Origin of the sequence: Streptomyces sp. NPDC060064 (assembly GCF_042736455.1) — a bacterium.
Classification (GTDB): Bacteria; Actinomycetota; Actinomycetes; order Streptomycetales; family Streptomycetaceae; genus Streptomyces.
The window spans coordinates 1-56,205 of record NZ_JBHWWF010000025.1 but is presented as its reverse complement, the minus strand read 5'-3'; the positions used below and the strand labels follow the sequence as shown (position 1 = coordinate 56,205).

Genomic DNA, 56,205 nt, shown 5'->3' with positions numbered 1-56,205 from the left:
CACCATCGCGGCCTCGTCCAGATCCCGCGGGATCGAGTCGAAGTAGCCGATCAGCATCCAGATGGAGAAGGGGAGCGAGAACGTCAGATAGGTGAGGATCAGCCCGCCGCGTGAGCCGTACAGGGCGATGCCGGTGCTGTTCCCGATATTGACGAAGATCAGGAACAGTGGGAGCAGGAAGAGGATGCCGGGGAACATCTGGGTGGACAGCACCGTGATGGTGAAGACCCGTCGGCCGCGGAATCGGTAGCGGCTCACGGCGTACGCGGCGAACACCGCGATCACCACCGACAGGACGGTCGCCGCACCCGCCACGATCAGTGAGTTGAGGAAGTAGCGGGCGAGCGGAACGGTGTTCCAGATGTCGAAGTACGGCCGGATCGTGAGCCTCGACGGAATCCACTGGAACTTCCCCGACACGTCCTGCAGCGGCTTGACCGAGCTGCTGACCATCACATAGACGGGAAGCAGCGCGAACGCCGTGAGGAACGTCAGCACGACGCGGCGCGTCCAGAGAAACGACTGCGGCGGCGCGCTCGGAGACCTGGGCGGCCTAGGCATCGGCGCCCCTCCTTCCACGGGAGGTGAGCAGCAGATAGACGGCCGTCACCAGCAGCAGGAACAGCAGCAGCAGGACGGACATCGCGGATCCCGAGCCGAAGTTCCAGGCGACGAACGACGACTGGTAGATATGGACCGAGATCAGGTCGGCGGCCTCCGGAGCGGCCCTGCCGAACAGCACATACGGCGTGTTGAAGTCGTTGAAGGTCCACAGGAACAGCACGAGCACCAGTACCTGGTTGACCGGGCGCAGCGACGGCAGCGTGATCTTGCGGATCTGCTGCCAGACGCCTGCGCCGTCGATCGCCGCCGCCTCGTACAGCTCGCGGGGGATGTTCTGCAGCCCCGCCATGACGATGAGGAAGGCGAACGGCCAGGACTTCCAGACCGCGACCACGACCAGCGCGATGAAGCTGTTGTCGCCGATCAGCCAGAAGGACGGCTGGTCGGTGAGACCGAGCTGGTCGTGCAGCACATGGTTGATCAGGCCGTTGTCGCGCTGGAACATGAAGGCCCAGGTGATGACGGCGGCGTACACCGGCAGGGCGTACGGGGTGAGGAAGACGGCCCGCAGGAAGCCGCGGCCGCGGAAGTTCTCCTGCATCATGATCGCCGCACCGACGCCGAACAGCCAGGACAGTGCGACGGCGAAGACGGTGAACAGGCAGGTGACGTAGAAGGAGTGGAGCAGGGCCTGGCCGATCGGCGCGTCGAAGTCGACGGCGACCTTGTAGTTGTCGAGCGCCGCCCAGGGGGCCTCGCCCCAGTTGCGGATGTAGAACTGCGTGAGCCGGCGGAAGCTCATCACGATGCCGATGACCATCGGAATGAGATGGACGAGCAGTTCGAGCACGACGGCCGGCAGGAGCAGGAGATAGGGCAGGCCGCCGTGGCGGATACGGTCCGGGATACGCGGAAGTCGTCTGCGCGCGTCCCCCTTGCCCGAGCTCGCACCGCTGTCGGCCCGGTCCGTCCGGCCGGGAGCCACGATGGTCATAGGGAAGCCCTCACTGCTGCATCTGCTGCTGGGCCTTGGCCAGGCGTGCCTTGACCGACTCGGTCGTCACCGGCAGTCCCGCCGCGGCGTCCGCCCACAGCTCCTTGACGGCGGTGCCGACAGCCGTCTCGAACTGCGACTCGGTCGGCACCTGGGGCAGCGGGGCGGCGCTGGCGGTCAGCGTGTCGCGCAGGACCCTCAGATCGGGCGCGGAGAACGCCGGGTCCTGCTGCGCGGCCTTGACCGGCGGAATGGATCCGTACGTCTTGTTGAGCAGCTTCTGCTCGGCGTCGCTCGTCATGAACTTCACGAACTTCTTGGCGCCGTCGATGTTCTTCGTGTTCTTGAAGACCGCCATATTGATGCCCGCGACCATGGAGTTGGTGTTCCGGCCGGTGCCGGGAGCGCCGGCCGGGACCGGTACGGGCGCCACGCCCCAGTCCGCGGGCTTCATGCCCTGCGCGGCGAACGTCGAGGCGGCGGCCTGCCACAGCACCATGGCCGTCTTGCCGCGTGCGAAGTCCTGGAGGGACTGGTTCTGGGCGTACTCCGCGTTGCCGGGAGCGATGATCTTGTCCTTGGCCATGAAGTCGACATACTGCTTCACCGCGGCGACTGCGCCGTCCGAGGTGAAGGTGGGCTTGGCCGAGGAGTCGAAGAAGTCCGCGCCGTGCTGCTTTCCGAGGACAAAGACCTGGTGGATGTTGTTCGCGAGGTTTCCGCCCTCGGCCCCCAGCGCCCATTTCCCGTTCTTCGAGAGCTTCTTGCCGTCCGCGACCAGCTGGTCCCAGGTGGCCGGCGGCTGCGAGATGCCCGCCTCGGCGAACATCTTCTTGTTGTAGTAGAGCGCGTACGCGAGCGAGTACAGCGGTACGGCCGCGGGGTCCTTGCCCTCCGCCCCGGCCGAGGCGACCGCCGAACCGACGAAGCGGTCACGTCCGCCGATCGCGTCGAAGTTCTTGTCGTCCCAGGGCAGCAGTGCGCCGGTCGCCTGGAGGGAGGCCGACCAGGTGTTGCCTATGTTGAGGACGTCGGGGCCCTGGCCGGACGTGGTGGCGGCGAGGATCCGGTTGAGGAGATCGGACCAGGGGACCACCTCGAGCTTGACCTTGATGCCCGTCTGCTGCTCGAACTTCTTGAGTTCGGGTGTGAGGATCTTCTTGTCGGCTTCGACGTCGGGGCCCTGATTGGAGGCCCAGTACGTGAGCGTCCTGGGCGATTCGTTGCTGCCGCCTCCGTCGGCGGAGGTGCCTCCGCCGCAGCCTGTGACGGCGGCGAGTGCGGTGACGGCGGTGACGGCTGCTGCGGCTCTGATCGTGCGCATGAGAGGTGGCCCCTTCCCGGGGGTGGCTGCGTTCGGTTCCCGAACGGTCTCCCTGGCTTAATTCATGTCGTGATTTAAGAGGTGAGGGAAGTTCGCGTCAAGGTCTGCGGCCGGGGTATGTTGCGTCCAGGGAAGGAGCACCATGGCGGAGCGCAACAGACGGACAGTGCGCGACCTGCGGCGCGGCAACCGCGCCCGGGTACTGCAACGGTTGTATTTCGACGGCCCGTTGAGCCGCCAGGAGCTCGGCCCCGCTACCGGGCTGAGTTCAGGATCCATCAGCAACGTCGTCTCGGAGCTCGTCGCCGAGGGAGTGCTGGAGGAGGCCGGAGTGGTCGACTCCGACGGCGGCCGCCCGCGCACCCTGCTGCGCGTCACCCCCGGCGGCGGACTGGTGATCGGCATCGACATCGGCGAGACCCGCGTACGCGTCGAACTCTTCGACCTCTCGCTCACCGAACTCGCCCGCACCGAACGCCCGCTGGCCCAGCACGGCTACGACGTCGAGCGCATCGTCGCCCATGTCCGCACCGGCGTCTCCGACGTCCTGCGGGACGCGGACGCAGACGCGACGAGTCTTCTCGGCATCGGGATCGGCGTCCCCGGAATCATCGAACAGGACACCCCCGACGGCGCGGTCGTACACGGCCAGACCATCGGCTGGAGCGCCGTGCCCTTCGAGAAGCTCCTCCGCGCCGCCGTCGAACTGCCCCCAGAAGTACCGCTGTTCATCGACAACGGCGCCAAGACGCTCGGCCAGGCCGAAATGTGGTTCGGCGGCGGCCGCGGCGCCCGCGAGGCCGCCGTCGCGCTCATCGGCTCCGGAGTCGGCGCCTGTGTCGTGCACGCCGCCACGCCCGACGAGAACGCCAGCAGCAGTGCGCTCGAATGGGGCCATACGACCGTACGGATCCGGGGACGACGGTGCCGCTGCGGCTCTCTCGGCTGTCTGGAGGCGTACGCGGGCGCGGAAGCGCTGCGCGAGCGCTGGCAGGAGGCGGGCGGACCGCCGGCGGCCGACGTCGACGACGAGACCGCGCTGGCCGCGCTGCTCGCCGCGGCCTTCCCCGGCCCGGACGGCCCCGAGCCCGACCCGGTCGCACTCTCACTGCTCGACGACACCGCCGAGTACCTGGGTGCGGCCGTCGCCGACCTGATCAACCTCTTCCGGCCCGAACGCATCCTGCTCGGCGGCTGGGCCGGACTGCTGCTCGGCCCGCATCTCCTCCCCGAAGTGCGCCGGTACGCGGGGGAGTACGCCCTGCGCCACGCAGGCGCCCGCACCACCATCGAACTGGGACGACTCGGTCCGGACGCGGTCACCGTCGGTGCTGCGACCCTGCCGCTCGCCGACTTCCTGGCGCGCGGCGGCAGTCGGCCGCCGGCTGTCACCCGGGCCACAGTGCGCGGGAGCTGACCCCTTGTCATGGCGCGTGCCGTGCACCTAGTTTGGCCGCTTGTGATGTGACCTGCATACCAGTGGGGGAGTCCCGAGATGGCCGCAACCGGTCGGCACCGCCGATACCAGCCGAGCCGCATCAACCGTGCTTCTCTCACTGTCACGGCGGGCGGTGCGGGCATGGCTCTGCCGCTCATCGGCGCGGGCACGACCCATGCTGCCTCGGTGGACGTCTGGGAGAAGGTCGCGTCCTGCGAGTCCACCAACAACTGGAAGATCAACACCGGCAACGGCTACTACGGCGGGCTGCAGTTCACCCAGTCCACCTGGGAGGCGTACGGGGGCAGGGAGTTCGCCCCGCGCGCGGATCTCGCCGGCAAGGACCAGCAGATAGCCATCGCCGAGAGGGTCCTCAAGGGCCAGGGCCCCGGGGCCTGGCCCGTCTGCTCCGCACGCGCCGGGCTCACCCGTGGCGGTGACGCCCCCGACATCGCACCGGAGAGGCGATTAGCGCCGCAGAGTGAGCACAGATACGAACGCAAGGCAGCGCCGAAGAAGGCCACGCCGACCACCGTGCCCACACATCGCGAGGGCTACACGGTCGCCCGCGGCGACTCACTCTCCAAGATCGCGGACTCCGAGCAGGTCAGGGGCGGCTGGCATCAGCTGTACGCACAGAACCGCACCGTCGTCGGCCCCGACCCCGACCTCATCCACCCGGGCCAGAAGCTGATCCTGCGCATCGAGGCTCCCAAGCCCGACCCGAGGCCCGACCCGACCGCTGCGCCGGCCCAGCAGAAGCCGAAGGACCGGCCCAAGCAGCAGGCACCGAAGCAGGACCGGCCCAAGCAGCAGGCACCGAAGCAGGAGCGGCCCAAGCAGCAGGCACCCAAGAAGCAGGCGCCCAAGCAGGTGCATGCGGCCAAGCCCGCGCACCGGAGCGGACTCAGCGCCCCCGTGCAAGCGAGCCCCGGCACCCCCTACGGCAAGCCCGGCTCCTCCTGGGCCAGTGGTTACCACACCGGCCTGGACTTCCCGGTCCCCACCGGCACCTCGGTGAAGGCCGTCGCCTCCGGCCGCGTCGTCTCGGCCGGCTGGGGCGACGCGTACGGCTATCAGGTCGTCATCCGCCACGCGGACGGCAAGTACAGCCAGTACGCGCACCTGTCGGCGCTCACCGTGCGCTCCGGCCAGCAGGTCAGCAGCGGTCAGCGGATCGCACGCTCGGGTTCCACCGGCAACAGCTCAGGGCCGCATCTCCATTTCGAGGTGCGTACGGGTCCCGGATACGGGTCCGACATCGATCCCGTCGCCTACCTCAGATCGGGCGGCGTCTCCGTCTGACGGGCGCCCGTGCGGAGGTACGTGGCGCCCTCGGGGTTCCACGTGGCGCATCCGCGGTTCCGATCGGCGGACCGGCTGTTGCGCGGGGCGCATCCGCGCGTCCGTCTCCGCCGGTGATTCCGCCTCCGCGCGCGTCGCCTTGATCCGCTCTGTCGTCAGCAGCATCAGCCCGCCCGCCGCCACGACACCGAAGCCGAGCGCGAACACGGTGCCCGGCACGCCGTACCGGAAGGTCTCACCGAACATCGTGATGCCGACAGCGGCCGCCACCACCGGATTGACGACCGTGACGGTGGCCAGCGGGGCAGCGAGTCCCGCGCCGTGGTAGGAGGACTGGGAGAGCAGTAGACCACCGCAGGCCAGGGCGGCGATCACCAGCAGGCTCGGCCACTGGTCGAGCGGCGCGGACCACGTCCAGTCCACCGCGACGGTTTTGGTGAACACCGAGGCGATACCGAAGGCCACACCCGCGGCGGCGGCGAGCAGCACACTGCGGATGATCGGCCGGTTCACGGTCTGGGCGGCCAGGAAGAGCAGCGCCACACCGCCGAAGGTCGCGGCGGCCAGCACCCCGCGCTGCCCGCCGTCCAACGAGTGGGAGGTGGATGTGCCGGTCAGCGCCAGCAGCCCGGCCAGCCCGGCGGTCGCCATGATCGCGCCGCGCCAGGCGGCGGCCCCAGCCCTGCGCCGTACGAACAGCGCCGCCATCGGCAGCGCGAAGACGATGGTCAGCGCGCCGAGCGGCTGGACCAGGCTCAGCGGCCCGTACGCCAGCGCCATCACATGCAGCACGGCGCCGAGCCCGTTGAGAGCGACGGCGCCCCACCACGCGGCGTGGTGCAGCGGTGCGTACGGCCGGGCCGAGGTGGAGGCAGCGACATGCTCCTGCGTGATCGCCCCGGCCGCATAAGCGACCGCGGAGACCAGTGACAGCACCACGGCCAGCGCGAGGGAACTCATAGAGACCACGATCTCCCGCTTCAGCGTTCACGTCGTCGTCCTTGAGCAGGCACTTGGACCTACTGCCGAAGTAGTACGCGCGTCGGTCAAATCCCCCTCTCGGCGGGGGCGCACGTCGGCGAGGGGGAGACCGACCGGCTCAGTTCCAAGACGTACTCACCCATATGGACGCATACGGCGTTCTCCGTCCAGTGTCCCCGCCCCGGCCGGGCATCGCGAGCCGTGACTACGGTGACCTGGTGCGGGCATGCCGCATGTCAGGGGCAGAACACCTCGTACGGATGATGACAGAGAGCGGGAGCGTGGTCGTGGATCTGGAGGAGGTGGGCTCCGTCGGTGGCTTCTTCGCCCTGCGGACCGGCACACCGGGCGAGCGGCAGCTCCCGCTTGCGCGGCTGTACGCGGGCGACACGGCGCCGCTCACGGCCCGTATCGACACGGTCGCAGCCCGCCTTCGCGCCCCCGAGCGCAGGGTCGCCGCCTCCATCGCCCACCTGGGACTCGCGGCCCGGCTCTGGTCGGTCGCGCTGGGCTCCGCCGCGCTGCACGGACTGCTGCCCGACCTCGACCCCGCGCGGCTGCACTGGGACCCGGACCGCAGCGCGCCCGACGATCTGCGGCTGACCGTCGCACATCCGCTGCCGGCGACCGCGGAAACGGTCCGCGAGGTGGTGCAGTACGGCCACCTCGTCCCCCTGGCGGACGCGCTCCACGGCGACGTACGGATCTCCCGGCAACTGCTGTGGGGCAACGCGGGCTCCGCACTCGCCGGGGCCGTACGCGAGCTCCACGCCTGGGCGCGGCGCAGTGGCCGGCCGGAAGTGGGCGAACGGGCATCGGCGCTCGCCGCCGGACTCCTCGCCCACCCCGATCTGTCCGGCACGGTCCACGGTCCCGCGCTGCGGCGCCGCAGCTGCTGTCTCTACTACCGCTGCCCGGGGGGCGGGCTGTGCGGCGACTGTGTCTTCGACCGTCCGCCGCAGCGCTCCGCGCAGCGGTCCTGACCGCGGTCTTCCGCGCACGCCGTATGTGAGTGACCATCGTGGGGTGCTGTTTCTTCCTGGGGGACGCAGTCCCCGATTGCGGCTCCGCCGCGGGTCGGCCCCCCGGCCGGAAAGCAGGCCATGGGGGCTGAGCCGACCGCCTTCGCGAGGTGAGTCTCCGTGAAGGTGGGACTGCTCACGCGCGAGTATCCGCCGGACGTCTACGGGGGCGCCGGGGTCCATGTGGAGTTCCTGGCCCGGGAGTTACGCGCCCTCGCCGACATCGAGGTGCACTGCTGGGGCGAGGGCGCGGCCGAAGGGGTCCTGCGCCACCAGCCGCTCGCCGGACTCGACGGCGCGAACGACGCACTGCGCGCCTTCTCCGTCGACCTCGCGATGGCCGCCGAGCTCCAGGGCCGCGAACTGGTCCACTCCCACACCTGGTACGCCAATCTCGCCGGTCATCTCGCCAAGCTGCTCCACGGCGTACCGCATGTGATGACCGCGCACTCGCTGGAGCCACTGCGCCCCTGGAAGGCCGAGCAGCTGGGCGGCGGCTACGCCCTCTCCAGCTGGGCCGAGCGCACGGCGATCGAGGCCGCGGACGCGGTGATCGCCGTCTCCCGCGGTATGCGCGCCGACATCCTCGCCTGCTATCCCGCCCTCGATCCGGACCGGGTGCATGTCGTCCACAACGGCATCGACACCCGTATGTACCGTCCCGACCACGAGACGACCGCACTCGAGCGCATCGGCCTCGACCCGCACCGCCCGTTCGTCCTCTTCGTCGGCCGTATCACCCGGCAGAAAGGCGTCCCGCATCTGCTGCGCGCCGCCCGCTCCTTCGACCCGGACGCCCAGCTGGTGCTGGCGGCCGGCGCCCCCGACACCCCGGAGATCGGACATGAGTTCCGGGAGCTGGTCGAGGAGCTGGACCGCGTACGCGACGGGGTGCACTGGATTCCCGAGATGCTGCCGCGTCCACAGGTGATCCAACTCCTCAGCCATGCCGCGGTGTTCGTCTGCCCCTCGGTGTACGAGCCGCTGGGCATCGTCAATCTGGAGGCCATGGCCTGCGGAACGGCCGTCGTCGCGTCGGCGGTCGGCGGCATCCCCGAGGTCGTGGACGACGGACGCACGGGACTGCTCGTGCCCTACGACGCCGCTCACCCCGAAGCCTTCGAGTCGGGTCTCACCCAGTCGGTGAACCGGGTTCTCGACGACGCCGGGGAGGCAGCGAGGATGGGCGCGGCCGGACGCGATCGCGCGGTACGCGAGTTCGGCTGGGACCAGGTGGCCCGGCGCACGTACGAGGTGTACGAGGAGTTGCTCAAACAGCCATAGCGGCCATGGCGGGCATGGCGGGCATGGCACGCATAGAGGGGGCGCGATGCGCGGTGGACCTTCGGTGCTCGGAATCGTACTGGCCGGCGGGGAGGGCAAGCGGCTGATGCCGCTCACCGCCGACCGGGCAAAACCGGCGGTGACCTTCGGCGGCATGTACCGGCTCGTCGATTTCGTCCTCTCCAGCCTCGTCAACGGCGACATCCTGCGTATCTGCGTACTGACCCAGTACAAGTCGCACTCGCTGGACCGCCATGTGACCACCACCTGGCGGATGTCGAGTCTGCTCGGCAACTACGTCACGCCCGTACCGGCCCAGCAGCGGCTCGGCCGGCGCTGGTATCTCGGCAGTGCGGACGCGATCCTGCAGTCACTCAACCTCGTCAACGACGAACAGCCCGACTACATCGCGGTGTTCGGCGCCGACCACGTCTACCGGATGGATCCGCGACAGATGCTGCAGCGGCACATCGAGAGCGGAGCCGGCGTCACCGTCGCCGGGATCAAGGTGCCGCGCGCCGAAGCGTCCTCCTTCGGGATCATCACACCCGCCTCCGACGGTGGTCGGGTCGAGCGGTTCCTGGAGAAGCCCGCCGACCCGCCGGGGCTGCAGGGCGACCCCGGCCGGGTATTCGCCTCCATGGGCAACTACCTCTTCTCCACCAAGGTGCTCGTGGACGCTCTCCACCGGGACGCCGAGGACGAGCGCTCGGTCCATGACATGGGCGGCTCGATACTGCCGATGCTCACCGAGCGCGGTGTGGCACACCTCTACGACTTCGATGAGAACCATGTGCCCGGTGAGAGTGCGCGGGAGCACGGTTACTGGCGTGATGTGGGCACCATCGACACGTACTACGAAGCCCATATGGATCTGATTCCGGACCGTCCGGTCTTCGACCTCGACAACCGGCGCTGGCCCCTCTACACCCACTCCGGCCAGCTGCCGCCCGCCCGCCTCATCGGCGCGGGCATCGCGAGCGAGTCGATCATCAGCCCCGGCTGTGTCGTCCGCGGCCAGGTCACCCGGTCCGTGCTCTCGCCCGGCGTCGTCGTCGGAGAAGGGGCGGTGGTGCAGGGCTCGGTCCTCCACGACAACGTTCGCATCGGTCGGGGCGCGGTGGTTCGTGGCTCGATCCTGGACAAGAACGTGGATGTCCCGCCCGGCGCGACGATCGGCGTCAACCCCGAGCGCGACCAGGAGCTTTACACCGTCTCGAAGAACGGAGTCATCGCGCTGGGGAAGGGCCGGCGCGTGCTGTGAGGCTTGCCGACCCAAAGACAGGCCCCGCGGCTGATTGCCGATCGTGCCACCCGGGCATCACAGGGGTGAGGGGCCTGTCGTTGCGTGGACGCCTCCGACGGCTGCCCCGGTCGGTTTTCTTGGCCTGAACCGGCTGCCGAGTGAAGACTGCCCAGTGAGGAACGGAGTGATTCCATGCGTGCGCACAGGCAAGCCCGTCGGCGAGCCGCATGCGCGACGTACACCCTGCCGCAGGCAGAGACATCGGCCCGCTGGGCGCGGCATCTGACGACCGCCTTCCTCACCAGCGGACGCGGCGAGGAGGTGTCCGGGGACCAGGTGCAAGACGTGACCCTGGTCGTCTCGGAGCTCGTCGCCAATGCCACCCGGCACGGCCGCAGCGGCTGCCGACTCCGGCTGCACATCGACACCGGACTGGTCACCGTCGAAGTGGAGGACAGCAGTCCCATACCGCCGCGGTTGTGTTCAGCGCAGGAGACGGACGAGGGTGGGCGGGGCATCGCGTTGGTGCGTCAGCTCGCGCAGCACTTCGCCGTGCGCGGCGGACCCGGTGGCGGCAAGACCGTACAGGCCGTACTCGCCTCGAGCTGAAGGAGAGCGGCTCTCCTTCAGCCGTGCCCTCAGCACGGCTGGCGCCACACCCCCAGATCGAGCTTCTTGCGCATGGAACTGAGCCCCAGCTGGCGAGCACGCTTGCAGAACTTGTCGACCGGGAGCGCGTACTCGACATGGAAGACCGCCTTGCCGGCCTTCACAAAAGGTGTCAGCGCCGCGCAGTCGCCGTACTGCGCGCATTCCTCGTTCACGGCGAAGTCGAAATCGCCCACCAGCTGGGGCACTTGAGGCAGATCGTTCTTCAGCCCCACCGACAGGCCGCGCTCGTGCGCCAGGCGCGCGATCATGCGGTTGTACGCGAGCTGGTGCGCGGCGGTCAGCGGAAAGCCGGTCTCGTTGAGATAGGCGTCCAGCAGATCGGGCTCGACCGCGTCGAAGCCGCGTGACCGGCAGATGTCCATGCGCTCGGCCATCAGCGGGCGGAGGGTGTCGAGACGGCGGATGTCCAGCCAGCGTTCACCCTCCCAGCCGTTCTGGCCGCCCAGGACGGCGGCGGAGAAGTTCCTGTGGTCGGGGCGGAAGGACTCCCACGCGCCGGCGTTGATGTAGCAGATGACCTTGCGGCCGGCCCGGTGGAGCCGGCGGACGGTCGCCGCGTCGTTCTCGAAGCCGTCGATGTCGTAGACCGGTACGTCGACGCGGTCGTCGATCGGGCCGTCGAGCTGCCACTGCCAGGCGGTACCGGGCCGCGGCAGCCAGCGCGGTCCTGGAGTGGGGTGATCCGGGGTGGGGTCCGGAGGCGGCGCCGAGCAGGCTGCCAGCAGCAGAAGAGCGAGGCCGAGGATCACGGTCCGCAGCCGGGTCGTGCAGTTCATGAGGCCTTCCGGAGAACGGGCGGCAGTGCCGACCACGGGTTGGGCCCGTGGCCGGGTACGGCGCAGTGCACCGCGGCACGGCGGAGTTCCGCGGTACGGGCGGCGAGCCCGCAGAGCCCGGCCGGCACCCCGTGCACCAGGTGACAGAAGCGGGCCGGCGGATGACCGGCGGTCCAGGACGGGGCGGCCGGGGCCACCCGGTAGGCGTCCCAGCCGCCCTCGAAGGTGACCAGCAGATCGGCGAGCGCCGCATAGCCGGCGGCGGGATGGACGCCCGGGTTGAGCACGACGGTCTGCCCGCCGCGCGGCCGCGCGGCACGGGTCAGCCGCCGGTAGTGGCGCAGCCCGGCCGCGTCGGGAGCGACCTGGTCGAGGAAGAACCCGTCCGTGGCGTACCACTCGCGGTAGCGCTCGAAGTCGTGCACGACCGCCCGGGCCGGGCGGCGCCCGTAGTCCGTGTCCGCGTATCCCAGCACCCGTACACCGGCCGCCCGCAGTGCGCGGACGGCGGCGGCGAACGCCGGGTCGGGGGCGTTGCCGGGTCCGTCGTCGATATTGAGCACCACGCCGTAGAGGAGTGGTGCGGAGGCGACGAGGACGTCCCAGGCGTCGGGGTTGACGGCGGGGTGGACGTACATCGGCACGAGGAGTGTCATGCGTGACGGCCCTCCGATGCCGTGCCGGCGGAGCCCGGATCGCCGCGGTGCGGCTGGTGGTTGCCGGGCGCGGGCCGGATGCTCGCCGCCGGTGCGCGCGTCTCTGCGGCCCAGCCGTCGAAGCACACGACCCGCCCCGTCGCCCCGGTCATCGGGCTGCCCCGGCCGGGGCCGATGACTCCCACAGGGCGGTGAGGGAGTCGTCCAAGGTGCGTTCCGGTCGCCAGTCCAGCGCGGCACGCGCCGCCGCGATGTCCGCGCACTGCCAGGACACGGCCGGCGAACGCGCCGAGCCGTCGCCCGTCTGCTCGAGGCGGCCGCGGAAGCCGGCCACCCGCACCAGTGAGTCCGCCAGTTCGCGTACCGCGGTGGCGCGGCCGCTGCCGATGTTGAGTACGGGCGGCAGCGGCCCGGCAGCCGTCGCCGCGCGGACGGCCGCGTCCGCGACGTCCCGTGCGTCGACGAAGTCACGGTGCGCGGACAGGTCGCCGACCTGGACGGCGCCCTCGTCACCGGCCCGCCGCAGCTCGCCGGCGAGCCGTCCGGGCAGCCCCGCGGCGGGCGCACCGGGACCGACGGGGTTGAAGACGCGGAGCACGACCGCGTCGAGTCCGGAGGAGTTGACGGCGACCGTACCGGCCAGCTTGGTGGCTCCGTAAGGGCTCAGCGGCCTGGTTGCGGCCGACTCGGCGACGGGCGAGCCGGGTGCGGTCGGCCCGTACTCCGCGGCGGACCCGAGATGGACGAGCCGGGCGCCCGGTGCCGCGTCCCGCAGCGCCTCGCAGAGCGCGGCCGGACCGCGCGCGTTGATGTCGGTGAGGTGTACGGCGCTGCCGGCCACCGCGCCCGCGCAGTTGACGACGACGGAGGGCGAGGCGGCGTGCAGCGCGTCCGCGAGGACGCCGGGACCGGCGGTGAGGTCGAAGGGCACATCGGCCGCCGCGGACCGCCCGCCGACGAGCAGCCGCACGCCCGGCAGGGCGCGCAGCTGCTCGGCGGTGTGCCCGCCCAGGAATCCGGTGGAGCCCAGGAGGAGGATGCGCACGGAACCTCTCACGCTCCCTTGAGGAGGAGACCGCGGTGGGTGGTGAACTCCGCGTTCGCCCGGTCGTAGTCGTCGGGGCGGCCGATGTCGAGCCAGTAGCCGTCGAAGTCGTAGGCGTGCGGCGGGTTCTGGGCCTTGAGCAGGTCCAGTACGAGCTCGTCGAAGCCGAGCGGCAGACCGGGCGTGTAGCCGGCGAGGGTTTCCCGGTTGAGTCCGTACACGCCCATGGAGACGCGGTAGTCGATGCTCGGCTTCTCGGCGAAGCCGACGACCTTGCCCGACTCCGTGGTGAGCACCCCGAAGTCGATGGCGACCTTGCGGGCGTAGGTGGCGACGGTGAGCGGTGCGTCGGACTCCCGGTGCTGCCTGATGACGTCCCCGTAGTCGAGGTCGGTGAGGATGTCGCCGTTCATGACGAGGAACTCGTCGGGCAGCCGGTCCATCATCGTGAGCAGCGGGCCCATGGTGCCGAGCGGGCTGTCCTCGGTGGAGTAGCCGACGCGCAGGCCCCATTGGGAGCCGTTGCCGACGTACGCGCGGATGATGTGTCCGAGGTGGCCGATGGCGATGGTGCAGCTGGTGAAGCCGGCGGCGGCGAGCTGGCGCAGCACTATCTCGAGGATCGCGTGTTGGTCACCGATGGGCACCAGCGGCTTCGGTAACGCGGTGGTGTACGGCCGGAGGCGGACGCCCTTGCCTCCGGCGAGGATCACTGCGTGCATGAAGACTCCCCTGTCAGTACTGTCGGTGTTCTGTTGGGTGGCGCTTGCGGACGCGGCGGTCGAGCGCGGTCAGACGTTGTAGATGCCGGTCTTGTAGCGGGCGAGGTTCGCCGGGTCGCGGAAGAAACCGATGGTGTGCGCGAGCCCGTCCGTCAGGTCGAGCTCGGGCTGCCAGCCGGTGGCCGTGCGCAGCCGGGTGGCGTCGGCGACCAGCCGCATCACCTCGGAGCCCGCCGGCCGGATGCGCTCTTCGTCCTCGCGTACGTCGAGATCGGCGTCCATCAACTTGCCGATGAGCCGGGTGAGTTCGCCGATCGAGATCTCACTGCCGGTCCCTGCGTTGAAGGTCTGGCCGACGACGTCCTCGGCCGGCGCGGTGCCGACGGCGAGAAAGGCACGTGCGGTGTCCTTCACGTAGAGGAAGTCCCGTGTGGGGCGCAGATCCCCGAGCGTGATGACCCGTTCGCCCGCCGCGACCTGGCCGATGACGGTCGGGATGACCGCCCGCATCGACTGGCGCGGCCCGAAGGTGTTGAACGGGCGCAGGGTGACCACCGGAGTGTCGAAGCTGGCGTGGTAGCTGTCGGCGAGCCGGTCGCCGCCGGCCTTCGAAGCGGCGTACGGGGACTGGGTGTTGATGGGATGGTCCTCGGTGATCGGCACGGTCTGCGCGGTGCCGTACGTCTCGCTGGTGGAGGTGTGCACCAGACGGGGGATCCCCAGCTTGCGCACCACCTCCAGCACATTGAGAGTGCCCGTGACATTGGTGTCCACGTAGCTGTGCGGGGCCCGGTACGAGTACGGGATCGCGATCAGTGCGGCGAGGTGGTAGACGGCCTCGGCGCCCTCGGCGAGCTGATGCACGGAGCCGGGGTCGCGGACGTCCCCGAGGACGATCTCGACCTGGTCGAGGGTGTCGGGAGAGAGCGTCTCCAGCCATCCGTAGGAGGAGAAGGAGTTGTACTGGGCCATGGCGCGGACCCGGAAGCCGGCGGCGACGAGCGTCTCGGTCAGATGCGATCCGATGAAGCCCTCGGCTCCGGTGACGGCGACAAGTGCGTTGGTTGTCACGAAAGCTGCTCCTCTGTTTCGGTGGTCGGGTTCGGTGTGTCAGAACACGGTCAGCGGTGTGCGGTGGGCCGGCCGAACAGCCGACAGGCCCCGGCGACCAGAACGGCCGCCGCCGCGGTACGACAGATCAGTTGGACAGGGCCCGGCGGCAGCCCCGCGGGCAGCGCCGCGGCCTCGGCGGCCGCGGCGGCGAGACACACGGCGGCAGGCATCCAGGCCACCGAGAACGCCTGGAGCAGCAGCGCTGTCCAGAGCACGGCGCCCAGGACGAGCAGCGGCGCGATCCCGGTCCCGGCGACCAGCGCGCCGAGCGCGAGCACCGTCAGATACGCGCCGAGGCAGAGCGCCAGGGCCCGGCAGGCGCGCAGGGTGAAGCCGCGTGAGGTGGTGCTCTCGCGCAGTGCGGCGACGGCGAGCGAGCGATAGCGGTACAGCAGCCACTCGGCGAAGCCCATGCTGAGCGTGAGGACGACGACCGAGCGTGGATCGCCGGCCCCGGCCAGCGCCGCGAGCACTCCTGCGGCCAGCCCGAACAGTCCGTACGGCAGCGAGCGCAGCAGCTTGGGCCTGGCTCCGGCGGCGGTGGGCGCGGACCGCAGCGTCCCATGGATCGCATGCCCGGCGGCCGCGACCGCGAGTGTCACCGTCGCGAGCAGCAGCCCCAGCGCGAGCGGCGCCGGGAGCCGCCACACCGAGGCCGCCGCCGCGCCTGCCGCGACGGGCAGCAGGGTGAGCAGCAGTACGCGTTCGCGGCCGAGGACGAGCAGAACGCTCGCCGCGGCGAGATAGCAGGACTGTCCGGCGGCGAACGCCGCGCCGGTACCGGGGCCCGAGACGAGCAGGCCCGTGACGGCGGCCCCCAGAGCTCCGGCCGGGCCGCCGATGCGCAGGGTGCGCCCGGCGGCTGCCCGCCCCTCGGCCGCGAGCCGCAGATACGCGCGGTGGCTGAGCGCCTGGTTCCAGGCCCAGGCCGCCAGCGCGGCGGCGATCAGCCCGGAGACGTCCGCCGTGCCGTGCCACAGTCCGGCGCCGAGTACGTACGCCAGCCCGGGCAGTGCGAAGACCAGACCGCGCAGCGCACAGCGCAGATGGTCGGGCCTCCAGGGGTCGGGTGCGGGCGGCGGCTCCGGGTAGTGGCGCGGCACCCGTGCGTAGAGGTCCTCGGCGAGCGTGAACAGATCCGGACGCGCGTAGCGTTCGCTGATCTGATCCCCCGTCAGGCCGTCCGATTCGAGCAGGGCGGCCACCTCGTACGGGTGGACGGCGACCGCGACCTGCTCGACCAGGCGCTCGGCCAGCTCGTCGATCGGATCCGCCGCCCAGCTGGGCCGGGCGCGGGTCCTGCTGCGCGGCCTGGGCACGGCCGGCAGCGTGTCGCCTTCGCCCGGCACCAGGCGTAGCGGGCCGCTCATGCGAGTACCCCGACGGTCTGCTGGGACGCCGTGGATCCGGTCGCCGATTCGGCGGTGCCCAGGGCGAGTTCGAGATAGATGGAGCGGAAGGTGTCGACGGTCTGCCGGAGCGTGAACTGCTCGATCACCCGCAGCCGCGCCGCCTCGCCCATCGCGCCGCGGCGCTGCGGATCGCGCAGCAGCTCCAGTGCCGCGCGGGCCATCGCCTCCGGCTCCCGCGGCGGTACGACAAGACCGCTGTCGCCGACGGCCTCGCGCACTCCGCCGACGTCGGTGGAGACGGTGGCGCGCCCGCAGGACATGGCCTCGATCAGCGTGAACGGAAAGCCCTCGCTGATGCTGGAGAGCATCACGACATTGCCCGCCGCGTAGGCGTCGCGTATGTCCTCCACTCGTCCTTCGAAGGTGACGGCATCGCCGTGTCCGAGCTCGGCGGCGAGCGCCTCGCAGCGCTCCCGGTACGCCTCGCCGCCGCGCGGTGTGCCGCCGAAGAGCCGCAGCCGCGCCTCGGGTATCTCCTTCCGTACGAGCGCGAAGGCCCGGATCAGCGTCTGAAGATCCTTGATCGGGTCGACGCGGCCGGCCCAGCTGAGCGTGGGCGCGTCCGGTTCGGGTCCGGCGGGCGGGAAGGCCGCAGGGTCGACGCCGTTGTAGACGGTTCGGATGAGCTGCGGATCGGCGCCGCCGCGCTCCTCCCAGAGGCGGTTGTAGCGGTTGCCGGGCGTGACCAGCGCGGCCACGCGGTACGTCTCCTCGGCGAGCAGCCGGAAGAAGCCGAGCAGCAGCGCCTTCACCGGCCAGCGGTAGGGGCCGGTGCGGTAGCCGAGATAGCGCTCGCGCAGATAGACGCCGTGCTCGGTGAGCAGCAGCGGTACGCCGTACAGCTGCCTGCCCGCCAGACCCGGCAGGACCGCGATGCCGCCGCTGACCGCGTGGGCGACGCCCTGCTGCGGTGGCGCTGCCGCCAGTGGCCGCAGTGCGTGTTCCAGCAGGTCGGTGGCGGTCAACGCGTCGTGCAGGGTGGGCCGGGAGGCGTACACCGGCAGGTCGGGCCGGTTCCAGACGCCCACCAGGGTGCGCACGGCCCGGTCGGTGCGCAGTGCGGGTGCGAGCACACCGTCACGGGCCGAGCGGGCCAGTTCGTACAGAGCGGGTCCGAAGTGCGCCTCCGCCGCCGGGTCGAGGAGCGAGGTCAGGAACTTCTCGTACGCGGCCATCAGCAGCCGCAGCCTTCTGCCGCGCGGCGCGGCCCCGGTCGGGTCGGGCCCCCACATGGGGACGGAGACGGGCGGCGAGACATGTGCGGGCAGCTCCCAGGCGAGGGTCTCCCGCCCGGTGCCGGTCACCGCGATGACCTGGAAGTCGAAGTCGGGCATTCCGCCGACGAGTTGGTCGCACCACACGCTCACGCCGCCGTGGCTGTGCGGATAGGTGCCTTCGGTGAGGAGGGTGACCAGATGCGCGCCGGACCGCGGCGCGCGAAGTGGCTCGGCCATGTGGAACTGCTCCCCTGGGTGCGAGAAGGGAAGGGGCGCCTCGCCCGTCGGGCAGGCAGGGGCGCGTGGATGCCGCGGTGCCCGGGGCAGGGCTGGGCCCCGGGACCGCGAGAAGTTCGTCTGCAGCTGGTGCTGCGGTTGTCAGCCCGTCACGCCGTACGGAACGCGCTGGCGCACACCCGACGGAAGCGGCAGCCGTGGTGCGGCCGGCGGGACCGGCGTGGCCTTCGGCGTCTTCGCGGTACGGGCAGCGGGCGTCGCGGCGGCGGGCAGGGAGAGGCTCACCCGGTCCTGGAGCAGTCCGGGCGCGACCCAGCCGGAGACGGAACCGGCGTACGGGCTGCCGAAGCCGGTGGTGCCCAGGAACAGGTTCTGCCGGGTGCCGGCCGGCATCGTGGCGGTGACCCGTACCCCACTGGGAGCCTGCACCGTGACGGCGTCGCCGATGCGGTACGCGGTCACCTGGCCCGCCTTGACGGCGGTGTTCCAGGCGGCACGGTCGCGCAGCTCCGCGCCGATGTCGCGGTGGCGCAGATTGACCAGTGGGGTGTTGTCGGCGTACATCGCCGCGTAGTCGTCGAGGATGCGGTTCAGCACCGGGTAGGCGATACGGTCCTCGGCCAGGTTGGACTGGTGGATGTAGTGCGGCCGCGGGTCGTTGGCGAGAACGTGGCCGAGGCCGATGCGGGCCTCCAGCGGGACCACGTAGGACGCGTATCCGGTGCCCGTGTCGAGCGGCTCCTCCAGGCAGGTGGAGTTGGCCGCGGTCTCACAGATGCCGCTGCCGCCGTCGGAGGCCCTGGTGTAGATCCAGTTGTACTCGTCGATCTGCTCGCGGGTGTGGCCCGCGTTGTAGAAGACGTTCATCGGGTAGCGGGGCACCGTGCGGGCGGGGCCGACCTGGCGCTGGGCGGGGTCGCGGGAGTTGTCGGAGCCGAGCCAGCCGACGGAGTTGGCGACGAGTGCGGGCGCGAGGTTCGGGCTGTCGTCCGGCTGCTGCGGCAGGATCTTCATTCCGGAGTGCTCACCGGTGATCAACTCGTCCGTCTGCAGCGGGAGTCCGGCGCGCTGGCCCCAGGCCCGGTTGTCGCCGATCTGCGCGGAGATCTCGGCCTGGCTGACGTACTGCGTACTGCCGTCGGCGTTCTTGGTGCACACCCAGGGGACGACGGTGACGTTCTGGACGCAGCCGAGGAAGGGGTGGTTGTAGGTGTGGTTCACCCAGCGGTAGGTGTTTCTGTCGGCGGTGAGCTGCTGTGCGAGCGGGTCGCTGCCGGCGTTCTCCTCCTTGAACAGCTCGCTGCCGCCGCCGTTGAAGACCATGTCCAGTGTGAAGCCCTTGGTGGCGGACCACTGGGCCGCGTACTGCGCGTCCGCGGCCGTCATCCTGATCGGGTCCGGCTCGCCGCCCTGGCCCGGGGGGCAGTCCACGTCGCCCGGCGTGCAGTTGAGCACGCTGTCCCAGCGGTCGTCGGCGGCGAATACATCGTCGACATGGACGGCGAAGTAGTTGCGGGCCGCGCCGATCATGACGCCCTGCGTCAGCCAGTTCACGATGCCGCGGGCCAGCAGCCGGAACTGCTGCTGGTACTGGTTGTAGACGAACGTGACGACGAGTTCGCGGCGGCCGTCGTGGCGGTACTCGCCGACGATCGAACCGCGCTGCTGCGAGCCGGGCAGCGGTGCCTCGACGTAGCTGGTGAAGTCCGCGCCCGCTGCGGGCCTGGCGACATGTGCGTAACTCTCGCCCACGGAAGGGGAGTTGTCCTCGAAGGGCACGGGCCCGTCGAGATAGCCGAAGGGACCGGCCTTGCCGGCGGCCGTCACCTCGGCCCGCGCACCGTCCAGCGAGCCGCTGTACCCGCCGTTGACCGGGTAGTCCAGACCGACCTCGGGACGGGCGTAGGTGTACGCGTCGACCTGCGGGATCGCGAAACTCTGCTCGTACGAGGCCAGCGCCGCCAGCTCGGCGGCGCCCACTCCGGCGGGACTGTCGCTGGGCAGCACCACGGCCTGGTACTTGGCGCGTGGACGCCCGTCCACGGTGTCGGCGAGGAAGCCCGCGTCGATCACCGGCCGGTTCGTCCCGGAAAGATCGAGCAGGGTGTACGGCGTTCCTGAGCCGTCGAGTTCGGCGGCGATGGCTGCGGTGGCGGGACCCCCGTCGTCCACCACCAGCACCTTCAGATCGATACGCGGCACCGGTGCCGCGACGGCCCCGGTGGCAGGCGCGGCGAGCGCCAGCAGAAGTGCGCTCGTAGTGGACAAGGCAGCCGTGCGGACGGTGCGCCCCATGTATGTGTTCCTCCCCTGAAGGGCATGCCGGACATGGCCCGGTATGCCCTTGCCCCCCTGCGGTGGTCGACGTGTCCCGGCGACGCCCCGCGTGTCCCGCTCTCTGTCGGATCACATAGTGAGGTGCCTTTTGGGGGATCTGTGTGGGCATTGTGAAACCTGGCGCAAAGTGGCTGCGAAGCGGCTGCCGGGATGATCGGGGAATCACCGTCTTTCGCACCTCTGCGAAAGGGCGGCCCGCTCCCGGCTCGCGATCGGGCATCCAGGTCGGAACGTCCGAAAGCGGTTGCCGGGCGCCGGGTGACCTTCAAGGGTCTGGACCACTGAAGATTCTGGGGCGCGACTCGCTGGATTCAGCCAACGTTGCGCCGCGGCCGCGCTCTGCGGGCACGGCCGGCGGCCGGCTTTCCCGGTGCGCCCACACGCTCCGCACGGCACCAGCGGCCGCACCTCCGAGCGGACGCACGGATTCCGCGATCTCCTCAACCGACAAGCGATTCTGTCTGGACAAATTAATTTGTCGGTGGGAGGGTGGAGCCATGTTGGACGTCACCGTGATCGAGGACTCGGCGGCCGCCGCCGTCTCGCTGGACCCCATGCGTTCCCGGCTGCTCGCCGAGCTCGCCACCGGGCCCGCGTCGGCGGCCATGCTCGCGAGCCGTGTCGGACTGCCCCGCCAGAAGGTGAACTACCACCTCAAGGCACTGGAGCGGCACGGCCTGGTCGAGCTGGCCGGCGAGCGCAGGAAGGGCAATGTCACCGAGCGGCTGATGCGGGCCACGGCGGCCTCGTATGTGATCTCGCCGCTCGCCCTGGCCGCGGTGCAGCCGGACCCGGCCCGCTTCCGCGACCAGCTCTCGGCGCGCTGGATGCTCGCCGTCGCCGCGCGTCTCGTACGTGATGTCGGCACCCTGATCACCGGGGCCACCAAGGCCCGCAAGCGGCTCGCGACCTATGCGCTGGACGGCGAGGTCCGCTTCGCGTCGGCCGCCGACCGGGCCGCGTTCGTCGAGGAACTGACGCACGGCGTCGGCGCCCTGATCGCCAAGTACCACGACGAGAACGCCGAGGGCGGCCGCGAGCACCGGATCGTCGTCGCGCTCCACCCCACCGTCAAGCCCGATCCCCCTGCCACCAGGGCCATCGAGGAGTCGTCATGAGGAAGCTGCTCATCGCCCCCGTCGTCGGCAGCGGCAAGCGCCTCTTCCAGGAGGAGCTCGCCAAGACCCCGCTCGAGGTCGTCCGTTCCACGACGTTCGGCTCGGGCGTCCACCACGTGATCCACGCGCCCAGGAGCGCCTGAATATCAGGAGTCATCATGTCCAAGGAATTCGAGATCGTCCGCGAGTTCGAGGTCGACGCCAGTCCCGAGCAGGTGTGGGACGCGATCACCACCGGCACGGGCGGCTGGCTGTGGCCCATGGAGTACGAGCCCAGGGAGGGCGGCGCCGCGCCGTTCGGCGGCACCGTCACTGCGTGGGACCCGCCACGGCATCTGACCGGCCGCACCGAGAGCCCGGAGGGCGTGCCGCAGCAGTCCTTCAACCAGCTCGAGCACGTCATCGAAGAGCGCGAGGGCGGCGGCTCCTGGGTGCGCTATGTGCACAGCGGCATCTTCGTCGACGACTGGGACAACCAGTACGACGGTGCCAACAAGCACACCGACTTCTATCTGCACACCCTGCAGCAGTACCTCAAGCACTTCACCGGCCGCACCGCCACCTTCGCGACCCTCGAGGCTCCCGCCGCCTCCAACGCCCCGGGCGGGCTCGAGGTCGTCAGCCGCGGGCTCGGACTGCCGGACGACGCGGACCAGGGCGCCACGGTACGGGTCGAGGTGCCCGGCGCCGGTCCGGTCGACGCGGTCGTCGACTTCCGTAACCCGTACTTCATCGGGCTGCGCACGGACGAGGCGATGTACCGCGTCTTCGGCCGGAACCACTTCGGAGCGCCGGTCGGCGTCAGCGTGCACGACTTCGCCAGTGGCGCTGACGCCAAGAAGAACGAGGACGCCTGGCAGACCTGGCTCACCGGCCTCTTTGCGTGACCGGGGGAGAACCGGGGGAGAAGGGCCCGGCCGGTGCGGGTGCGGATCCCGGCCGGGCCCCTCGCCGTGCCGGGACCGGTGCGGATCCCGGCATTTTGCCCACACCTCATCACTCAGTAAAGTGGCGCTTTTGAAACTGCTGAGTGGGCGCTACGGCGAACGAGTGATCGAGGAACGGCAAAAGCAATGACGGTGACAGAGGACAGCCCGGTGTTCGGTCCGGGCATCGACCCGGAGCGGTTGGCCGTCTGCCTGAGCGTGCTCGACGAGCTCGACAAGCTGGATGTCGACCACCCGGACGCGATCACGGTACGCCGGGCCACGGCCGGCATCTACCGGACCGTGAAGCAGCGCCGCCGCCAGGACCGCCGCGCCGCCAAGACCGCCCACGACAAGGCCGTCACCGAGGCCACCGCGACCGGCTCCGCCGAACGGATCGACGACGAGACGGAGGGCCTGCTGCCGTCCTCGTCGGTCACCGGCGAGATCGCGGGCATACTCCAGCGCCCCCGGTCCTGCTACATCTGCAAGACCCGCTACGTCGAGGTCGACGCCTTCTACCACCAGCTGTGCCAGAAGTGCGCGGCCGAGAACCGCGCCCGCCGCGACGCCCGCACCGACCTCAGCGGCAAGCGCGCCCTCCTCACCGGCGGCCGGGCCAAGATCGGCATGTACATCGCGCTGCGGCTGCTCCGTGACGGCGCCCACACCACCATCACCACACGCTTCCCCAGCGACGCCATCCGCCGCTTCAAGGCGATGCCGGACAGCGACGAGTGGATCCACCGCCTCAAGATCGTCGGCATCGATCTCCGTGACCCGGCGCAGGTCGTCGCGCTCGCCGACTCGGTGGCCGCCGAGGGCCCGCTGGACATCCTGATCAACAACGCCGCGCAGACGGTACGCCGCTCCCCGCAGGCGTACAGCGAACTCCTCGCCGCCGAGTCCGCGCCGCTGCCCGCGGGCGAGCTGCCAAGCTCCCACGTCATCGGCGCCTTCGGCAGCGGCGCCCAGGCCGCGCTGCCCGTCGGCCGCGGCGAGGCCCTGACCGCCCAGGACGTCACCGAACTGGCACTGGTCACCGGCTCCGCCTCGCTCGCCAGGATCGAGGCGGGCACGGCCATCGACGCCGGCGGTCTGGTTCCCGATCTGCACGACACCAACAGCTGGGTCCAGACGGTCTCGGAGGTCGAGCCGGTCGAGCTGCTCGAGGTCCAACTCTGCAACTCCACCGCGCCGTTCATCCTGATCAGCCGGCTCCGCCCGGCGATGGCAGCCGCTAAGGCCAAGCGCACCTACGTGGTGAACGTCTCCGCCATGGAGGGCGTCTTCAGCCGGGGCTACAAGGGCGCGGGCCACCCGCACACCAACATGGCCAAGGCCGCGCTGAACATGCTCACCCGCACCAGCGCCCAGGAGATGTTCGAGTCCGACGGCATCCTGATGACCGCCGTCGACACCGGCTGGATCACCGACGAGCGCCCGCACCCCGACAAGATGCGCCTCGCCGACGAGGGCTTCCACGCCCCGCTCGACCTGGTCGACGGCGCCGCTCGCGTCTACGACCCCATCGTGCGCGGCGAGGACGGCGAGGAGCTCTACGGCTGCTTCCTCAAGGACTACGCTCCGGCGAACTGGTAGCACGCAGCTGCTCGTGGACGGCGTACGAGCCGGCGCCCGCCGCCGCGCGCACTCTCGTACCGCCGTCGACCAGCAGATCGGCCCCCGTCACCCATTCGGCCGCGTCGGAGACGAGCCAGAGCACCGCCCGCGCCACATCGCCGGGCTCGCCGATCCGGCCGAGCGGCAGGCCTTCGGCGATTCGCCGCTCGGCGCCCTCCCAGACGAAGCGCGCCATCTCGGTGCGTACAAGCCCCGGTGAGACGGCGTTCACCCGTACGGCCGGGGCCAGTTCACCGGCGAGCTGACGTGTGAGGTGCAGCAGCGCCGCCTTGCTCGTGCCGTACGCGCCGACCTGCGGGCCCACCCCATGCGTGCCCTCGGAGCAGATGTTGACCACGGCCCCGCCGTGCTCGCGCATCCAGGCCCGCCAGGCGAGCTGCACCAGTCGCAGCGCCGCCTCCACATTCACCGTGAACGTCTGCCGCCACTCGTCCGGATCGGCCTTCATCAGCGGACCGTAAGGCGCGTTGGTGGCAGCGTTGTTGACCAGAATGTCGAGGCGTCCGAACTCCCGTACCGCGAGCTCCGTGCAGTGATCAAGATGGGCCGGATCGGCGACACTGCCGGTGCAGCCGACCGCCCTCGCACCCGCGCCGCGCAGCTCCGCCACGGCCGTGCGCACACCGTCCGGATCGCGTGCGGTGACCACGACGTCGGCTCCCGCCTTGGCCAACGCCTCGGCGATGGCGAAGCCGATTCCCCGGGAAGCCCCGGTTACCAGGGCTGTCCTGCCCTCGAGGCTGCGTGGTGCGCGCCCGGAAGTCATCTGCGTACGATCCCATGAAGCCCCGGACAGGGACAGACCGTTGGCCGGAATTGAGTCGATGTACAGGCCCCATCGAGCGGGCTCGCGCTCATTTGGTTACTCTGGGGTGAACGGACGCCACCAAGGGATCCACGAAAACCCCTTGGCCGTCCTGGGACAAGTCTGCAACCAGGCCGCGGTCCCGCCCGAGTGACGGCGCCACCGCGACCGAACTGCCCTTGTCCCAGTTACGCGACACAGAGGAGTGCGCGGTGACAACAGAAGTGACGAAGCACGAAAAGCGACCGCCCGAACGAGGCGGCGAGCGGGCCGGTCGGCCCGAAGAGCTCGGCAGCCTTGAAGTCTGGGCCCGATCAGCACCGATCCGGCTGGCCGGCTACGAGGAAGACCTCGCGGAGCCGCATATCCTGCCCGGCATCGACTGAGCGGATCGCTTTGCCGCGTACCCCCTGGCCGCATCGGCAGGGGGTACGAACGGTCAGCGCGTACGAACATCGGCGCGTACGAACGTCAGGTTGAGGCGGAGTGAGTGGCGCTGGAGATCCGCTGAGGCCCACGACTGCCGCGTCAGCCCTTCCCGCAGGTCACGGTGATTCATCCGATGGATGCGGTGAGAAAGTTGCCCTCTGCCCGGTGAAGAGCATTGACAGGTCTGCGTCGCGCTTCAATCATCGGACCTCATGACCGAACTTCCCAGACGCCATGTACTCGGAATGACGGCGGGGGCGGCAGTCGGCGCCGCCCTTGTACACCCGGCCACGGCCGATGCGAGCCCGCGAGCGGCGGCACCCGAGCAGCACGGTGACTCGGGCGGTGACTGGGGCACCGTCCCCGCCGCCGTGCCTGTACCGCTCGACCGCTGGTTCGACAACGACGGCATCGACACCGCGGACGCCCGCGGTGGCAACTTCGACGGCTCCGGCTACACCTTCCCCGGCGAGGAACTCCCCGCCGGACAGCTGGAGATCGACGGCATCGCCTATCTCCTCCCCGCCGCCACTGAGGGCGCCAAGAACAACATCGTCGCTCTCGGGCAGCGCATCGAACTCCCCAAGGGCCGGTATCTCTCCGGTCTGTTCCTCGTCGCCGGAAGTTACGGAGCTGCCTCCGGCAAGGCGACCGTGCACTACGCGGACGGCACCACGCAGACCGCGGCGCTCGGTGGCCCCGACTGGTACTCGGGCAGCGGCGCGCTCACAGCCCCGTACCGCTACAACCCGGCGGGACAGAAGGATCCGCACCAGGTCGTCATCGCCACCGCCGAACTCGCCATGGACTCCACGAAGGACGCGGTGGCGCTCACCCTGCCCGTCACCAACCCCGCCGAGCCGAACAAGAGCGCACTCCACATCTTCGCTCTCACCCTTCAACCGGCCGCCCGGGGACGGGCGTTGACGCTGCGGGAGGCGCACTCCACGACCTCCCTGCTCGACTCGGGCGCCCAGAGCGTCGAGGCCACCGTGATCAACGCGGGCACCATCGGCATCCTCGCATCGGACCACCTCACCCTCTCCGTGGACGTGCCCGGAGCCCGCACCGTCGCTCCCGCCCCGGTCGCCCGCCTCGCACCCGGCGAGCAGGCCAGGGTCCGCATCGGCATCCGCCGCAGCCCCGGCACCCCGCCGGGCACCAGCCAGGACGGTACGGTCGTGGCACGCGGCCGCGGCCGGCAGGCGGCCGCCGCGCGCCGCGCGCTCACCCTCGGAGTGCCCGACTACCAGCCCACCGACGCCTCGCTGAACACCCATCGGGCGCCGTACTGGTTCCAGGACGTGAAGTTCGGGATCTTCATCCACTGGGGCGTCTACTCCGTGCCCGCGTGGGCGCCGGTCGGCAAGCAGTACGCCGAGTGGTACTGGAGCCATCTGCAGGACCCGAACAACCCGACGTACGCCCATCACCGCCAGATGTACGGAGAGTCCTTCGCCTACGACGACTTCATCCCGCGCTTCACGGCCGAACGCTTCAATCCGCGCTCCTGGGTCGAGCTGTTCCGTGACGCCGGCGCGCAGTACCACGTACTGACCTCCAAGCACCATGAGGGATTCGCGCTCTGGGACACCAAGGTCAGCGACCGCAACTCGGTGAAGATGGGCCCGAAACGGGACCTCATCAAGGAGCTCTTCGACGCCTCGCGCCGCTACACCCCCGAGCTCCACCGCGGGCTGTACTTCTCGATGCCCGAGTGGTTCAACCCGGACAGCCCCTGGAAGGGCCACGCACCGCGCAATCCGTACACGCTGGAGCCCGTGCCGTACACCGGCCACCGCCCCGGCGACTACATAAAGGATCTGCAGGCCCCGCAGATGCTGGAGCTGATCCACGGCTACGACCCCGAGCTGCTGTGGTGCGACATCGGCGGCGCCAATGACAGCCACCGGGTCCTGGCCGACTACTTCAACCACGCCAAGAACCGGGCCAGGCCGGTCGAGGTGAGTGTCAACAACCGTTCGGGCATCGGCCCGCACGACTTCACGACCCCCGAGTACACGACATACGACTCGATCGTCACCGACAAGTGGGAGTCCAGCCGCGGTCTCGACCCCTTCAGCTACGGCTACAACGCGGCCACGCCCGACGACCGCTATATGACGGCGGAGGAAGTGGTGCACTCCCTCGTCGACATCGTCTCCAAGAACGGCAACTTCCTCCTCGACATCGGCCCGCGCGCCGACGGGACCATTCCCGAGATCATGGAGCGCAGGCTCCGGGAGACAGGAGAGTGGCTGAACGTCAACGGCGAGGCGATCTACGGCAGTACGTACTGGGCGCGGATGCCGCAGCTCGGCGAGGATCTGCGCTTCACCGTCCGCCCGAACAAGGCCTTCTACATCCACTCGCTCGCCGCGCCGGGCGGCACGCTCACCGTCGACGCGCCGGTGCCTGTCCGGCCCGGCGACAAGGTGACGATGCTCGGCCACGGCCGGCCGCTGAGCTGGCGTACGACCGGCGGAAAGTTGGTGATCGACGTGCCCGCCGCGGCCCGCCGGGCCGGCAAGCACGCCTGGGTGTTCAAAATAGCCTGGTCGGTCTGAGGTACTCGCGTACATAGCTCCGGTGCCACCAGGCGCCGGTGGCCCGCAGTTCGCGCCAGGTCGTGTACCGGTAGCGGTACACCCTGGCGCGGACGTACGCGGGCGGGGCGTCCGGGAACGGATTGTGTCCCAGCAGCCGCAGCGTGTCCCGGTCGCCGTCCAGCAGCCGTTCCACGAAGGGCCCGAACCAGGAGCGCGCATAGGCGGGGGAGAGCGCTGCGAACCACATCAGCCAGTCGAGCCGCAGATGGTACGGGGCGAACTGGCGCGGCATCCGGCGTACGTCACCCGGCTTGCCCTTGAAGCCGTACTCCCGCCACACCGTGCCCTGGTGGAGCACCGTCTCCTCGGTGCCTTCCATCACCACCTCATGGCGCACCCGGCCGACCGTGCCGAACGCGCCGTAGGCGTTGACCAGATGGAGCGGGTCGTAGGAGCGGTTCATCGACTGCCGCTTGGAGAGCAGATTGCGCGCCGGGCGGTAACTGAGGCCAAGGAGCAGGGCGGTTACGGCGATCACCACGATCTCGTACCAGAGCGGCGGCGCGGGCAGCGCGGGCGGATCCGCGAGCAACGAACCGTCCACGGCGGACAGCGCGAGAGTGATCGTTATCCAGTTCAGCCAGGCGAAATTGCCGGAGAGCACCAGCCACAGCTGGGTCAGCACAATCAGGCCCGCCGCGACGCTCGCGACGGGCTGCGGCGTGAACAGCAGGATGGGGACCACGAGCTGGGTCACATGGTTGGCGGCCACCTCGACCCGGTGGAAGGGTTTCGGCAGGTGGTGGAAGAACCAGCTCAACGGTCCCGGCATCGGCTGGGTCTCGTGGTGGTAGTAGAGGCAGGTGAGGTTGCGCCAGCACTCGTCGCCGCGGATTTTGATCAGCCCCGCGCCGAATTCCACCCGGAACAGCACCCAGCGAAGCAGCCACAGCACCAGCACGGGCGGGGCTGTGCGGTCGTTGCCGAGGAAGACGGCGAGGAAGCCCGTCTCGAGCAGCAGTGACTCCCAGCCGAAGCTGTACCAGGTCTGTCCGACATTGACGATGGACAGATACAGCACCCACAGCAGCGCCCACCACACCATCGCGGCCCCCAGCGGGATCCGGTCGGCGGCGCCCGCGACCAGGGCCGCGGAGAGCAGACAGCCGGCCCAGGCGCAGATGGCGAAGAAACGGTCGGAGTAGTGCAGTTGGAAGAGGCTCGGCGCGCGGCGCAGCGGTATCCCTCGTACGTACTCGGGCACCGGCAGCATGCCCCGCTCGCCGATCAGCGCCCGGAACTGAAGGGCGGCGGTGAGAAAGGCGATCAGATACATGCCGGCCAGAGCCCGCTGGAAGACCAGCCGGCTCAGCCAGTAGTCACTGTCGCTGAACCACTCCATTACCTTCAGTATCAGGGAGCGGCGATCCGCCGCAGTGTGTGACTGAGCCGCCTGGCGTAAGCCTTCTGCAGTACAGGCACCAGCGGACCCGCGAGCCGGGTGTACCAGGTCGCCGGACGGCTGAACGCCGTCACCGTGAACCACACCGAGCCGTCGTCCCGGATGTCGACGATGAACGACTCCTCGCCGCACTCCGGGTGCCCGGTCAGCGTCCCGTACGCGAAGCCCGTCCGGTTCCTCTCGTACGCGGTCCAGATCACCTCGCACGGCGCGGTGAACCGCAGCTGTCCGACACCGGCCGAGACCTCGAGGCGGGCGCCCGGCTTCGCCTGTACCGCGTTGGTGCGCACCTGGGCGGCCGACCCTCGGTGCATCCGCCAGGTGGTGACCGCTGTGCCGGCGGCCTCGAAGGCGGCGCGGCCCCGGCCGATCCGGGTGGTGTGGTGGAGGTGGTGGTAGCCGTCGGGCAGCGGGCCGAGCCGGGTGGCGCCGGTCTCCGGGTAGTTGAGCGTGCGGCCGGTCTGCCTGCGGACGCTTTTCATGCGGGTGTCTCCTTGAGTCGTCGCCAGGCCAGCACCGAGCAGAGTGCGAAGCCCAGGGCGTTGCCGAGGCCGTGGGTGGCGGCCATCCAGGTCAGAGTGGGGTGGGGCAGTCCGGTGGCCTCGCCGAGCGCCCAGCTCAGGGCGAGCAGCATCGTCGCCACCAGTACGGCGGCCGAGACGGCCAGCAGTGTGCGGGTGAAACGGTCCCGACCGCCGGTCCGGACATCCCGCCAGGTCAGCAGAGCCACGGCCCACATACCGGCGGTCAGCACGAGTGCCCCCAGCAGCTCGGCCCAGTCGTCGAGGAAGTAGCCGCCGAGAACCAGCAGGGTGCCCAGCGGCACACTCAGTGCGGCGAAGCGTCCGGCCGGCCCCGCTGCAGCCCGGCAGACCAGGCCCGCGACCAGCGCGGCGGCGAACCCGGCGAAGTGGAAGTGAGGGACGGTCAGCGCCAGGATCGGCAGGCTGAAGCCGAAGAGCGAGTGCCCCGAGCGCTCGGCGACCAGTGCCAGGCCGGCAACCGCTGGTGTCACCAGCGCGGTGAGCACCGCGATCTCGGCCGGTGCGAGCGAGCGCGTACGGATCAGCCGTCGCGGTGCGTGCAGAGCGAGGGCCAGTGTGCCGAGCGCGTACACGGCCGCGAGTGCCGTGGCTGCGGTCGAGCGCGGCAGCCACAGAGCGACCCCTCCCGGAACAGCGAACAGGAGCCATGTCCGCCGAATGGACGTGAGCTCGGCGCCGTCGATAAGGCGGACTCCGGCGGGCACCACCACCAGCATCCCGAGCATCACGATCAGGTTGACCAGTACGGACATCACATACCCCCCCTGAACTTGAACGTGTTCAGTTTCTTTCGGCCGAGACTATTCCCTTACTTGAACGCGTTCAAGTCGCGGGGGTGGCGGGAATCCGGCAGAACTTGAGGGACATCTCAGGGTGAAGAGGCGGGAGACTTTAGTGCGTTCACCAATTCGTCGTTGGTACGCGGCCGTGGCCGCGCTGTCCGTCGCGCTTCTCGTCGCCGGTTGCGGCGGCGCCGGCGACGCGGCTTCTTCGGGCGCGGGCTCGGGTGCCGACTCGCGGGAGGTCCTCCTCCAGCCGGTCGCAGCCCAGGGTCCGGACCCGTACACGGCATCGACAGCCAGAAATATGACGCCGCCTCTGCCGCCTCCGCCGCCCCGGTCGAGCGTGCCGGGCAACCAGGCCGGCACGGGCCCGGCGATGAGCACGTTCCTGGGTTCGACGCCCGGTCTCTACGGCGGCACCGAGGCCATCGGCAGTTGCGACGTGGGGCAGCAGATCACCCTCCTTGGCCGCGACCGGGCCAAGTCGCGTGCATTCGCGCAGGGCATGGGGGTCGCTCAGGCGGACGTCCCGAACTTCCTGCGCGGCCTGACCTCCGTCATCCTGCGTGCCGACACCCGGGTGACCGGCCATGGGTTCCGTGACGGCTCCACCACCGCCTATCAGTCCGTGCTGCAGGCGGGCACGGCCGTTCTGGTGGACCAGTACGGCGCGCCGCGCGTCCGGTGTGTCGGCGGAAACCCGCTGAAGCCACCGGTCGCCGTCAAGGGCGCCCTCGTGCACAAGGGCCGGGCCTGGGCGGGCTACCGGCCCGAGCAGGTCATCGTCATCAAGCCGACCGCCACGGTGATCAACAACCTCGTGATCGTCAGCGTCCGCAACAACAGCTGGATCGAGCGGAGGGTGGGGACCGACGGCGAAGAGGACAGGAAGCCCGCTGTGCTCCCGCCCGTGCATCCGGACGATGTCTTCGCGAACCCGCAGTCCACGGCACTGACCGGGCCCAGTGATCCCGCGGCACCGAGTGGCCAAGCTCAGCCGGTCAATCCGACCGGGCCGAGCGCGCCGGCGGCACCGAGCGACCAGGCCCAGCCGGGCGACCCGGCCGGGCCGAGCGCGCCGGCGGCACCGAGCGACCAGGCCCAGCCGGGCGACCCGGCCGGGCTGGGCGATGACACGCAGGGCAGCGGCGCCCCTTCGGCCCCGGACTGCCCGGCACCTGCCACCCTCGAGCCGGGGGAGGAGTCGGTATCCAGTCCGCTCGAGCCCGGCTGCCCCACGCCGACCCTGACGGGGCCCGGGCAGCCGCCGGTGGACCCGTCCACCGACCCGTTCCTCGACCCGTTCCTCGACCCGGCCATCGATCCGGCTATTGACCCCGCCGTCGACCCCGCCGTTGCCCCGGATGTGTCCGTGACGGATGAGCTCCCGCCGGCCCCGCCGGAGTTCCTCACCTCCTCCGCGGAGTCGACGGAGCCGGACACCTTCCAGGGCTGAGCCGACGTCCGAACCGGTCGAAGAATCCGACAAATGATGGCAGAGTGGCCCCATGGTTGATCGGGCAGCGGGTGCCCTGTCGCTCCCCGACGACTGGCCGGCCCAACCGGAACTGAGCTTGAACCTCAACCGCATGGGCAGCTTCGACTGGGACCTGGCCAGCGGGCTGATGAACCTGGACCCGGCCGGGCACGAAGTGTTCGACCTGCGTCCCGGCGAGTTCGACGGCCACCCGGGGAACCTGAAGCTCCGGGTGCCGACGGACGAGGCCAGCCGGCTCGACGCCATGGTGTCGCGGGCGCTCAAGAGCGGCAGTCAGCACTACGGCGCGTACTTCCGCATCCGCTGCCGCGACGGCAGCCTGCGCTGGACCCACGCCCAGGGCTTCATCCAGCGCGACAATGCGGGCCGGCCGCTGCGGATCATCGGCATCGTCCGCGACGCCACCGAGGAGCTCGCCGACTCCTCCGCCCGCCTCGAAGTGGATGCGGAGCGCCGTCGGCAGACCAGCGTCGTCGAGAGCACCACGGCCGCCCTCGCTCACGCCAGGACCGTGCAGGAAGTCATCGACGTACTCAGGGACTCGCACGGTCTGGAGCACTTCGGCGCGACCAGCCTGGTCATGGGGCTGCTGGAGTCGGGTGGGCGGATCCATCTGGTCGCCGACGGTCCCGAGGGCTCCTTCGTGCCAGGCACCCGCTACACACGGGTCGACGACGAGTACCCGATGAGTGAGGTCGTACGTACGCTCGCGCCCCGCTTCATCGAGTCCAAACGGGACTTCGCCGACTCCTATCCGCGGCTGTGGCCGCATATCGAAGGGCTCGGCATCAACTCCGCTGTCTATCTGCCGCTGATCGCGCAGGGCCGCCCCATCGGAGCCCTCGGCCTCCTCTACGGCGACAGGACCGGCTTCAGCTCCGAGGAGCGCAATGTGCTGGTCGCGCTCGGCAGCAGCATCGCGCAGAGCCTGCAGCGCGCCGTGCTCTACGACCAGGAGCACGATCTCGCCCAGGGGCTGCAGCAGGCCATGCTGCCGCGCCGGATCCCCGCCGTGCCCGGGGCGCAGATCGCCGTGCGCTACCGCTCAGCGCGGCTGGGCAGGGACATCGGCGGCGACTGGTACGACGTCATCGCGCTGCCCGGCGGGCGGGTCGGCGCGGTCATCGGCGACGTGCAGGGCCATGACACACACGCCGCCGCGGTGATGGGGCAGCTGCGCATTGTGCTGCGGGCGTACGCCGCCGAGGGGCACACTCCGGCCACCGTGATGGCGCGCGCCTCGGTCTTCCTCCATGAACTCGACACCGAGCGGTTCGCGACCTGTATGTACGCGGAGGTCGATCTGTCGACCGGTGTGATGCAGCTGGTGCGCGCGGGGCATGTGGACCCGTTGGTCCGGGACAACGACGGCGGCACCCGTCGGCTGCCGGTGGAGGGCGGGCTGCCGCTGGGGCTCTCCGCGGAGTTCGGCCGGCTCGAATACCCGGTCACCACCGTCGAGTTGGACCCTGGACAGACCCTGCTCTTCTACACGGACGGGCTGGTCGAGGTGCCCGGCGCCGACCTCGACGACGGAATGCAGATGCTGACGGCGCTGGTGCGCGGCGGCCCGCGCGATCTGCAGCTGCTGGGCGACCAGCTGTGCGATGTGGTCGACGAGCGGAGCGGCGACGACGATGTGGCGATCCTGCTGCTCCGCCGCAAGGGCGCGTACACCCCGCAGACCGGGGGCCGGCTGCAGCAGCATGTCGCGCAGAACGACCCCGAGGCGCTGCGCTCGGCCCGGCACATGATCCGGGCGGCTACCGGGGCCTGGGGGGCGCGCGAGCGGTCGGACGAGATCGAGCTGGCCGCCGACGAAATGATCACCAATGCGCTGATGCACACCGACGGCGGGGCGATCGTCACCATCCGCGTGCTGTCCGGGGTGGAGCGTCGGCTGCGGGTGGAGGTCGAGGACCGCTCCAGTGCGCTGCCGCGCCGGCGCGACGCGGGTGAGTCGGGTGTGTCCGGGCGCGGTCTGATGCTGGTGGACCGGCTGGCTGAGGCGTGGGGCGTGGAGTCGCGAGGAAGCGGCAAATGCGTGTGGTGCGAGTTCATGATTCCGGAGAGGCCGAAATCTTGATTATTACCAGTTGTTAACTGTCCGTGAACTGATCGTACTTGACCGTAACCGACCGCAGGCGATTGACTTCGCACACCTGGCCTTCTAGGACATGAGGAACCATTGAGCAGCGAGCTCCTCGCACCTCTCGACCTGGCGTTCTGGCACCTTGAGTCCGCCGGTCATCCGATGCATCTCGGCGCCCTGGCATTCTTCGCTCCCGCTCCCCCTGCCGTGGCCACGGCGGCCGCCGGGCCGGGCGCACGGGGCGGCGACCGCCTCCTCGACCTGCTCGCCGGTCGTGCCGCGGCGATCCCCCGGCTGCGGATGCGGGTGCGTGACGTTCTGCTCCCCGTCGGCGGCGCCGCCTGGGCCATGGCCACGGACTTCGACGTACGACGGCATGTGCACCACCTCCGCCTCCCCGACGGCGACTTCGCCGCCGAGGCCACCGCCATCGCCGCCGAGCTGATGGAGCGGCCCCTCGAGCGCGGCCTGCCGCCCTGGGAGATGTATCTCCTCACGGGCGCCGACGACGGCGACGAAGGACCGTTCGCGGTACTGGTCAAGCTCCACCACGCGCTGGCCGACGGTATGCGCGCGGTCGCCATCGGGGCAGGCATCTTCGACCAGATCGCCGACGCGCGCACCGTCGGCGTACGGCGGACGCGCACCGTACCGCCCCGGCCGTGGACCGCGGGTCCCTGGCAGGTGGCCGGTTTCGCCCGGGCCCGTATCGAGGAGCTGGGCCGCGCCGTCGGCGTCGGAGCCTCCGTCGTACGGGCCAGCAGGCTCGACCCCCGGGGTGTGCCCGCGCTCTCCGCAGGCTCCAGCGGCACACGACGGCTCGGCACCGCCGTGCTCGACCTGGAGGATGTGCAGCAAGTACGCAGGGCGGTGGGCGGCACGGCCAACGACGTACTTCTCGCCACCGTGGCGGGCGCACTGCGGCGCTGGATGGGAGGCCGGGACGAGCGGCTGCCCGCCGCCGATCCGCGCGCCCTGGTGCCGGTCTCCCGGCGCAGGCCCGGTAGCCCGTCCGGCTCGGGCAACAAGTTCTCCGCGTATCTGCTTCCGCTCCCCGTCTCCGACCCCGACCCGCGCTCGCGGCTCGACGCCGTTCGCACCGCCATGGACCGCAACAAGGCGGCGGGCCCTTCGCGCGGCGCCGGTGCGCTGGCCGTAGTCGCCGATCAACTGCCGCCGCTGGCCCACCGGTTCGGTGCGCCACTGGCCGGAGGCGCGGCCCGGATGCTCTTCGACGTCCTGGTCACCAACGTGCCGCTGCCGCGCTCGGCCCTCTCGCTCGGCGGCTGCCCGCTGCGCGAGGTCTACCCGATGGCGCCGCTGGCCCGCGGACAGTCCCTGGCGATCGCCATGTCGACCTACGGCGGTCAGGTGCATGTGGGCCTGGTCGCCGACGGAAAGGCCGTGCCCGATCTGGACCGGCTCGCGGAGAGTCTGAGTGAGGAGCTCGCAGAACTGCTCAGCGTCACCGTCGCCGGATAGACGCGGAAGTCTCGCCGGGCCCCGGGTCTCACCAGTCCCGATCCTCACCGAGCCCGAGCCTCACTGGGTCGAGTCTCACCGGCCCTGATGGATCCGATAGATCGGACAGGTCGGACGCCGAGCCCCAGATCTGGCTGCTTCAAGGGTGTTGACGCCCTTAAGTGATCCGATGAATATTCGTCGTGATCGGTGAATGCCAGCGAGGGGGCAGCAGCGGGATGCGATGGAGCACGCTCGGACGCAGCGCGGTCGACATCACTGAACTGTCCTTCGGCGCGGCCGGAGTCGGCAATCTGTACACCCCTGTCGAACCGGAGGCGGCCGCGGCCGCGATCGACGCCGCATGGGACACGGGAATCCGCACCTTCGACACCGCGCCGCACTACGGGCTCGGCCTCTCCGAACGCAGGCTCGGCGCGGCACTGCGCACCCGGCCCCGCGACGCGTACACCCTCTCCACCAAGGTCGGGCGGCTGCTCGACCCCTGCGAGGCCCGCGGCGACGACCTCGCGCACGGCTTCGCCGTGACCGCCGATCACCGCCGCGTATGGGACTTCAGCGCCGACGGCGTGCGCCGCAGCATCGAGGAGAGCCTCATCAGGCTCGGCCTCGACCGGATCGACATCGTCTATCTGCACGACCCGGACGACCACGAGGAAGCTGCCCTCCTCCACGGCTATCCGGCACTGGAACAGCTGCGCGCCGAAGGCGTCGTCGGCGCGATCGGCGCCGGGATGAACCAGACCGCGATGCTCACCCGCTTCCTCCGCGACACCGACGTCGACGCCGTCCTGTGCGCCGGCCGCTACAGCCTGCTCGACCAGAGCGCGCTGGAAGAACTGCTGCCCGAAGCAGCCGCCCGCGGCAAGAGCGTCGTCGTCGGTGGGGTCTTCAACTCCGGGCTGCTCGCCGATCCGCGCCCCGGCGCCCGGTACGACTACACGGCCGCGCCCGACGGCATCCTGCAGCGGGCCCTGCGGCTCAAGGCCGTCGCCGAACGGCACGGCGTACCGCTGCGCGCCGCCGCGCTCCACTACCCCTTCGGCCATCCGGCCGTCGCCGGCGTGTTGGTCGGCGCCCGGTCCGCCGACGAAGTAAGGGACGCCGCCGAGCTGCTCGGCCACTCCGTCCCGACCGAGCTCTGGGACGAACTGCGCGCCGAAGGACTGCTGCCGAAGGACGGGGATGCCCGATGAGAGTCGCCCTGCACACCAGGGTCCGCGCCGACCGCGTCGCCGAGTACGAGGCGGCGCACCGCGAGGCCCCCGAGGAGCTGACCGCCGCGATCCGTGCCGCCGGAGTCACCTCCTGGACGATCTGGCGCAGCGGCACCGACCTCTTCCACCTCCTCGACTGCGCCGACTACGCCCGGCTGCTGGCCGAACTGGAAGAACTCCCCGTCAATATCGCCTGGCAGGCGCGGATGGCCGAACTCCTCGATGTCGTACACGACTACTCCGCGGACGGCGCCGCGGCCGGACTGCCCGTCGTCTGGGAGCTGTGAGCCATGGCGATCATCGACGCCCACCACCATGTCTGGGACCTCTCCGTACGGGACCAGGACTGGATCACCGGTCCCGACCTGGCCCCCATCCGCCGCAACTTCACCCTCGACGACCTCGCACCCGAGGCGCGCGCCGCAGGCGTACGCGCCACCGTCCTCGTCCAGACGGTCACCGTCGCCGATGAGACCCCGGAGTTTCTCGCCCTCGCCGACGGCAGCGACCTCGTCGCGGGCGTCGTCGGCTGGACCGACCTCACCGCGCCCGATGTCGCCGACACCCTGGCGGCCCTGCGTGAACTCCCGGGCGGTGACCGGCTGGTCGGCATCCGCCACCAGGTCCAGGGCGAGAGCGACCCCGAGTGGCTGCTCCGCCCCGACGTACTGCGCGGTCTCGCCGCCGTCGCCTGTGCCGGACTTGTCTACGACCTTGTGGTGCTGCCGAAGCAGCTGCCCGCGGCGTCCGAGGCGGCGGCCCGGCTGCCCGCGCTCACCTTCGTACTCGACCATCTGGGCAAGCCGCCCATCGCCTCGAAGGAACTGGAGCCCTGGGCGAGCGATGTGCGCGCACTCGCGGCCCGGCCGAACACCGTCTGCAAACTCTCCGGCCTGGTGACCGAAGCGGCGTGGTCCAGCTGGACCACGCCGGATCTGCGTCCGTACGCCGACACGGTCCTCGACGCCTTCGGCCCCGGCCGGCTGATGTTCGGATCCGACTGGCCGGTGTGCCGGCTGGCCGCCGGCTACGGAGAGGTGGTCGCCGCGGCCCGCGCGCTCACGCACCGGCTGGGTGACGGAGAACGCCGCGCGGTGTTCGAGGCAACGGCGAGCCGCGTCTACGGTCTGCGGCAGCTGTGAACCTGCGGCCGCCGTGCCCCTGCGGCACCCTGGATGCATGCCTGAACTGCCCGAAGTCGAAGCGCTGAGAGAGTTCCTCGACAGCCACCTGGTGGGACAGGAGATCGCCCGCGTCCTGCCGCTGGCGATCAGCGTCCTCAAGACGTACGACCCGCCGCTCACCGCCGTCGAAGGCGCCACCGTCACCGCCGTGGACCGGCACGGGAAATGGCTCGACATCAGCGCGGGCGGACTCCACCTCGTCACCCATCTCGCCCGGGCGGGCTGGCTCCAGTGGAAGGACGAGTTCCCGGCAGCGCCGCCACGCCCGGGCAAGGGCCCGCTCGCCCTGCGCACCGTCCTGGCCGGCGGCGGCGGCTTCGACCTCACCGAAGCCGGCACCACCAAACGCCTCGCCGTCCATCTCGTACACGACCCGGCCGAGGTGCCCGGCATCGCCCGCCTCGGCCCCGACCCGCTCGCCGACGCCTTCGACCGCGACGCCTTCGCCGCGCTGCTCGCCGGGGAACGACGGCAGATCAAGGGCGCTCTGCGCGACCAGAGCCTCATCGCCGGCATCGGCAACGCATACAGCGACGAGATCCTGCACGTCGCCAGGATGTCGCCGTTCAAGCCCGTGCAGAACCTCGACGAGAACGCGACCACCGTGCTGTACGAGGCGCTGCGCTCCACCCTGCGCGAAGCCGTCGAGCGCTCGCGCGGAGTAGCGGCGGGTCGGCTCAAGGCCGAGAAGAAGAGCGGCCTGCGGGTCCATGGGCGTACCGGACAGCCGTGCCCCGTCTGCGGCGACACCATCCGCGAGGTCTCCTTCAGCGACTCCTCGCTGCAGTACTGCGCCACCTGTCAGACCGGCGGCAAGCCGCTCGCCGACCGCAGGCTCTCGCGGCTGCTGAAGTAGCACCGCCCGGCCGGAAAGCGCCCTGTTCAGCCGGGGATCCGGAGTCCCGCGCAGTTCCGGGAGTTCCGGGAGCTATCCCTTGAGCGTGACGACAGGCTGGCCGTCGAGGGTACGGACCTCCCAGCGGCCGATCTCGCCGCTCGGCACGTCCGTACCTCCCTCGATGTCCAGCGGCTGCTCATGCCCCGGCGAGTTCGGATTTCCGTAACCGCCCGCCGGAACCGACCAGCTGAGGACAGGATGTTCAATGCCGTCCTTGCCGATGGCGACCAGCCGGCATTTGGCCGGTCCGGTCAGGCCCGCAAGCCGCAGCGCGACGGCGGTGCCCCACGCCCGGTTCTCGATCGCGGCGGACGCGGTGACTCCGGTCGTGGCGTCCTTGGCCACCACCCGCTGCCCGACAGCGGGCCCGCCGGCCTGGTCCTGGAGTGCCACCACCGCAGTGGGCGCCCCGACGATCAGCGCGGCGGCCGCCGCGACCAGCCGCAGCCGGCGCCCGGAGCTCCGCCGCCGCACCATCGTGACCTCGTCGGTGAGCCGCTCGAGCAGCTGCCCGGAGGGCAGCGGCTCGACCCGGCCGGGACCGCCCAGTTCGGAAAGCGACGCGGCAAGGGAGGCGAAGTCGGAGAGCTGTACCGTGCAGGTGACGCATTCGGACAGATGCTCCTCGAAACGGAAGGCGTCCGCGGGCTCCAGGACGCCCAGCGCATAGGCGGCCACGTCCCGGTGCCGCTGCTGCATGCTCATGGGTCCTCGATTCGTCACTTGCGGTGCTGCGTCTGACGCGGTCTGTCGCCCAGGAGTACGCATCAGGCCGCCGCTCTGCTCAACTTTGTGCACGATGAGCGCAACTGCCCCTGTGGGTTCGGCGGAGCCGTGCCGGAGTGGGACGGAGCTCGATCGCCCAACTCCCTTCAGGCCAGGGCTCATCGACATCGCCGGCGCACCCGCGCTGCGGGCGATGTTCTCGGAACAGGACCTGGTCGACGGCCACGGCGACGACAGCCCGTAGTCCCGGAATCGAGCCCCGCATACACTCCGCAGCATGCTGCGCGTACTGGCTGTCGACGACGAGAAACCGGCACTCGAAGAACTGCTCTACCTCCTCCGCTCCGACGCACGCATCAGGAGCGCGGAAGGGGCCACCGACGCCGCCGAGGCGCTGCGACGCATCAGCCGCGCCCTGGACGCGGGCCCGGACGGTGATGACGGCATCGATGTCGTCTTTCTCGACATCCATATGGCCGGGCTCACCGGACTCGACGTCGCCAGACTGCTGGCCGGCTTCGCCAGGCCGCCGCTGATCGTCTTCGTCACCGCGCACGAGGGCTTCGCCGTACAGGCCTTCGACCTCAAGGCCGTCGACTATGTGCTCAAGCCGGTGCGCAGGGAGCGGCTGGCCGAAGCGGTACGGCGCGTCCGTGACCTGGTCGTCCCGGCACGCGAGGCGCGGCCGCCCGGCCCGGTGGGCCGCCCCGCCGTACCCGCCCACATACCGAACACCGCACCCGCCGTGGCACAGAACGACCTGCCGGGCACAGCCGCCGGCGCGGAACAGATCCCGGTCGAGCTGGGCGGCGTCACTCGCTTCGTACCGATCGCCGACATCGCCTACGTCGAGGCCCAGGGTGACTACGCACGCCTGCACACCAAGGACGGCAGTCACCTGGTGCGCATCCCGCTCTCCACTCTGGAGGAGCGCTGGGCCTCCCGCGGCTTCGTACGGATACACCGCAGCCACCTCGTCGCCCTCGCCCGCATCGACGAACTACGCCTCGACGCCGGGGCGACCACTGTCCGCGTGGGCGCCGCCGAACTCGCCGTCAGCCGCCGCCATGCGCGTCAGCTGCGCGATCTGCTGATGCGGCACGCCAGGGGCTGAACCGCGACCGACCCGACCGCCGCGCCCCGGACCCGACCGTGCGCGACCGACCGTTCGACGGTCCTGGAGAGCCGCTCGTCGTCCCGGCACGGCCGTACGGCGACGGGCGTCATCCGCTGACAGAGCCGCCGCCGGATTCGGCGGCAGCCGCCCCTGTCCGCCGCCTAACCTTGATCTGGCAAGCGGAGAAGGGGCCTGATGTCCGATATCGAAGCACTGCTCGAAGAGCTCAGGGGCCTGCCGGCGACCCGGGTGTCCAGCGCTCGTGACCTCGAGGCACTCCTTGCGACGCTGAAGAGCGCGGCCGGCCGCTGGGCGGATGTGCTCTACGAGATCCAGGAATCGGCCCAGGGACTCGTCGGCCCCCGCGCCGAAGCCGCCCTCGAAGTCGCCTTCCGCAGGGCCGAGGAATCGTACGTCGAGCTCGAGATCGCCCTCAGCGACTGCGCCGCCCAGCGGACGGGCCACTGAAAAACTGGCGTCTACCGTCGGTAATCGCTCCTGCGTAGACTCCACAGCCCCCGAGGTTCGCCGAGAGACGCTGGAGCGGACGACGATGTCTGCAGAGCAACAACCCCGCCGCGAGGTCGTCACCGGCGTGCCACGCAGCGCCAGACGACGGCCCGGACACGCCCCCGCCCGGTCCGAGATCACCGAGCAGACCACTCTCGGCGCCACGTACGTACGCTCCTTGATGCGCAGCCAGTTGCGGGCCGCGCTCTGCGCGCTGGGGACGCTCGCGCTGCTCGTCGGCTCCCTGCCCCTGCTCTTCGCGCTCCCTGCCGCGTTCGGCGGCACCCTCTCCTCGCCGGAGCCCTTCGTCTGGGCGGCGCTCGGCGTGGCGGTCTACCCCGTGATGTGGCTGACCGCGCGCTGGTACGTACGCCGGGCCGAACGCAACGAACAGGACTTCACCAGGCTCGTCGAAGGGCGCTGACGGGTGCTCCCGGAGGACTCGACGTGAACCAGACCTACGCGGTGACCGCCGTCACCGCCGTGGTGCTCGCCACCGTGCTCATCGGCGCGCTCGGCCTGCGAATATCCCGCACCACCTCCGACTTCTACGTCGCGTCCCGCACGGTGAAGCCCGGCCTCAACGCCGCTGCCATCAGCGGCGAGTACCTCTCCGCCGCCTCCTTCCTCGGCATCGCGGGGCTGGTGCTCCTCCAGGGCCCCGACATGCTCTGGTACCCGGTCGGGTACACCGCCGGCTATCTCGTTCTGCTGGTGCTGGTCGCCGCACCGCTGCGCCGCTCGGGGGCGTACACCCTCTCCGACTTCGCAGAGGCCCGGCTCGAGTCCGCCGCCGTACGCCGGCTCGCCAGCCTCTTCGTCGTCGGCATCGGCTGGCTCTATCTGCTGCCCCAACTCCAGGGCGCGGGACTGACCCTGGAGATCCTCACCGGCGCGCCGAACTGGGTCGGCGGCCTTGTCGTCGCCTTCGTCGTCACCGGGGCCGTCGCCGCGGGCGGCATGCGCAGCATCACCTTCGTCCAGGCCTTCCAGTACTGGCTCAAGCTCACCGCGCTGCTGGTGCCCGCGCTCTTTCTCGTTGCTGCCTGGCTCGGCGACGACGCGCCACGCGCCCGCTTCGACGCGCCCACGCTCTTCCGCGAACACACCGTCGTACGCGTCGACGACACCGTCCGGATCGATCTCGAGGGACCGCTCACCCTCGCCGTGTCCGGCGGCATCGACGGCACACCGTACGAGGAGGAGCGGCAGATCACCCTCGGCAGAGGCACCCACCGCATCGAGGCGGGCACCACGCTGCGCTTCCCACAGGGTTCCGAAGTACCCGCGCGGGCCACCGCCGGGGCCGACCCGGCCGGCTGGTCCCAGCCGCTGTCCGGCGGCCGCGACGGCTACCACCTCTATGCCACGTACGGCCTCATCCTCGCCACCTTCCTCGGCACGATGGGACTCCCGCATGTCGCCGTCCGCTTCTACACCAGCCCCAACGGACGCGCCGCGCGTCGTACGACCCTCGTCGTCCTCGGGCTGATCGGCGCGTTCTATCTGCTGCCGCCGGTCTACGGAGCGCTCGGGCGGATCTACGCACCCGAACTCGCCCTCACCGGCGACGCGGATGCCGCCGTGCTGGTGCTGCCCGAACGGATCATCGGCGGCATCGCGGGGGATCTGCTCGGCGCGCTGCTCGCGGGCGGCGCCTTCGCGGCATTCCTGTCCACCGCCTCCGGACTGACCATGTCCGTCGCCGGTGTGATCACGCAGGATGTGCTGCCCGCACGTGGCGTACGGAGCTTCCGCCTCGCCACCCTCCTCGCCATGGCGGTGCCGCTCGGCGCGAGCGTCGTGGCCACCAATGTGCCGGTCGCCGACGCGGTGGGGCTGGCCTTCGCCGTCTCGGCGTCCTCGTTCTGCCCGCTGCTGGTGCTCGGCATCTGGTGGCGCGGGCTCACGCCACCCGGTGCCGCCGCCGGACTGGTGATCGGCGGCGGCGCCGCGCTGACCGCCGTAATGGCCACCCGCGCGGGCCTCGCGCCGGAGGGCTGGCCGCACACCTTGATGGCCTGGCCCGCCGTGTGGTCGGTGCCTCTCGGCTTCCTGACCATGGTGCTGGTGTCACTGGCCACCCCGCGTCACATACCGGCCGGCGCCGCCGCCATCCTCGCGCGGCTGCATCTGCCGGAAGACCTCGCAGGCAGGCCGCAGCCCGAAGGAGCCGAACGATGACCGGGATCGGTATGGCCGCACTCGCCGCTGCGGGGGCGGTACTGCTCGCGGCCGGCATCGCGATCGGCCGCCTGACCGCCCGACGGGGCGGCAAACCCGACCTCGACCTCGGCACACCCGTCGAACGGGCCACCTTCCAGACTCTGCACACCGCCTCGCTCGCCGCGCCCCCGCTGCGCGCCGGCCTCACCGAGGACACCGCGCGCAAGGCCGCCCGCAGGCTGCGCTCACTGCTCGGCACCGAGGCACTCTGCCTCACCGACCGCGAATCCGTGCTCGCCTGGGACGGCCGCGGCGCCGACCACCATGAACAGCGGGTGATGGTGCGTGTCGCCGACATGCTGGACTCCGGGCGCAGCCAGAGTGTGCACACCGAGTGCGAGGACCTGGAGTGCCCGCTGCGCTGGGCCGTGATCGCCCCACTGACCGGCGAGGAAGGAGTGCTCGGCGCGCTCGTCGCCTACGGATCACGGGAGTCGGCCGTCCTGGTGCGGGCCGCGACGGAAGTGGCCCGCTGGGTCTCCGTGCAGCTGGAACTGGCCGAGCTCGACCGCTCCCGTACCCGGCTGATCGAGGCGGAGATCCGTGCCCTGCGTGCCCAGATATCGCCGCACTTCATCTTCAACTCGCTCGCCGCGATCGCCTCGTTCGTCCGCACCGACCCCGAGCGCGCTCGCGAACTGCTGCTGGAATTCGCCGACTTCACCCGCTACTCCTTCCGCAGGCACGGTGACTTCACCAATCTCGCCGATGAACTGCGTTCCATCGAGCAGTACTTGGCGCTCGCCGGGGCCCGCTTCGGCGACCGGCTCAAGGTGACGCTCCAGGTGGCCCCGGAAGTGCTGCCGGTGACCGTGCCGTTCCTGTGTCTGCAGCCGCTGGTCGAGAACGCCGTCAAGCACGGTCTGGAGGACTCCAGGGACGAATGCCGGGTCACCATCGCGGCGCGGGACGCCGGGGCCGAGGCCATGGTGACCATCGAGGACGACGGCGTGGGCATGGACCCGGCCGTGCTGCGGGGGATCCTCGCGGGGCAGCGGCCGGCCTCGTCGGGCATCGGACTGTCCAATGTCGACGAACGGCTGCGCCAGGTGTACGGCGACGACTACGGACTCGTCATCGAGACCGGCGTCGGCGCGGGCATGAAAATCACGATGCGGATCCCCAAGTACCGGGCGGGTGTGCACTCATCGGCCGGACGCCGGGCCGGCGGATGAGATTTCCGCGTCCACATTGAGTCGTCTCGCCACCCGTTTCGTACTGACCGGTGACGATGAGCGACCAGGAGCGGTCGCCCTCAGAAGAGGTGGATGGCCAGATGGCTCAGCGGCAGACCCAACTGCCAGGCCGGAGTCCATATCTGCTCGCACTCGTCCACCGGCACGTCCAGCGGGCCGGCCGGGGCCCACGGTCCGCTGTCGCCGAGATCGGCGGCCAGCAGCTCCGTCTGCCGCAGCCAGCTCCAGGTGGCCCTCGCGAGCGCGAGATCCACATCGGCCCCCGCGGCGAGGTCCTGCTCCCGCTCCTCCCGGGCGGCCAGCCGCTCCTGCACCCAGTCCTGCCAGGGATGGCCGTACGAGGTGAGGGACAGCCACTCGTCGATGCGGGAGACCCCCCGGACACCCCCGAGTTCGTTCGCGCTGTCGCACAGATAGATGGTGAGCGCCAGCGTCTGTCTTCCCGCGCGGAACTCGAGCGAGCCGTTCCCCACGAGAGCACCCGTGCGGAGCATCTCGTCGGCGATGTACTCGGCGCAGAGCCATGCCATGGGTACTGCCAGCCCGCCGCTGCTGGTGCCGTTCGAACTCTCGGGCCGCACTCTTCCCACCTTCTTCCCGGACGACGTCGTATACCGACTCGACCACGAGCCTCCACCGAGAAACACGGCTGAGGGCCCGTCTTTACTCAACTTCAGCGTGAGGTTTCGCATACGGTCACCCCTTTGTCGTGGTCCCAGAGGGAGCTGGCCACCACCGGGGCGGCCGGGGTGGAAGGGACCTCGCCACAGCCCGAAGCGAGCCATGGTGTCAGGCCGCCACGGCTGCCCATCCGGACCGCCAGCTGCCGTCGAGGAGCTGGAAGCGCAACAGCCCCGCGCGGCACCGCCGCCACGCAGGGCTGCCCGCGTCCGCCGCGCTCAGTGCGAGGAGTGCGAGGGCCGTGGCGGGCGGTTCGTCCTCGATGCGGCTGCCGTCCCGCCGCGCCGCCGCGATACGGGCCACCGCCTCACGCACCGGCTGCCGGCCGGCCGCCGGATGTTCCACCAGGAGCCGTGCCGCCCACAGGGCGGGGGAGCCGGACCGCCCGGTGAACGGGCAGGGCGTGGCGGTCGCGATGTCGTGGGCGAGCAGCCCGGCCAGCCGGCCGGGCGGCGCACCGCCGACGACCCCCAGATCGACATGGAGGGCCACCGCCTGGACGATCCGGGACAGAGCCGCGTACCCGGGCGCGGCGAGCAGCGGATGGCTCAGATCGACGGGCTTCCCCTCGCGCAGCGCCAGCGTCCGCAGCGCCGACTGGATCAACATCAACTCGGTGACGGGGGCGCCGGATTGGGGACCGGCGCCACGCAGCCAGCGGCGCGCACGCCGGGCCGCGCGGGCCGCCGCGGCGTCGGGACAGCGGCTCAGCGCCAGGCAGGCCAGCGCCGTCTCGGCGATCGCCGGTCGCCGGGCAGGGGGCGTCTCGGTCACAGGAACCGTCCTCGGGTGGCTCGGAACACGCAGTACGTACGTCGTGTCAGTACGCGCACCGCCGGGCCCGGGTTCAGCCGCAGCATCGCCTTGAGCACACCGCGCTCCCTGGCGGTGCCCGAGGAAGACCTGGCACACGTTCAGAAAGAGACACGACCGCGGCGGAAGATCATCGGTGTCGGTCGCCGCCGGGTGTGGCGAGTGCGTGCCGGAGAGCCGCCAGCGCGTCGTCGTCCGTGACGCCGAGATTCCGGGCCGCGGCAGCATAGTTGCGGGCGTGCTCCGCGAGCCTGTCCCTGGCGTCGGTGCCTGTGGCGGTGGCCGCTACGCGGGTGCCGGATCCTCGCCGGCTGTGCACCAGTCCCGCCGATTCCAGCTCGCGATAGGCCCGCACCACGGTGTTGTTGGCCAGTCCCAGGTCGGAGGCGAGCTGGCGCACGGGCGGCAGTTTGTCACCCTCACGCATGCGCCCCACCGCGATCAGATCGGCGAACTGCCTTCTGATCTGCTCGAACGGCGGCACGGGGGTGGCGGGGTCCACCCGGATGACGAGCCCGTCGGCCGTCACGGCCGCGCCTTGATGTGCGCCTGTGGCAGGAGCAGGGCGCCCAGGCAGCATCCCGCGGTCAGCGCCGAGGCGAACGCGGTGATTCCCAGTCCCCAGAGGCTCACGCTCTCCATCCATCCTCCGCAGCTCAGGCTGAGCACGGCCGTCGCCATGGTCAAGGACACGGCGAAGAGCGGTGCCGCCACCAGCATCCCCCACGCACCGACGATCGCGCGCGCCCGGATACGTCGCTGATCGTCGCTTGCGGAGCGCATGGTGATGCGCCGCAGAGCCGGAACGCACACAAGGGTGCCGACGACGAGGCCGCCGAGAACCGGCCAGGCGTAGTACGGCCCGGGCCAGGGCCCGATGAGCTGATGGCGGCCGCGGCACGTCATGGCAAGTGCCCGGCCCGCGTGCCCGGCGCTGTCCGTGGCGGACGTGACCACGGCGATGGCCAGCAGGCTCGGCAGGAGTGCGGCCTGCACAGCAAGCGCGGCCGTCAGTCCGCGGGGAATATGGTCGCGTATCCGACGTGGGGCCACCGTGGCCTGTCGGACGCCGCTTCCCGCCGGATGCGCGATCAGGTCTGCCGCGAGCACGCCGGCGACGGCGCAGATCCCGAGAACGGGGATGGCGTAGAGCAGATCGACATCGGCCTCGGAGCTGAAGGTGACCGTCTTGCCGACGAGGACTCCGACTACGAGTCCGCTCCAACGGACCGGCGCGTCGGCCCAGTTGCGCCACGTGGTGTGCGTTTCCGGAGAAGTGGACATGACGTACCCCCATGCACATCGACCAAGCGTGTCAGTTGATTGACACAATCTGCCTACCGAAGGGGAACTGTGTCAAGAGGCTGACACAATCCAGGCGTCGTGTGGGCCGGTCGGGTACAACAGTTGGGCACGCGGCGGGAGTTGCTGCGCGAGGCTGCCACCGCCAGGGTGGATGTCACCATAACTCCCCTCCCGGGGTGCCCTGTTGGCCGCGTCGCCGGGGCCGCACCGAGCCTCGGAGAGCGGCGGGACGCCCCGTGGAGTTGTCCGCCACCCGGCGCACACGGGCCTGCTGGGTGCTCAGCGGCCGAACGGGGCGACGAGTACGGCGTCGAACAGCGACGAACTGTCGAACGGCACGACGAGCGGTGCGGCGGACGGCCGGCCCCGGCCGTCGCCAGTGCTGTGACCGGGAAGGTTCACCGGGTTGGGCGCTCACCCCGTTCGTGAGGGGCGGTCGGTTGTGCAAGGGCAAGCCGCCCTCATCGCGCTGCCCTCGGTGGGCGACAATGGCACCGTGGAGCCAACCAGTCGGGTCATCGTTGCTTTGGATTTCGACAACCGTCGAGCTGCTGACGAGATCGTCGACCGGCTCGGTGATGAGTGCTGTTTCTACAGGGTTGGGATGGAGCTGCTCACTGCGGCCGGACCTGACCTCATCGAGCACCTCGTTGGCAGGGGCAAGGACGTGTTCCTGGATCTGAAACTCTTTGAGATCCCGAACTCTGTCGCCGGTGCTGTCCGTGCTGCAGGTGCCCTGGGTGTCTCCATGGTGACCGTGCACAGTATGGGCGGCGCTGACATCATGGGAGCCGCTGTCGCAGCGGCCCGCGACTTTCCTCATCTACGGGTTCTCGCACTCACTGTCGTCACCAGCATGACCGGCTCCGACCTCGCTGACATCGGCGTCAATTCCTCGACCGAAACGCAAGTGCTGCGGCTGGCAAGACTGGCGAAACGCGCTGGATGCCACGGCGTGATCGCGTCGCCTCAGGAAGCTGGACTTCTGCGGGCTGAGCTCGGTGCCGGCAGTCTGATCGTCACGCCGGGAGTCACGCTCTCTGGTGAATCACGGGCCGAGCACGCCCGACCAGGCACACCGCGCGCGGCCATCGCCGCGGGCGCATCACATATCGTGGTGGGCCGAACGATCACTCGTGCGGCAGACCCAGTAGCTGCGGTGCGGCTCGTCCGCGCCAACATGGGGCGGTGAGCGGAAGCGAACGCTGCTCTGCTCACGGGACGCTGGTGAGGGGCCGTCCACCTCAGCGGATGCCTCTCTCGCTGCGGATGCGGGCTCGTTCCTTGCGCTGTGCGGCCAGGACGTCGGGGTGGTGAGCGTTGATGTGCGCCAGCGCAGGTAGCCGTGCAGCTCACGGGTCTGGACGGCGTGGTTCGGATGGTGGGAGTTGGCCAGTGTGAACTGCCGCAGCGGCCCGAAGTGCGCCTCGATCGGGTTGGCCCAGGAGGTGTTGGCGGGGGTGAAGCACAGCTCGACCTTGTCTTCCGCGCCCACTGGCGGATCTTCGCTCCCTTGTGCGCGGAGAGGTTGTCCAGGATCACGTGGAGCGGGGCGCCGTCCGGAGGGGCAACGCGGATCGAGCAGCAATCCGAACCTTCCCGGTCACAGCACTAGCGGCCGGCGGTCGCCGACGAGGTGGGCCTGCTGTATCCCGGCAGGCAGCGGGCGAGCGCGCGCAGCCCGTAGTAGGAACGCGACTTGACCGTACCGGCGGGTATACCGAGTGCCTGGGCGGCCTCGTTGACGCTCAGCCCGTGGAAGTAGATCTGGACCAGCACGGCCCGGTGCTCGGGGCTCAGCGACCCGACCGCCGCCCGGACGTCGAGCGCGGCGACAGCGCTCTCCGTGATGTCCGCCGGGTCGGGCGTGGTGGCCAGAACACCGTCGCCGATCTCGGTGGGACGGGCCATCCGGGACCGGCGGGCGTCGATCGCGAGGCGGCGCCCGACCGTGAAGAGCCAGGGCCGCATCGACTCGTACGGACCGTCGAACGCCTCGGGGTGCTGCCAGGCGCGTACGAGCGTCTCCTGCAGCAGATCCTCGGCGCGCTGCTGGTCCCCGTAGGTCAGTCCGAGCAGAAAGCTCAGCAGTGCGGGGCCGTGTTCACGCTGCAGCTCCGCCATGGCCCGATCGTCGGTCGTCGCGGTCGCGGTCGCCATTGCCAACACCCTTTCGCGCTGAAGTCGCTGCCACGTGGCGTATACGAACGCATCCAGGCGTGAAGGGACAGACAGTGCACAGTGGTCTTCGGCGAGCGGTCGCACGGAGCGACGAATGGTGCGGTGAACGGTCGGCCGGAACGGCACCACTACGGAACGACGGTCACCGGCCAGCGCCCCGCCTTCACCAGCCGTACCGCCACCGAACCGATGAACCGGTGGCCCGCCGACTCCGAAGCCCCGACCACCACGGCGTCCGCCTTCAGCTCGTCGGCCGCCGCCACAAGACCGCTGTACGGGTCACCGCGGAAGGTGTGGAACTCCCAGCGGACCTCCCATATGCCCTTGACCCGCTCGGCGGCGGAGCGGATCTCGGCCACCAACTCCTCGGCGATCTCGCCCGTCATGTCCCCGACCGTGACCGGGACCCCGAGCGCCGCACCCGCCGGCATTACCGGCTGGACGTACACGATGGCGAGCAGGGCATTCTGTCGTCGCGCGAGGCCGCCCGCGTACGACGCCGCACGCAGTGAGGAGTCGGATCCGTCCATACCGACGACGATGACTTTGGGGCCGTCGGTACCGCGTTCGAAGCGGTGAGGCTGCTGCTCTGTCACACCATTGAGGCTATCCGCTCCCGACAGGCGGCCCGCCGATGGTCTCCTTAGAGTGCGAAACATGACTGTCACCGTGGAGGCGCCCAGGTCCGCCCGTGGCGGCTTGCTCAGCAGGGTGCCAGAGGCGTTCGCGATGTTCTTCGCCGCACTGGGCGTGTTCTGCGTCATCATTTCGCTCATCCCTCCACTGCGGCGACTGCTGCGGCCCGTCGCCCTGTTCCTGGACCGCATCGCCGTCCCGGTCAGCGCCAACCTCGCCTACGCCGTCTTCCTGCTGCTGCTCGCAGCGGCCATCGGGGCCCGTAAGAAGGCCGCGTGGTGGCTGGTCGTCGGGTATCTGGCGCTGGTGCTGATCGCGGACGTACTGGTGGTGATCTTCGACGAGGACGTGACCTGGATCCCCAGCCTGGTGCTGTGTGTGATCGCCCTGGCGGTGCTGGTCATCGCGCGCGGGGAGTTCTACGCCGAGACCCGGCGCGGTGCGCTGCGCCGCGCGCTGCTCGTCCTGGTTCTCGGGCTCGCCGCCGGGGTACTCGTCAGCTGGGGTCTGGTCGAGCTCTTCCCCGGCTCGCTGCCGCAGGGCCAGCGGCTGCTGTGGGCCTCCAACCGGGTGCTCGGCGGACTGGTCTCCAGCGACCAGTTCGACGCCCGCCCGCCGCGCGTGCTCTTCTTCCTCCCTGGGCTGTTCGGCGCGATCGCCCTGCTCAGCGCGGCCAGCACACTATTCCGCTCGCAGCGACTGGAAGCCGCCCTGCACGGTGACGAAGAGCCCCGCATTCGCGCACTTCTCGGCGCGTACGGCCGCCAGGACTCCCTCGGCTACTTCGCCACCCGCCGCGACAAGGCCGTCGTCTTCTCGCCCAACGGGAAGGCTGCCGTCACCTACCGCGTCGAAGCCGGTGTCTGTCTGGCCAGCGGCGACCCGGTCGGCGACCGTGCGGCCTGGACCTCCGCCATCGGAGCCTGGCTGGAGGTGGCCAAACGCTATGCCTGGGCCCCCGCAGTCATGGGCGCGTCCGAGGAGGGCGCCAAAGTGTTCGCGCGCTCCGGGCTCGGCGCCATCCAGCTCGGTGACGAGGCGATCCTGCACGTCGCCCGGTTCGACCTGGACGGTCGCGACATGCGCGTCACCCGGCAGGCCGTGAACCGCGTCAAGCGGACCGGGGCGCGCACCCGGATCCGCCGCCACTCCGCCCTGACCGACGAGGAGATGCGGCAGATCGTCGACAGGGCCGACGCCTGGCGGGACACCGAGACCGAGCGCGGCTTCTCCATGGCGCTCGACCGCTTGGGCGACCCGGACGACGGCGACTGCCTCCTCGTCGAGGCCTTCGACGGAGACGGCAATCTGATCGCCCTGCTCTCCTTCGTGCCCTGGGGCAAGGACGGTATCTCGCTCGACCTGATGCGCCGTGACCGCGCCGCCCCCAACGGCGTGGTGGAGTTCATGGTCGCCGAACTCTGCGCCCAGGCGCCCAGGCTCGGTGTACGCCGTATCTCGCTCAACTTCGCCGTCTTCCGCTCGGCGTTCGAGGAGGGCGCCCGCATCGGCGCGGGCCCGGTCCTGAGGGTGTGGCGCAAGTTGCTGCTCTTCCTCTCCAAGTGGTGGCAGCTGGAAGCCCTGTACCGGTCCAACGTCAAATACCAGCCCGAGTGGTATCCGCGCTTCCTCTGTTACGGCGACGCGGGCTCGCTCGCCCGCGTCGGCCTCGCCTCCGGAATCGCCGAAGGCTTCGTCTCCGTACCGAGCCTGCGCAAGCTCTGGGGGAAGGGCAGAAGCGGGCCGGGCGTCGTCACGCCCGTCACCACCGAGGGGCTGCCGTCCATCGACTCGCTCGGCCTGGTGGGACTCGAATCGGGCGCGGCGGCGGGGGAGCAGCGGCTGCCGGAGCAGGTTCTCATCCGCCACCGCAAGCTGGAGCGGCTGCGCGCGGACGGCACCGACCCGTACCCCGTGGACATCGCCGAGCGCACCGACACCCTCGCCGAGATCCGCGCCGCGCACCCCACGCTCGCCCCCGGTACCCGCACCGGCCGGCAGACCACCGTCGCAGGGCGCGTGATGGTCGTACGCGACCTCGGCGGCGTCGTCTTCGCCGTACTGCGCGACTGGTCGGGCGACCTCCAGCTCGCGTTCACCCGTGACGGCTCCGGCCGTGACGTCATCAAGGGTTTCACCTCCGACGTCGACTTCGGCGACCACATCACCGCCACCGGCGAGATCGGCGCCAGCGACAAGGGTGAGCTCTCGGTCTTCGTGACGGAGTGGCAGCTGACGGGCAAATGCCTGCGCCCGCTGCCCGACAAACGGCGCGGGCTCGCCGACCCGGAGGCCCGGGTGCGCCGCCGCTATCTGGACCTGGTCGCCAGTCCCGACGCCCGCGATGTCGTACGCCACCGCTCCACCGCCGTCCAGGCGTTGCGGCAGGGGCTCCTGGAGCGCGGCTATCTCGAGGTCGAGACGCCGATGCTGCAGCAGATCCACGGCGGCGCCAACGCCCGCCCCTTCACCACCCACATCAACGCCTACGACCTCGACCTGTATCTGCGCATCGCCCCCGAGCTGTATCTCAAGCGGCTGTGCGTGGGCGGCCTGGAGAAGGTCTTCGAGATGGGCCGCACCTTCCGCAACGAAGGCGTCTCGTACAAGCACAACCCCGAGTTCACGATGCTGGAGGCGTATCAGGCCTTCGCCGACTACGACGTGATGCTCGATCTGACCCGCGAACTGATCCAGGGCGCGGCCACCGCCGCCTTCGGCTCCGCGATCGCGCACAAGGCCGGCCCGGACGGCAAGCTCGTCGAGCACGACATCTCGGGCCCCTGGCCGGTCAAGACGTTGTACGGGGCGGTGTCCGAGGCGCTCGGCGAGGAGGTTGACGCCGATACCGAAGAGTCCGTGCTCAGAGCAATATGCGATCGGGCGGGCGTCCCGCACATCCCCGACGACACCCGCGGCGATGTGGTCCTGGAGATGTATGAGCGCCTTGTCGAGGAGCGGACCAAGATGCCCACCTTCTACAAGGACTTCCCGACCGACGTCTCCCCGCTCACCCGCCAGCACCGCCGCGACCCACGCCTCGCCGAACGCTGGGACCTGGTCGCCTTCGGTACGGAACTGGGCACCGCCTACTCGGAGTTGACCGACCCGGTGGAGCAGCGCCGCAGACTCACCGCGCAGTCGCTGCTCGCTGCGGGCGGCGACCCGGAGGCCATGGAGCTCGACGAGGATTTCCTCGACGCACTGGAGTACGCGATGCCGCCGACCGGGGGTCTCGGCATTGGGGTCGACCGGCTCGTCATGTTCCTCACCGGGCTGACCATCCGCGAGACACTGCCCTTCCCCCTGGTCCGCCGTAACTGAGCTCCGTTGCCCGCATGACTCCGCTGCTCCGATCGGGTGGGTTTCGCCTGCGTAACCGGTGTGGATGAGGTGCCCGGAGCGACAGCCGTGCAAGCAGTAAGTCATGAAAAAGGATCAGATGTTCCCGGGGCGGCGGTCGGTACTCCGTATCAGCGCCTGCCTTGGCGCGGCCGTCACCGCCGGGCTGCTCTGCACCGAGCAGGCGCATTCCCCCGCGGGGTCTGCCGCCACGCCCCCGACCGGAGGCCCCCGGGCCGCCGCGGGCCCGCCGGTCTACACGTCGGCCTACCGGCTGCAGCCCATGACCGCATACACGCCACCGCGTTTCAGGCGGGCGCTGCCGCCGGTGCGACAGCGCCCTTTCCTCAGGATGTCGGAGGCGGGCCGCACCATGGTGCTCACTTTCGACGACGGGCCCGACCCCCGCTACACCCCCGACATCCTGAGCACACTGCGCGAGCACGAAGTGCGGGCGATGTTCTTCGTCTGCGGCGAGCTGGCCTCCGACAACCGGGACCTGCTCCGGGAGATGGCCGACGACGGGCACGTCGTGGGCAACCATTCCTGGTCGCACCCGCTGATCCCCAAGCTTCCGCCGTCCGGGATCCGCGACGAACTGGGCCGTACCAGCGAGGTGATCGAGCGGACGCTCGGCTCCGCGCCGCTCTGGTACCGGGCGCCGTACGGCGCCTGGAACAAGCACTCCTTCGAGATCGGCGCGGAGCTCGGCATGGAGCCGCTGGCCTGGACCGTCGATAGCCTCGACTGGACGGAGCCGGGCACCGAATCGATCGTCCGCAGGGTGCTGGACGGTGCGGGTCCCGGCGTCGTCGTCCTCTCGCACGACGCGGGCGGCGACCGCTCGCAGAGCGTCGCCGCGCTGCGCAGCTATCTCCCCGAGCTGCTGGACGCCGGATACCGCATCACCGTCCCGCGCCGCTGAACCGGCTGCGGCTCGCCGGTCCTGGTTCAGAGGGTCTTGACCATGCGCGCGAAGACCACGACGTTCCCGGAGTACCCGCCTGCCTTCGAGTAGCCGCCGCCACATGTGATCACACGCAGCTCCGGCTGTCCGGTGTCGCCGTACACCTGGGCGCCGGGGAATTGATCCTTGGGGAAGACCTCGACGCCGTACACCTCGAAGACCGCGGTCTTGCCGTCGAAGCGGTCCACCTCGATGTGGTTGCCCTTCTGGATGGAGCCGAGGCCGTAGAAGACGGCGGGCCCCGACAGATTGTCGACATGCCCGACGACGACCGCGGTACCACGCTGGCCTGGGGAGACGCCGTTCTGGTACCAGCCGGCCAGATTGGGGTCCTGCGGCGGCGGGGCGGCGATCCAGCCGTCATGGTCCACGCCCACATCCGCGACCGGGGCGTCCACGTTGAGCGCCGGGATCCGCACCCGTGCCGCGGGGGCGTACACAAGCGGCTCGACGGAGGGAGGAATGAACGTCTCGCCGACCGCGCGGCCGGCCAGTGCGGCCGCGGCGGCAGGCTGCGGCGGTCCCAGGGTGACGTCCGAGCCATTCCTTATCAGGGCGATCCCGCTGAGCAGGGCGAGCGCCAGAACGCCCCAGGGTGAGCGTCTCGTCGATTTCCAGCCGCCGTAGTCCTGGCCCATAGTTCTCCCTCCGTGGCATCTGTAGCCACGCTAAATGCGCTCGGTCAAAGCGGCGAGGAGGGAGGGGCGAATGGGTGGTGGGGCCTGCGATGGTGACCCATCCGAGCAAAAGGCCGATAAAAATTCTGACGGTCTGTGACCTGCGACTCCGTCAGATCTTGCGGCGCGTCGTCGGCGTGTCGCCTCACCGGGGTGGACCAGCGCCGAAATGCGGCGGCTGCCCGCCCCAGTGAGGGTTCGTCATGGAAGACGTACTCGTCGAATTTCCCGGAGCGCCCGCTTTGGGGCGTCTTCCGCTGGAGGTTCAACGATGCGTGCTTCACGCGCTCTCGCAGTGGCCGCGGCCGCCTGCGCGGCCGTCGGGCTCTCTGCCCCGCTGGCCGCCGCGGGCGGCGACATCCGGAACAACGATCCCATCCGTGTCAACGTGAGCCCGCAGGCGGCTCACCAGGGCAGCACCCTGACGATCACGGTCCGGGGTTGCAATCGCGGTGGCACGGTCACGTCCAACGCCTTCCCACAGACCCGCCTCTCCGAGCAGCGCTCGGGCATCTCGGCCGCCATCGCGCGGATCCACAACGATGCGACTCCCGGTCAGTACAACCTGGCGGTCAGGTGCAACGGCCTGAACGGCCTGAACGGCAACCAGAACGACAACGGGAACCGCAATGACAACGGGATCCGCAATGACAACGGGATCCGCAATGACAACGGGATCCGTAACGACAACGGGATCCGTAACGACAACGGGATCCGTAACGACAACGGGATCCGTAACGACAACGGGATCCGCAATGACAACGGGATCCGTAACGACAACGGGATCCGTAACGACAACGGGATCCGTAACGACAACGGGATCCGCAATGACAACGGGATCCGTAACGACAA

General features: G+C 70.2%; 53 protein-coding genes and 2 pseudogenes (1 of these 55 only partly in view). 29 read left to right on the top strand and 26 right to left on the bottom strand.

Going from position 1 to position 56,205, the window contains the following annotated elements:
* The 3 genes in view from ACFWDI_RS27185 to ACFWDI_RS27175 are tightly spaced (at most 10 nt apart) and all read right to left on the bottom strand, a layout consistent with a single transcriptional unit that may run on beyond the window.
* On the bottom strand, positions 1-561 hold the 5' portion of the coding sequence (locus tag ACFWDI_RS27185; protein ID WP_385307643.1) for a carbohydrate ABC transporter permease. The gene continues 303 nt to the left of window position 1, outside the view; only the first 561 of its 864 coding nucleotides appear in the window; its start codon is at positions 559-561; the stop codon falls past the left edge of the window.
* The gene (locus ACFWDI_RS27180) at positions 554-1,558 is read right to left on the bottom strand and encodes a carbohydrate ABC transporter permease (protein ID WP_385307642.1); all 1,005 of its coding nucleotides are present in this window, start codon (positions 1,556-1,558) and stop codon (positions 554-556) included. The genes ACFWDI_RS27185 and ACFWDI_RS27180 overlap by 8 nt, the downstream gene beginning before the upstream one ends.
* Before the next feature lie 10 nt (positions 1,559-1,568).
* Entirely contained in the window at positions 1,569-2,882 is a 1,314-nt protein-coding gene (locus ACFWDI_RS27175; protein WP_385307641.1) for an ABC transporter substrate-binding protein, read from the bottom strand.
* A gap of 142 nt (positions 2,883-3,024) precedes the next feature.
* Between ACFWDI_RS27175 and ACFWDI_RS27170 the strand changes: the two genes are divergently transcribed.
* Positions 3,025-4,299: an ROK family protein gene (locus tag ACFWDI_RS27170; RefSeq protein WP_385307640.1), complete on the top strand. Its 1,275-nt coding sequence runs from the start codon at positions 3,025-3,027 to the stop codon at positions 4,297-4,299.
* 78 nt (positions 4,300-4,377) lie between these two features.
* On the top strand, positions 4,378-5,625 hold the full coding sequence (locus tag ACFWDI_RS27165) for a transglycosylase family protein (protein ID WP_385307639.1): 1,248 nt from the start codon (positions 4,378-4,380) through the stop codon (positions 5,623-5,625).
* On the opposite strand, the gene ACFWDI_RS27160 is transcribed toward ACFWDI_RS27165, so the two are convergent.
* On the bottom strand, positions 5,527-6,585 hold the full coding sequence (locus ACFWDI_RS27160; RefSeq protein WP_385307637.1) for a DMT family transporter: 1,059 nt from the start codon (positions 6,583-6,585) through the stop codon (positions 5,527-5,529). The two genes, ACFWDI_RS27165 and ACFWDI_RS27160, sit on opposite strands and share 99 nt — an antisense overlap.
* 254 nt (positions 6,586-6,839) lie before the next feature.
* On the opposite strand from ACFWDI_RS27160, the gene ACFWDI_RS27155 reads away from it, so the two are divergent.
* The 4 genes from ACFWDI_RS27155 (at position 6,840) to ACFWDI_RS27140 (ending at position 10,767) form a co-directional block, all read left to right on the top strand.
* The gene (locus tag ACFWDI_RS27155) at positions 6,840-7,589 is read left to right on the top strand and encodes a (2Fe-2S)-binding protein (protein WP_385307636.1); all 750 of its coding nucleotides are present in this window, start codon (positions 6,840-6,842) and stop codon (positions 7,587-7,589) included.
* Positions 7,590-7,748: 159 nt separating this feature from the next.
* Positions 7,749-8,912, top strand: a complete 1,164-nt coding sequence (gene glgA, locus ACFWDI_RS27150; RefSeq protein WP_385307635.1) for a glycogen synthase — start codon at positions 7,749-7,751, stop codon at positions 8,910-8,912.
* A 46-nt stretch (positions 8,913-8,958) separates the two neighbouring features.
* The gene (gene glgC, locus ACFWDI_RS27145) at positions 8,959-10,176 is read left to right on the top strand and encodes a glucose-1-phosphate adenylyltransferase (RefSeq protein WP_385307634.1); all 1,218 of its coding nucleotides are present in this window, start codon (positions 8,959-8,961) and stop codon (positions 10,174-10,176) included.
* Positions 10,177-10,350: 174 nt separating this feature from the next.
* The gene (locus ACFWDI_RS27140) at positions 10,351-10,767 is read left to right on the top strand and encodes an ATP-binding protein (RefSeq protein ID WP_385307633.1); all 417 of its coding nucleotides are present in this window, start codon (positions 10,351-10,353) and stop codon (positions 10,765-10,767) included.
* A gap of 29 nt (positions 10,768-10,796) precedes the next feature.
* Here ACFWDI_RS27140 and ACFWDI_RS27135 read toward each other — a convergent pair whose 3' ends face one another.
* From ACFWDI_RS27135 to ACFWDI_RS27100, 8 genes are all read right to left on the bottom strand, one after another.
* Positions 10,797-11,606, bottom strand: a complete 810-nt coding sequence (locus ACFWDI_RS27135; RefSeq protein WP_327327382.1) for an endo alpha-1,4 polygalactosaminidase — start codon at positions 11,604-11,606, stop codon at positions 10,797-10,799.
* Complete coding sequence (locus ACFWDI_RS27130; RefSeq protein WP_385307632.1) at positions 11,603-12,262, bottom strand: spherulation-specific family 4 protein; 660 nt, start codon at positions 12,260-12,262, stop codon at positions 11,603-11,605. The genes ACFWDI_RS27135 and ACFWDI_RS27130 overlap by 4 nt, the downstream gene beginning before the upstream one ends.
* Before the next feature lie 148 nt (positions 12,263-12,410).
* Positions 12,411-13,307 carry an NAD-dependent epimerase/dehydratase family protein gene (locus tag ACFWDI_RS27125; protein WP_385307630.1) on the bottom strand — a complete coding sequence of 299 codons (897 nt, stop codon included), beginning with the start codon at positions 13,305-13,307 and terminating at the stop codon, positions 12,411-12,413.
* 8 nt (positions 13,308-13,315) lie between these two features.
* On the bottom strand, positions 13,316-14,029 hold the full coding sequence (locus tag ACFWDI_RS27120; protein ID WP_385307629.1) for an NDP-sugar synthase: 714 nt from the start codon (positions 14,027-14,029) through the stop codon (positions 13,316-13,318).
* Positions 14,030-14,098: 69 nt separating this feature from the next.
* A complete protein-coding gene (locus ACFWDI_RS27115; RefSeq protein WP_385307627.1) occupies positions 14,099-15,100 on the bottom strand; it encodes an SDR family NAD(P)-dependent oxidoreductase in 1,002 nt (333 codons plus the stop codon).
* 50 nt (positions 15,101-15,150) lie between these two features.
* Entirely contained in the window at positions 15,151-16,512 is a 1,362-nt protein-coding gene (locus ACFWDI_RS27110) for a hypothetical protein (RefSeq protein WP_385307625.1), read from the bottom strand.
* Positions 16,509-18,008: a GT4 family glycosyltransferase PelF gene (pelF, locus tag ACFWDI_RS27105; RefSeq protein WP_385307623.1), complete on the bottom strand. Its 1,500-nt coding sequence runs from the start codon at positions 18,006-18,008 to the stop codon at positions 16,509-16,511. The genes ACFWDI_RS27110 and pelF overlap by 4 nt, the downstream gene beginning before the upstream one ends.
* Before the next feature lie 141 nt (positions 18,009-18,149).
* A complete protein-coding gene (locus tag ACFWDI_RS27100) occupies positions 18,150-20,303 on the bottom strand; it encodes a hypothetical protein (protein ID WP_385307621.1) in 2,154 nt (717 codons plus the stop codon).
* Positions 20,304-20,842: 539 nt separating this feature from the next.
* Between ACFWDI_RS27100 and ACFWDI_RS27095 the strand changes: the two genes are divergently transcribed.
* The 4 genes from ACFWDI_RS27095 (at position 20,843) to ACFWDI_RS27080 (ending at position 23,991) form a co-directional block, all read left to right on the top strand.
* Positions 20,843-21,463, top strand: a complete 621-nt coding sequence (locus tag ACFWDI_RS27095) for an ArsR/SmtB family transcription factor (RefSeq protein WP_385307619.1) — start codon at positions 20,843-20,845, stop codon at positions 21,461-21,463.
* On the top strand, positions 21,460-21,606 hold the full coding sequence (locus tag ACFWDI_RS27090; RefSeq protein WP_385307617.1) for a hypothetical protein: 147 nt from the start codon (positions 21,460-21,462) through the stop codon (positions 21,604-21,606). The genes ACFWDI_RS27095 and ACFWDI_RS27090 overlap by 4 nt, the downstream gene beginning before the upstream one ends.
* 15 nt (positions 21,607-21,621) lie before the next feature.
* Positions 21,622-22,350: an SRPBCC domain-containing protein gene (locus tag ACFWDI_RS27085; RefSeq protein ID WP_385307615.1), complete on the top strand. Its 729-nt coding sequence runs from the start codon at positions 21,622-21,624 to the stop codon at positions 22,348-22,350.
* 186 nt (positions 22,351-22,536) lie between these two features.
* A complete protein-coding gene (locus ACFWDI_RS27080; RefSeq protein WP_385307613.1) occupies positions 22,537-23,991 on the top strand; it encodes an SDR family NAD(P)-dependent oxidoreductase in 1,455 nt (484 codons plus the stop codon).
* Here ACFWDI_RS27080 and ACFWDI_RS27075 read toward each other — a convergent pair.
* The gene (locus ACFWDI_RS27075; RefSeq protein ID WP_385307611.1) at positions 23,963-24,799 is read right to left on the bottom strand and encodes an SDR family oxidoreductase; all 837 of its coding nucleotides are present in this window, start codon (positions 24,797-24,799) and stop codon (positions 23,963-23,965) included. The genes ACFWDI_RS27080 and ACFWDI_RS27075 overlap by 29 nt on opposite strands.
* Positions 24,800-25,050: 251 nt before the next feature.
* On the opposite strand from ACFWDI_RS27075, the gene ACFWDI_RS27070 reads away from it, so the two are divergent.
* Both ACFWDI_RS27070 and ACFWDI_RS27065 read left to right on the top strand, forming a co-directional pair.
* Positions 25,051-25,224, top strand: a complete 174-nt coding sequence (locus ACFWDI_RS27070) for a hypothetical protein (protein ID WP_385307609.1) — start codon at positions 25,051-25,053, stop codon at positions 25,222-25,224.
* Positions 25,225-25,479: 255 nt separating this feature from the next.
* Positions 25,480-27,834 (top strand): alpha-L-fucosidase, encoded by a 2,355-nt coding sequence (locus ACFWDI_RS27065; protein WP_385307607.1) that lies wholly within the window; start codon positions 25,480-25,482, stop codon positions 27,832-27,834.
* On the opposite strand, the gene ACFWDI_RS27060 is transcribed toward ACFWDI_RS27065, so the two are convergent.
* The 3 genes from ACFWDI_RS27060 to ACFWDI_RS27050 are packed head-to-tail and all read right to left on the bottom strand — an operon-like array spanning position 27,812 to position 30,575.
* A complete protein-coding gene (locus tag ACFWDI_RS27060) occupies positions 27,812-29,218 on the bottom strand; it encodes a lipase maturation factor family protein (RefSeq protein ID WP_385307605.1) in 1,407 nt (468 codons plus the stop codon). The genes ACFWDI_RS27065 and ACFWDI_RS27060 overlap by 23 nt on opposite strands.
* An 11-nt stretch (positions 29,219-29,229) precedes the next feature.
* The gene (locus ACFWDI_RS27055; protein WP_385307603.1) at positions 29,230-29,760 is read right to left on the bottom strand and encodes a DUF1990 family protein; all 531 of its coding nucleotides are present in this window, start codon (positions 29,758-29,760) and stop codon (positions 29,230-29,232) included.
* Complete coding sequence (locus tag ACFWDI_RS27050; RefSeq protein ID WP_327327399.1) at positions 29,757-30,575, bottom strand: YndJ family protein; 819 nt, start codon at positions 30,573-30,575, stop codon at positions 29,757-29,759. The genes ACFWDI_RS27055 and ACFWDI_RS27050 overlap by 4 nt, the downstream gene beginning before the upstream one ends.
* Positions 30,576-30,717: 142 nt before the next feature.
* On the opposite strand from ACFWDI_RS27050, the gene ACFWDI_RS27045 reads away from it, so the two are divergent.
* The 7 genes from ACFWDI_RS27045 to ACFWDI_RS27015 all read left to right on the top strand — a co-directional run bounded on the left by ACFWDI_RS27045 (position 30,718) and on the right by ACFWDI_RS27015 (position 38,934).
* Positions 30,718-32,061 (top strand): DUF6777 domain-containing protein, encoded by a 1,344-nt coding sequence (locus ACFWDI_RS27045; RefSeq protein ID WP_385307600.1) that lies wholly within the window; start codon positions 30,718-30,720, stop codon positions 32,059-32,061.
* Positions 32,062-32,113: 52 nt separating this feature from the next.
* Positions 32,114-34,189, top strand: coding sequence for a SpoIIE family protein phosphatase (locus tag ACFWDI_RS27040; RefSeq protein WP_385307598.1), 2,076 nt, complete (start codon positions 32,114-32,116; stop codon positions 34,187-34,189).
* A 102-nt stretch (positions 34,190-34,291) separates the two neighbouring features.
* On the top strand, positions 34,292-35,677 hold the full coding sequence (locus tag ACFWDI_RS27035; protein ID WP_385307596.1) for a wax ester/triacylglycerol synthase family O-acyltransferase: 1,386 nt from the start codon (positions 34,292-34,294) through the stop codon (positions 35,675-35,677).
* Between the two features lie 218 nt (positions 35,678-35,895).
* Positions 35,896-36,873 carry an aldo/keto reductase gene (locus ACFWDI_RS27030; protein ID WP_385307594.1) on the top strand — a complete coding sequence of 326 codons (978 nt, stop codon included), beginning with the start codon at positions 35,896-35,898 and terminating at the stop codon, positions 36,871-36,873.
* A complete protein-coding gene (locus ACFWDI_RS27025) occupies positions 36,870-37,181 on the top strand; it encodes an L-rhamnose mutarotase (RefSeq protein ID WP_385307592.1) in 312 nt (103 codons plus the stop codon). The genes ACFWDI_RS27030 and ACFWDI_RS27025 overlap by 4 nt, the downstream gene beginning before the upstream one ends.
* Positions 37,182-37,184: 3 nt before the next feature.
* Positions 37,185-38,036 (top strand): amidohydrolase family protein, encoded by an 852-nt coding sequence (locus ACFWDI_RS27020; protein WP_385307590.1) that lies wholly within the window; start codon positions 37,185-37,187, stop codon positions 38,034-38,036.
* Between the two features lie 37 nt (positions 38,037-38,073).
* A complete protein-coding gene (locus ACFWDI_RS27015) occupies positions 38,074-38,934 on the top strand; it encodes an Fpg/Nei family DNA glycosylase (RefSeq protein ID WP_385307588.1) in 861 nt (286 codons plus the stop codon).
* 72 nt (positions 38,935-39,006) lie between these two features.
* Here ACFWDI_RS27015 and ACFWDI_RS27010 read toward each other — a convergent pair whose 3' ends face one another.
* Positions 39,007-39,681, bottom strand: a complete 675-nt coding sequence (locus tag ACFWDI_RS27010) for an anti-sigma factor family protein (protein WP_385307586.1) — start codon at positions 39,679-39,681, stop codon at positions 39,007-39,009.
* A gap of 94 nt (positions 39,682-39,775) precedes the next feature.
* Here ACFWDI_RS27010 and ACFWDI_RS27005 point away from each other — a divergent pair, with 94 nt between their 5' ends.
* The 6 genes from ACFWDI_RS27005 to ACFWDI_RS26980 all read left to right on the top strand — a co-directional run bounded on the left by ACFWDI_RS27005 (position 39,776) and on the right by ACFWDI_RS26980 (position 44,730).
* Positions 39,776-39,946 carry a hypothetical protein gene (locus tag ACFWDI_RS27005; RefSeq protein ID WP_385307584.1) on the top strand — a complete coding sequence of 57 codons (171 nt, stop codon included), beginning with the start codon at positions 39,776-39,778 and terminating at the stop codon, positions 39,944-39,946.
* A gap of 33 nt (positions 39,947-39,979) precedes the next feature.
* Positions 39,980-40,816: a LytR/AlgR family response regulator transcription factor gene (locus ACFWDI_RS27000; protein WP_385307582.1), complete on the top strand. Its 837-nt coding sequence runs from the start codon at positions 39,980-39,982 to the stop codon at positions 40,814-40,816.
* 198 nt (positions 40,817-41,014) lie between these two features.
* Positions 41,015-41,287: a hypothetical protein gene (locus ACFWDI_RS26995; protein WP_385307580.1), complete on the top strand. Its 273-nt coding sequence runs from the start codon at positions 41,015-41,017 to the stop codon at positions 41,285-41,287.
* An 85-nt stretch (positions 41,288-41,372) separates the two neighbouring features.
* Entirely contained in the window at positions 41,373-41,753 is a 381-nt protein-coding gene (locus tag ACFWDI_RS26990; protein ID WP_385307578.1) for a hypothetical protein, read from the top strand.
* A 23-nt stretch (positions 41,754-41,776) separates the two neighbouring features.
* Positions 41,777-43,513 (top strand): cation acetate symporter, encoded by a 1,737-nt coding sequence (locus ACFWDI_RS26985; protein ID WP_385307576.1) that lies wholly within the window; start codon positions 41,777-41,779, stop codon positions 43,511-43,513.
* Positions 43,510-44,730, top strand: coding sequence for a histidine kinase (locus tag ACFWDI_RS26980; protein WP_327327413.1), 1,221 nt, complete (start codon positions 43,510-43,512; stop codon positions 44,728-44,730). The genes ACFWDI_RS26985 and ACFWDI_RS26980 overlap by 4 nt, the downstream gene beginning before the upstream one ends.
* A gap of 80 nt (positions 44,731-44,810) precedes the next feature.
* Here the strand turns inward: ACFWDI_RS26980 and ACFWDI_RS26975 are convergent, their stop codons facing one another.
* From ACFWDI_RS26975 to ACFWDI_RS26955, 5 genes are all read right to left on the bottom strand, one after another.
* The gene (locus ACFWDI_RS26975) at positions 44,811-45,332 is read right to left on the bottom strand and encodes a hypothetical protein (protein WP_385307573.1); all 522 of its coding nucleotides are present in this window, start codon (positions 45,330-45,332) and stop codon (positions 44,811-44,813) included.
* Between the two features lie 208 nt (positions 45,333-45,540).
* Complete coding sequence (locus tag ACFWDI_RS26970; protein WP_385307571.1) at positions 45,541-46,206, bottom strand: hypothetical protein; 666 nt, start codon at positions 46,204-46,206, stop codon at positions 45,541-45,543.
* 169 nt (positions 46,207-46,375) lie between these two features.
* The gene (locus ACFWDI_RS26965; RefSeq protein WP_385307569.1) at positions 46,376-46,774 is read right to left on the bottom strand and encodes a GntR family transcriptional regulator; all 399 of its coding nucleotides are present in this window, start codon (positions 46,772-46,774) and stop codon (positions 46,376-46,378) included.
* Entirely contained in the window at positions 46,771-47,529 is a 759-nt protein-coding gene (locus ACFWDI_RS26960; protein ID WP_385307567.1) for a hypothetical protein, read from the bottom strand. The genes ACFWDI_RS26965 and ACFWDI_RS26960 overlap by 4 nt, the downstream gene beginning before the upstream one ends.
* 300 nt (positions 47,530-47,829) lie before the next feature.
* Positions 47,830-47,952, bottom strand: coding sequence for a hypothetical protein (locus ACFWDI_RS26955; RefSeq protein ID WP_385307565.1), 123 nt, complete (start codon positions 47,950-47,952; stop codon positions 47,830-47,832).
* 40 nt (positions 47,953-47,992) lie between these two features.
* Between ACFWDI_RS26955 and pyrF the strand changes: the two genes are divergently transcribed.
* Positions 47,993-48,742 (top strand): orotidine-5'-phosphate decarboxylase, encoded by a 750-nt coding sequence (gene pyrF / locus ACFWDI_RS26950; RefSeq protein ID WP_385307563.1) that lies wholly within the window; start codon positions 47,993-47,995, stop codon positions 48,740-48,742.
* Between the two features lie 52 nt (positions 48,743-48,794).
* Here the strand turns inward: pyrF and ACFWDI_RS26945 are convergent.
* From ACFWDI_RS26945 to ACFWDI_RS26935, 3 genes and pseudogenes are all read right to left on the bottom strand, one after another.
* Positions 48,795-49,131: pseudogene (locus ACFWDI_RS26945) on the bottom strand (transposase); the annotation flags it as partial.
* Between the two features lie 30 nt (positions 49,132-49,161).
* Entirely contained in the window at positions 49,162-49,710 is a 549-nt protein-coding gene (locus tag ACFWDI_RS26940; protein ID WP_385307561.1) for a sigma-70 family RNA polymerase sigma factor, read from the bottom strand.
* 149 nt (positions 49,711-49,859) lie between these two features.
* Positions 49,860-50,327: a universal stress protein gene (locus ACFWDI_RS26935; protein WP_385307559.1), complete on the bottom strand. Its 468-nt coding sequence runs from the start codon at positions 50,325-50,327 to the stop codon at positions 49,860-49,862.
* Between the two features lie 61 nt (positions 50,328-50,388).
* Between ACFWDI_RS26935 and lysX the strand changes: the two genes are divergently transcribed.
* Positions 50,389-53,691: a bifunctional lysylphosphatidylglycerol synthetase/lysine--tRNA ligase LysX gene (gene lysX, locus ACFWDI_RS26930; RefSeq protein ID WP_385307557.1), complete on the top strand. Its 3,303-nt coding sequence runs from the start codon at positions 50,389-50,391 to the stop codon at positions 53,689-53,691.
* 103 nt (positions 53,692-53,794) lie between these two features.
* Entirely contained in the window at positions 53,795-54,634 is an 840-nt protein-coding gene (locus ACFWDI_RS26925; RefSeq protein ID WP_385307555.1) for a polysaccharide deacetylase family protein, read from the top strand.
* 26 nt (positions 54,635-54,660) lie between these two features.
* Here ACFWDI_RS26925 and ACFWDI_RS26920 read toward each other — a convergent pair whose 3' ends face one another.
* Positions 54,661-55,314 carry a class F sortase gene (locus tag ACFWDI_RS26920; RefSeq protein ID WP_385307553.1) on the bottom strand — a complete coding sequence of 218 codons (654 nt, stop codon included), beginning with the start codon at positions 55,312-55,314 and terminating at the stop codon, positions 54,661-54,663.
* A 310-nt stretch (positions 55,315-55,624) separates the two neighbouring features.
* Here ACFWDI_RS26920 and ACFWDI_RS26915 point away from each other — a divergent pair.
* Positions 55,625-56,205, top strand: a pseudogene (locus ACFWDI_RS26915) (hypothetical protein); the annotation flags it as partial.

Bases quoted from the DNA above. Each gene is read 5' to 3' on its own strand.
- ACFWDI_RS27100 (WP_385307621.1), bottom strand. From the start codon at position 20,303: ATGGGGCGCACCGTCCGCACGGCTGCCTTGTCCACTACGAGCGCACTT.
- ACFWDI_RS27180 (WP_385307642.1), bottom strand. From the start codon at position 1,558: ATGACCATCGTGGCTCCCGGCCGGACGGACCGGGCCGACAGCGGTGCG.
- ACFWDI_RS27165 (WP_385307639.1), top strand. From the start codon at position 4,378: ATGGCCGCAACCGGTCGGCACCGCCGATACCAGCCGAGCCGCATCAAC.
- ACFWDI_RS27060 (WP_385307605.1), bottom strand. From the start codon at position 29,218: ATGGAGTGGTTCAGCGACAGTGACTACTGGCTGAGCCGGCTGGTCTTC.
- ACFWDI_RS26925 (WP_385307555.1), top strand. From the start codon at position 53,795: ATGAAAAAGGATCAGATGTTCCCGGGGCGGCGGTCGGTACTCCGTATC.
- ACFWDI_RS27175 (WP_385307641.1), bottom strand. From the start codon at position 2,882: ATGCGCACGATCAGAGCCGCAGCAGCCGTCACCGCCGTCACCGCACTC.
- ACFWDI_RS27120 (WP_385307629.1), bottom strand. From the start codon at position 14,029: ATGCACGCAGTGATCCTCGCCGGAGGCAAGGGCGTCCGCCTCCGGCCG.
- ACFWDI_RS26940 (WP_385307561.1), bottom strand. From the start codon at position 49,710: ATGGCGACCGCGACCGCGACGACCGACGATCGGGCCATGGCGGAGCTG.
- ACFWDI_RS27090 (WP_385307617.1), top strand. From the start codon at position 21,460: ATGAGGAAGCTGCTCATCGCCCCCGTCGTCGGCAGCGGCAAGCGCCTC.
- ACFWDI_RS27065 (WP_385307607.1), top strand. From the start codon at position 25,480: ATGACCGAACTTCCCAGACGCCATGTACTCGGAATGACGGCGGGGGCG.
- ACFWDI_RS26980 (WP_327327413.1), top strand. From the start codon at position 43,510: ATGACCGGGATCGGTATGGCCGCACTCGCCGCTGCGGGGGCGGTACTG.
- glgC (WP_385307634.1), top strand. From the start codon at position 8,959: ATGCGCGGTGGACCTTCGGTGCTCGGAATCGTACTGGCCGGCGGGGAG.
- ACFWDI_RS27025 (WP_385307592.1), top strand. From the start codon at position 36,870: ATGAGAGTCGCCCTGCACACCAGGGTCCGCGCCGACCGCGTCGCCGAG.
- ACFWDI_RS27110 (WP_385307625.1), bottom strand. From the start codon at position 16,512: ATGAGCGGCCCGCTACGCCTGGTGCCGGGCGAAGGCGACACGCTGCCG.
- ACFWDI_RS26920 (WP_385307553.1), bottom strand. From the start codon at position 55,314: ATGGGCCAGGACTACGGCGGCTGGAAATCGACGAGACGCTCACCCTGG.
- ACFWDI_RS27095 (WP_385307619.1), top strand. From the start codon at position 20,843: ATGTTGGACGTCACCGTGATCGAGGACTCGGCGGCCGCCGCCGTCTCG.
- ACFWDI_RS26960 (WP_385307567.1), bottom strand. From the start codon at position 47,529: ATGTCCACTTCTCCGGAAACGCACACCACGTGGCGCAACTGGGCCGAC.
- ACFWDI_RS27140 (WP_385307633.1), top strand. From the start codon at position 10,351: ATGCGTGCGCACAGGCAAGCCCGTCGGCGAGCCGCATGCGCGACGTAC.
- ACFWDI_RS27020 (WP_385307590.1), top strand. From the start codon at position 37,185: ATGGCGATCATCGACGCCCACCACCATGTCTGGGACCTCTCCGTACGG.
- ACFWDI_RS27155 (WP_385307636.1), top strand. From the start codon at position 6,840: ATGTCAGGGGCAGAACACCTCGTACGGATGATGACAGAGAGCGGGAGC.
- ACFWDI_RS27130 (WP_385307632.1), bottom strand. From the start codon at position 12,262: ATGACACTCCTCGTGCCGATGTACGTCCACCCCGCCGTCAACCCCGAC.
- ACFWDI_RS27085 (WP_385307615.1), top strand. From the start codon at position 21,622: ATGTCCAAGGAATTCGAGATCGTCCGCGAGTTCGAGGTCGACGCCAGT.
- ACFWDI_RS27050 (WP_327327399.1), bottom strand. From the start codon at position 30,575: ATGTCCGTACTGGTCAACCTGATCGTGATGCTCGGGATGCTGGTGGTG.
- ACFWDI_RS27135 (WP_327327382.1), bottom strand. From the start codon at position 11,606: ATGAACTGCACGACCCGGCTGCGGACCGTGATCCTCGGCCTCGCTCTT.
- ACFWDI_RS26990 (WP_385307578.1), top strand. From the start codon at position 41,373: ATGTCTGCAGAGCAACAACCCCGCCGCGAGGTCGTCACCGGCGTGCCA.
- ACFWDI_RS27005 (WP_385307584.1), top strand. From the start codon at position 39,776: ATGAGCGCAACTGCCCCTGTGGGTTCGGCGGAGCCGTGCCGGAGTGGG.
- ACFWDI_RS27075 (WP_385307611.1), bottom strand. From the start codon at position 24,799: ATGACTTCCGGGCGCGCACCACGCAGCCTCGAGGGCAGGACAGCCCTG.
- ACFWDI_RS26995 (WP_385307580.1), top strand. From the start codon at position 41,015: ATGTCCGATATCGAAGCACTGCTCGAAGAGCTCAGGGGCCTGCCGGCG.
- ACFWDI_RS27015 (WP_385307588.1), top strand. From the start codon at position 38,074: ATGCCTGAACTGCCCGAAGTCGAAGCGCTGAGAGAGTTCCTCGACAGC.
- lysX (WP_385307557.1), top strand. From the start codon at position 50,389: ATGACTGTCACCGTGGAGGCGCCCAGGTCCGCCCGTGGCGGCTTGCTC.
- ACFWDI_RS27080 (WP_385307613.1), top strand. From the start codon at position 22,537: ATGACGGTGACAGAGGACAGCCCGGTGTTCGGTCCGGGCATCGACCCG.
- ACFWDI_RS27160 (WP_385307637.1), bottom strand. From the start codon at position 6,585: ATGAGTTCCCTCGCGCTGGCCGTGGTGCTGTCACTGGTCTCCGCGGTC.
- ACFWDI_RS27030 (WP_385307594.1), top strand. From the start codon at position 35,896: ATGCGATGGAGCACGCTCGGACGCAGCGCGGTCGACATCACTGAACTG.
- ACFWDI_RS27000 (WP_385307582.1), top strand. From the start codon at position 39,980: ATGCTGCGCGTACTGGCTGTCGACGACGAGAAACCGGCACTCGAAGAA.
- ACFWDI_RS27010 (WP_385307586.1), bottom strand. From the start codon at position 39,681: ATGAGCATGCAGCAGCGGCACCGGGACGTGGCCGCCTATGCGCTGGGC.
- ACFWDI_RS27055 (WP_385307603.1), bottom strand. From the start codon at position 29,760: ATGAAAAGCGTCCGCAGGCAGACCGGCCGCACGCTCAACTACCCGGAG.
- pelF (WP_385307623.1), bottom strand. From the start codon at position 18,008: ATGGCCGAGCCACTTCGCGCGCCGCGGTCCGGCGCGCATCTGGTCACC.
- ACFWDI_RS27170 (WP_385307640.1), top strand. From the start codon at position 3,025: ATGGCGGAGCGCAACAGACGGACAGTGCGCGACCTGCGGCGCGGCAAC.
- ACFWDI_RS27040 (WP_385307598.1), top strand. From the start codon at position 32,114: ATGGTTGATCGGGCAGCGGGTGCCCTGTCGCTCCCCGACGACTGGCCG.